At 65.7% G+C, this 54,809-nt stretch carries 62 protein-coding genes, 1 tRNA gene and 1 riboswitch (2 of these 64 cut by a window edge); of the genes, 44 read left to right on the top strand and 19 right to left on the bottom strand.

Annotation, left to right across the window (positions count from 1 at the left end; all coding sequences use genetic code 11):
* Window positions 1-539 carry the 5' portion of a superoxide dismutase gene (locus PJB24_RS05735; RefSeq protein ID WP_273843642.1) on the bottom strand. Its footprint begins 79 nt before the window's first position, so the window shows 539 of its 618 coding nt (coding positions 1-539); the start codon lies at window positions 537-539; the stop codon falls past the left edge of the window.
* Window positions 540-662: 123 nt separating this feature from the next.
* Between PJB24_RS05735 and PJB24_RS05730 the strand changes: the two genes are divergently transcribed.
* The 3 genes from PJB24_RS05730 (at window position 663) to PJB24_RS05720 (ending at window position 3,894) form a co-directional block, all read left to right on the top strand.
* On the top strand, window positions 663-2,381 hold the full coding sequence (locus tag PJB24_RS05730) for a PP2C family protein-serine/threonine phosphatase (RefSeq protein WP_273843641.1): 1,719 nt from the start codon (window positions 663-665) through the stop codon (window positions 2,379-2,381).
* 89 nt (window positions 2,382-2,470) lie between these two features.
* Entirely contained in the window at window positions 2,471-2,935 is a 465-nt protein-coding gene (locus tag PJB24_RS05725; protein ID WP_273843640.1) for an NfeD family protein, read from the top strand.
* Between the two features lie 2 nt (window positions 2,936-2,937).
* A complete protein-coding gene (locus PJB24_RS05720; RefSeq protein ID WP_273843638.1) occupies window positions 2,938-3,894 on the top strand; it encodes an SPFH domain-containing protein in 957 nt (318 codons plus the stop codon).
* 101 nt (window positions 3,895-3,995) lie between these two features.
* On the opposite strand, the gene PJB24_RS05715 is transcribed toward PJB24_RS05720, so the two are convergent.
* Window positions 3,996-5,636 carry an APC family permease gene (locus tag PJB24_RS05715; RefSeq protein WP_273843637.1) on the bottom strand — a complete coding sequence of 547 codons (1,641 nt, stop codon included), beginning with the start codon at window positions 5,634-5,636 and terminating at the stop codon, window positions 3,996-3,998.
* A 168-nt stretch (window positions 5,637-5,804) separates the two neighbouring features.
* Here PJB24_RS05715 and PJB24_RS05710 point away from each other — a divergent pair, with 168 nt between their 5' ends.
* On the top strand, window positions 5,805-6,707 hold the full coding sequence (locus tag PJB24_RS05710) for a TIGR01777 family oxidoreductase (RefSeq protein WP_273843634.1): 903 nt from the start codon (window positions 5,805-5,807) through the stop codon (window positions 6,705-6,707).
* 244 nt (window positions 6,708-6,951) lie between these two features.
* Here PJB24_RS05710 and PJB24_RS05705 read toward each other — a convergent pair whose 3' ends face one another.
* Window positions 6,952-8,001: a prephenate dehydrogenase/arogenate dehydrogenase family protein gene (locus PJB24_RS05705; protein WP_273843631.1), complete on the bottom strand. Its 1,050-nt coding sequence runs from the start codon at window positions 7,999-8,001 to the stop codon at window positions 6,952-6,954.
* 1 nt (window position 8,002) lies between these two features.
* Window positions 8,003-9,064 carry a histidinol-phosphate transaminase gene (gene hisC / locus PJB24_RS05700; RefSeq protein WP_273843628.1) on the bottom strand — a complete coding sequence of 354 codons (1,062 nt, stop codon included), beginning with the start codon at window positions 9,062-9,064 and terminating at the stop codon, window positions 8,003-8,005.
* Between the two features lie 140 nt (window positions 9,065-9,204).
* Here hisC and PJB24_RS05695 point away from each other — a divergent pair, with 140 nt between their 5' ends.
* The 5 genes from PJB24_RS05695 (at window position 9,205) to rpiA (ending at window position 12,597) form a co-directional block, all read left to right on the top strand.
* Complete coding sequence (locus PJB24_RS05695; protein ID WP_273843627.1) at window positions 9,205-9,486, top strand: chorismate mutase; 282 nt, start codon at window positions 9,205-9,207, stop codon at window positions 9,484-9,486.
* Window positions 9,487-9,489: 3 nt separating this feature from the next.
* Window positions 9,490-10,305, top strand: coding sequence for a 3-deoxy-7-phosphoheptulonate synthase (aroF, locus tag PJB24_RS05690; RefSeq protein WP_273843625.1), 816 nt, complete (start codon window positions 9,490-9,492; stop codon window positions 10,303-10,305).
* Between the two features lie 59 nt (window positions 10,306-10,364).
* Complete coding sequence (locus PJB24_RS05685; protein WP_273843623.1) at window positions 10,365-11,513, top strand: S1C family serine protease; 1,149 nt, start codon at window positions 10,365-10,367, stop codon at window positions 11,511-11,513.
* A 138-nt stretch (window positions 11,514-11,651) separates the two neighbouring features.
* Entirely contained in the window at window positions 11,652-11,861 is a 210-nt protein-coding gene (locus tag PJB24_RS05680) for a cold-shock protein (protein WP_273843620.1), read from the top strand.
* Window positions 11,862-11,880: 19 nt separating this feature from the next.
* Window positions 11,881-12,597, top strand: a complete 717-nt coding sequence (rpiA, locus tag PJB24_RS05675) for a ribose 5-phosphate isomerase A (RefSeq protein WP_273843618.1) — start codon at window positions 11,881-11,883, stop codon at window positions 12,595-12,597.
* Here rpiA and PJB24_RS05670 read toward each other — a convergent pair.
* Window positions 12,594-12,854 (bottom strand): hypothetical protein, encoded by a 261-nt coding sequence (locus PJB24_RS05670; RefSeq protein ID WP_273843616.1) that lies wholly within the window; start codon window positions 12,852-12,854, stop codon window positions 12,594-12,596. The genes rpiA and PJB24_RS05670 overlap by 4 nt on opposite strands.
* 122 nt (window positions 12,855-12,976) lie before the next feature.
* Between PJB24_RS05670 and PJB24_RS05665 the strand changes: the two genes are divergently transcribed.
* The 9 genes from PJB24_RS05665 to PJB24_RS05625 all read left to right on the top strand — a co-directional run bounded on the left by PJB24_RS05665 (window position 12,977) and on the right by PJB24_RS05625 (window position 19,555).
* Entirely contained in the window at window positions 12,977-13,486 is a 510-nt protein-coding gene (locus tag PJB24_RS05665; RefSeq protein ID WP_273843614.1) for a phosphatase PAP2 family protein, read from the top strand.
* Window positions 13,483-14,052: a hypothetical protein gene (locus tag PJB24_RS05660; protein ID WP_273843612.1), complete on the top strand. Its 570-nt coding sequence runs from the start codon at window positions 13,483-13,485 to the stop codon at window positions 14,050-14,052. The genes PJB24_RS05665 and PJB24_RS05660 overlap by 4 nt, the downstream gene beginning before the upstream one ends.
* A 14-nt stretch (window positions 14,053-14,066) precedes the next feature.
* Window positions 14,067-14,765, top strand: coding sequence for a DUF3891 family protein (locus PJB24_RS05655; protein WP_273843609.1), 699 nt, complete (start codon window positions 14,067-14,069; stop codon window positions 14,763-14,765).
* A gap of 51 nt (window positions 14,766-14,816) precedes the next feature.
* Window positions 14,817-15,875: a M42 family metallopeptidase gene (locus PJB24_RS05650; RefSeq protein ID WP_273843606.1), complete on the top strand. Its 1,059-nt coding sequence runs from the start codon at window positions 14,817-14,819 to the stop codon at window positions 15,873-15,875.
* Between the two features lie 47 nt (window positions 15,876-15,922).
* Entirely contained in the window at window positions 15,923-16,267 is a 345-nt protein-coding gene (locus PJB24_RS05645; RefSeq protein WP_273843604.1) for a histidine triad nucleotide-binding protein, read from the top strand.
* A gap of 100 nt (window positions 16,268-16,367) precedes the next feature.
* Window positions 16,368-16,934, top strand: a complete 567-nt coding sequence (locus tag PJB24_RS05640) for a CAP domain-containing protein (protein ID WP_273843603.1) — start codon at window positions 16,368-16,370, stop codon at window positions 16,932-16,934.
* A gap of 157 nt (window positions 16,935-17,091) precedes the next feature.
* Window positions 17,092-17,733, top strand: coding sequence for a hypothetical protein (locus PJB24_RS05635; RefSeq protein ID WP_273843601.1), 642 nt, complete (start codon window positions 17,092-17,094; stop codon window positions 17,731-17,733).
* Window positions 17,733-18,674, top strand: a complete 942-nt coding sequence (locus PJB24_RS05630; protein ID WP_273843599.1) for a golvesin C-terminal-like domain-containing protein — start codon at window positions 17,733-17,735, stop codon at window positions 18,672-18,674. Before PJB24_RS05635 ends, PJB24_RS05630 begins: the two co-directional genes overlap by 1 nt.
* A gap of 134 nt (window positions 18,675-18,808) precedes the next feature.
* Window positions 18,809-19,555, top strand: coding sequence for an SDR family NAD(P)-dependent oxidoreductase (locus PJB24_RS05625; protein ID WP_273843598.1), 747 nt, complete (start codon window positions 18,809-18,811; stop codon window positions 19,553-19,555).
* A 52-nt stretch (window positions 19,556-19,607) separates the two neighbouring features.
* Here PJB24_RS05625 and moeB read toward each other — a convergent pair whose 3' ends face one another.
* The 6 genes from moeB to PJB24_RS05595 all read right to left on the bottom strand — a co-directional run bounded on the left by moeB (window position 19,608) and on the right by PJB24_RS05595 (window position 24,402).
* Window positions 19,608-20,789: a molybdopterin-synthase adenylyltransferase MoeB gene (gene moeB / locus PJB24_RS05620; protein WP_273843597.1), complete on the bottom strand. Its 1,182-nt coding sequence runs from the start codon at window positions 20,787-20,789 to the stop codon at window positions 19,608-19,610.
* Window positions 20,790-20,856: 67 nt separating this feature from the next.
* The gene (locus tag PJB24_RS05615) at window positions 20,857-21,147 is read right to left on the bottom strand and encodes a ubiquitin-like small modifier protein 1 (RefSeq protein ID WP_273843596.1); all 291 of its coding nucleotides are present in this window, start codon (window positions 21,145-21,147) and stop codon (window positions 20,857-20,859) included.
* Between the two features lie 19 nt (window positions 21,148-21,166).
* Window positions 21,167-21,586 carry a M67 family metallopeptidase gene (locus PJB24_RS05610; RefSeq protein WP_273843595.1) on the bottom strand — a complete coding sequence of 140 codons (420 nt, stop codon included), beginning with the start codon at window positions 21,584-21,586 and terminating at the stop codon, window positions 21,167-21,169.
* Complete coding sequence (locus PJB24_RS05605; protein WP_273843593.1) at window positions 21,587-22,510, bottom strand: PLP-dependent cysteine synthase family protein; 924 nt, start codon at window positions 22,508-22,510, stop codon at window positions 21,587-21,589. It abuts the gene before it with no gap.
* Between the two features lie 167 nt (window positions 22,511-22,677).
* Window positions 22,678-23,403, bottom strand: coding sequence for a chlorite dismutase family protein (locus PJB24_RS05600; protein WP_273843590.1), 726 nt, complete (start codon window positions 23,401-23,403; stop codon window positions 22,678-22,680).
* A gap of 3 nt (window positions 23,404-23,406) precedes the next feature.
* Window positions 23,407-24,402, bottom strand: a complete 996-nt coding sequence (locus PJB24_RS05595) for an aldo/keto reductase (RefSeq protein WP_273843588.1) — start codon at window positions 24,400-24,402, stop codon at window positions 23,407-23,409.
* 297 nt (window positions 24,403-24,699) lie between these two features.
* Here PJB24_RS05595 and PJB24_RS05590 point away from each other — a divergent pair, with 297 nt between their 5' ends.
* From PJB24_RS05590 to PJB24_RS05580, 3 genes are all read left to right on the top strand, one after another.
* Window positions 24,700-25,785 (top strand): septal ring lytic transglycosylase RlpA family protein, encoded by a 1,086-nt coding sequence (locus PJB24_RS05590; RefSeq protein ID WP_273843586.1) that lies wholly within the window; start codon window positions 24,700-24,702, stop codon window positions 25,783-25,785.
* A gap of 49 nt (window positions 25,786-25,834) precedes the next feature.
* Entirely contained in the window at window positions 25,835-26,605 is a 771-nt protein-coding gene (locus PJB24_RS05585; protein ID WP_273843584.1) for a 2-phosphosulfolactate phosphatase, read from the top strand.
* A gap of 99 nt (window positions 26,606-26,704) precedes the next feature.
* Complete coding sequence (locus tag PJB24_RS05580) at window positions 26,705-26,902, top strand: hypothetical protein (protein WP_273843581.1); 198 nt, start codon at window positions 26,705-26,707, stop codon at window positions 26,900-26,902.
* A gap of 152 nt (window positions 26,903-27,054) precedes the next feature.
* Here PJB24_RS05580 and PJB24_RS05575 read toward each other — a convergent pair.
* Window positions 27,055-27,145 (bottom strand) — tRNA-Ser (locus PJB24_RS05575).
* Window positions 27,146-27,353: 208 nt separating this feature from the next.
* Here PJB24_RS05575 and PJB24_RS05570 point away from each other — a divergent pair.
* The 14 genes from PJB24_RS05570 to PJB24_RS05505 all read left to right on the top strand — a co-directional run bounded on the left by PJB24_RS05570 (window position 27,354) and on the right by PJB24_RS05505 (window position 42,560).
* Window positions 27,354-28,016, top strand: a complete 663-nt coding sequence (locus PJB24_RS05570) for a DsbA family protein (protein ID WP_273843579.1) — start codon at window positions 27,354-27,356, stop codon at window positions 28,014-28,016.
* Window positions 28,006-28,440 carry a vitamin K epoxide reductase family protein gene (locus PJB24_RS05565; RefSeq protein WP_273843577.1) on the top strand — a complete coding sequence of 145 codons (435 nt, stop codon included), beginning with the start codon at window positions 28,006-28,008 and terminating at the stop codon, window positions 28,438-28,440. The genes PJB24_RS05570 and PJB24_RS05565 overlap by 11 nt, the downstream gene beginning before the upstream one ends.
* A 49-nt stretch (window positions 28,441-28,489) precedes the next feature.
* The gene (locus PJB24_RS05560; protein ID WP_273843575.1) at window positions 28,490-30,610 is read left to right on the top strand and encodes a DNA topoisomerase III; all 2,121 of its coding nucleotides are present in this window, start codon (window positions 28,490-28,492) and stop codon (window positions 30,608-30,610) included.
* 25 nt (window positions 30,611-30,635) lie between these two features.
* Window positions 30,636-31,871 (top strand): NAD(P)/FAD-dependent oxidoreductase, encoded by a 1,236-nt coding sequence (locus PJB24_RS05555; protein WP_273843574.1) that lies wholly within the window; start codon window positions 30,636-30,638, stop codon window positions 31,869-31,871.
* The gene (locus PJB24_RS05550) at window positions 31,868-32,608 is read left to right on the top strand and encodes an ABC transporter ATP-binding protein (RefSeq protein WP_273843571.1); all 741 of its coding nucleotides are present in this window, start codon (window positions 31,868-31,870) and stop codon (window positions 32,606-32,608) included. The genes PJB24_RS05555 and PJB24_RS05550 overlap by 4 nt, the downstream gene beginning before the upstream one ends.
* Entirely contained in the window at window positions 32,595-33,362 is a 768-nt protein-coding gene (locus PJB24_RS05545) for an ABC transporter permease (RefSeq protein ID WP_273843569.1), read from the top strand. Before PJB24_RS05550 ends, PJB24_RS05545 begins: the two co-directional genes overlap by 14 nt.
* Complete coding sequence (locus PJB24_RS05540) at window positions 33,340-34,533, top strand: glycosyltransferase family 39 protein (RefSeq protein ID WP_273843566.1); 1,194 nt, start codon at window positions 33,340-33,342, stop codon at window positions 34,531-34,533. Before PJB24_RS05545 ends, PJB24_RS05540 begins: the two co-directional genes overlap by 23 nt.
* Before the next feature lie 64 nt (window positions 34,534-34,597).
* Window positions 34,598-34,753: riboswitch (cyclic di-AMP (ydaO/yuaA leader) on the top strand.
* Window positions 34,754-34,978: 225 nt separating this feature from the next.
* Window positions 34,979-35,335, top strand: a complete 357-nt coding sequence (locus PJB24_RS05535; protein WP_273843563.1) for a Na-translocating system protein MpsC family protein — start codon at window positions 34,979-34,981, stop codon at window positions 35,333-35,335.
* A gap of 316 nt (window positions 35,336-35,651) precedes the next feature.
* Complete coding sequence (locus PJB24_RS05530; protein ID WP_273843560.1) at window positions 35,652-35,744, top strand: potassium-transporting ATPase subunit F; 93 nt, start codon at window positions 35,652-35,654, stop codon at window positions 35,742-35,744.
* A 1-nt stretch (window position 35,745) separates the two neighbouring features.
* The gene (gene kdpB, locus PJB24_RS05525) at window positions 35,746-37,812 is read left to right on the top strand and encodes a potassium-transporting ATPase subunit KdpB (protein ID WP_273843557.1); all 2,067 of its coding nucleotides are present in this window, start codon (window positions 35,746-35,748) and stop codon (window positions 37,810-37,812) included.
* 200 nt (window positions 37,813-38,012) lie between these two features.
* Window positions 38,013-39,716: a potassium-transporting ATPase subunit KdpA gene (gene kdpA / locus PJB24_RS05520; protein WP_273843555.1), complete on the top strand. Its 1,704-nt coding sequence runs from the start codon at window positions 38,013-38,015 to the stop codon at window positions 39,714-39,716.
* Window positions 39,717-39,726: 10 nt separating this feature from the next.
* Window positions 39,727-40,350, top strand: coding sequence for a potassium-transporting ATPase subunit KdpC (kdpC, locus tag PJB24_RS05515; RefSeq protein ID WP_273843554.1), 624 nt, complete (start codon window positions 39,727-39,729; stop codon window positions 40,348-40,350).
* Window positions 40,347-41,465 (top strand): universal stress protein, encoded by a 1,119-nt coding sequence (locus PJB24_RS05510; protein WP_273843551.1) that lies wholly within the window; start codon window positions 40,347-40,349, stop codon window positions 41,463-41,465. The genes kdpC and PJB24_RS05510 overlap by 4 nt, the downstream gene beginning before the upstream one ends.
* Window positions 41,466-41,507: 42 nt before the next feature.
* Window positions 41,508-42,560 (top strand): zinc-dependent alcohol dehydrogenase family protein, encoded by a 1,053-nt coding sequence (locus PJB24_RS05505; RefSeq protein ID WP_273843548.1) that lies wholly within the window; start codon window positions 41,508-41,510, stop codon window positions 42,558-42,560.
* 2 nt (window positions 42,561-42,562) lie between these two features.
* Here the strand turns inward: PJB24_RS05505 and folB are convergent, their stop codons facing one another.
* Complete coding sequence (gene folB, locus PJB24_RS05500; RefSeq protein ID WP_273843546.1) at window positions 42,563-42,934, bottom strand: dihydroneopterin aldolase; 372 nt, start codon at window positions 42,932-42,934, stop codon at window positions 42,563-42,565.
* 128 nt (window positions 42,935-43,062) lie between these two features.
* Between folB and PJB24_RS05495 the strand changes: the two genes are divergently transcribed.
* The 4 genes from PJB24_RS05495 to PJB24_RS05480 are packed head-to-tail and all read left to right on the top strand — an operon-like array spanning window position 43,063 to window position 47,018.
* On the top strand, window positions 43,063-43,749 hold the full coding sequence (locus tag PJB24_RS05495; RefSeq protein ID WP_273843544.1) for a RibD family protein: 687 nt from the start codon (window positions 43,063-43,065) through the stop codon (window positions 43,747-43,749).
* Window positions 43,742-44,752: a zinc-dependent alcohol dehydrogenase gene (locus tag PJB24_RS05490; RefSeq protein ID WP_273843542.1), complete on the top strand. Its 1,011-nt coding sequence runs from the start codon at window positions 43,742-43,744 to the stop codon at window positions 44,750-44,752. The genes PJB24_RS05495 and PJB24_RS05490 overlap by 8 nt, the downstream gene beginning before the upstream one ends.
* Before the next feature lie 3 nt (window positions 44,753-44,755).
* The gene (locus tag PJB24_RS05485; protein WP_273843540.1) at window positions 44,756-45,130 is read left to right on the top strand and encodes a 6-pyruvoyl trahydropterin synthase family protein; all 375 of its coding nucleotides are present in this window, start codon (window positions 44,756-44,758) and stop codon (window positions 45,128-45,130) included.
* Between the two features lie 4 nt (window positions 45,131-45,134).
* The gene (locus PJB24_RS05480) at window positions 45,135-47,018 is read left to right on the top strand and encodes a glycosyltransferase (protein ID WP_273843537.1); all 1,884 of its coding nucleotides are present in this window, start codon (window positions 45,135-45,137) and stop codon (window positions 47,016-47,018) included.
* Here PJB24_RS05480 and PJB24_RS05475 read toward each other — a convergent pair.
* Window positions 47,015-47,809, bottom strand: a complete 795-nt coding sequence (locus PJB24_RS05475) for a sulfite exporter TauE/SafE family protein (RefSeq protein ID WP_273843536.1) — start codon at window positions 47,807-47,809, stop codon at window positions 47,015-47,017. The genes PJB24_RS05480 and PJB24_RS05475 overlap by 4 nt on opposite strands.
* Before the next feature lie 192 nt (window positions 47,810-48,001).
* Window positions 48,002-49,012, bottom strand: a complete 1,011-nt coding sequence (gene cax / locus PJB24_RS05470; RefSeq protein WP_420541895.1) for a calcium/proton exchanger — start codon at window positions 49,010-49,012, stop codon at window positions 48,002-48,004.
* A gap of 124 nt (window positions 49,013-49,136) precedes the next feature.
* Here cax and PJB24_RS05465 point away from each other — a divergent pair, with 124 nt between their 5' ends.
* From PJB24_RS05465 to PJB24_RS05455, 3 genes are read left to right on the top strand one after another with little or no spacing between them, the layout of a single operon-like run.
* Complete coding sequence (locus PJB24_RS05465) at window positions 49,137-49,898, top strand: histidinol-phosphatase HisJ family protein (RefSeq protein WP_273843534.1); 762 nt, start codon at window positions 49,137-49,139, stop codon at window positions 49,896-49,898.
* Complete coding sequence (locus PJB24_RS05460; RefSeq protein WP_273843533.1) at window positions 49,895-50,536, top strand: alanyl-tRNA editing protein; 642 nt, start codon at window positions 49,895-49,897, stop codon at window positions 50,534-50,536. The genes PJB24_RS05465 and PJB24_RS05460 overlap by 4 nt, the downstream gene beginning before the upstream one ends.
* Window positions 50,533-51,009, top strand: a complete 477-nt coding sequence (locus PJB24_RS05455) for a DUF192 domain-containing protein (RefSeq protein WP_273843530.1) — start codon at window positions 50,533-50,535, stop codon at window positions 51,007-51,009. Before PJB24_RS05460 ends, PJB24_RS05455 begins: the two co-directional genes overlap by 4 nt.
* A 181-nt stretch (window positions 51,010-51,190) precedes the next feature.
* Here the strand turns inward: PJB24_RS05455 and PJB24_RS05450 are convergent, their stop codons facing one another.
* Window positions 51,191-51,616 carry a VOC family protein gene (locus PJB24_RS05450; RefSeq protein WP_273843527.1) on the bottom strand — a complete coding sequence of 142 codons (426 nt, stop codon included), beginning with the start codon at window positions 51,614-51,616 and terminating at the stop codon, window positions 51,191-51,193.
* Window positions 51,613-52,086: a cupin domain-containing protein gene (locus PJB24_RS05445; protein ID WP_273843524.1), complete on the bottom strand. Its 474-nt coding sequence runs from the start codon at window positions 52,084-52,086 to the stop codon at window positions 51,613-51,615. Before PJB24_RS05445 ends, PJB24_RS05450 begins: the two co-directional genes overlap by 4 nt.
* 152 nt (window positions 52,087-52,238) lie before the next feature.
* On the opposite strand from PJB24_RS05445, the gene PJB24_RS05440 reads away from it, so the two are divergent.
* Complete coding sequence (locus tag PJB24_RS05440; RefSeq protein WP_273843521.1) at window positions 52,239-53,354, top strand: helix-turn-helix transcriptional regulator; 1,116 nt, start codon at window positions 52,239-52,241, stop codon at window positions 53,352-53,354.
* A 49-nt stretch (window positions 53,355-53,403) separates the two neighbouring features.
* Here PJB24_RS05440 and PJB24_RS05435 read toward each other — a convergent pair whose 3' ends face one another.
* Together PJB24_RS05435 and PJB24_RS05430 are read right to left on the bottom strand one after the other, a co-directional pair.
* Complete coding sequence (locus PJB24_RS05435; protein ID WP_273843519.1) at window positions 53,404-53,589, bottom strand: hypothetical protein; 186 nt, start codon at window positions 53,587-53,589, stop codon at window positions 53,404-53,406.
* Window positions 53,590-54,000: 411 nt separating this feature from the next.
* Window positions 54,001-54,453, bottom strand: coding sequence for a cupin domain-containing protein (locus tag PJB24_RS05430; RefSeq protein WP_273843517.1), 453 nt, complete (start codon window positions 54,451-54,453; stop codon window positions 54,001-54,003).
* Window positions 54,454-54,645: 192 nt separating this feature from the next.
* Here PJB24_RS05430 and PJB24_RS05425 point away from each other — a divergent pair, with 192 nt between their 5' ends.
* Window positions 54,646-54,809, top strand: partial view of a TetR/AcrR family transcriptional regulator gene (locus PJB24_RS05425; protein ID WP_273843515.1) — the start only. The gene runs 430 nt beyond the window's last position; the window shows 164 of its 594 coding nt (coding positions 1-164); its start codon is at window positions 54,646-54,648; its stop codon lies off the right edge, out of view.

Here is a 54,809-nt window from a genome sequence, read left to right as displayed (position 1 = left end):
CGGTACTGGTACTTCAGGTAGTAGGCGTGCTCCCAGCAGTCGAGCCCGATGATCGGGACCTTGCCCTGCATGTAAGGGGAGTCGCCGTTCGGGGTCGTCTCTATCGCGACCGACCCGTCCGGGTTCGCGACGAGCCAGCACCAGCCCGAGCCGAAGAGCGCGCCCGGTGCGGCCGCGGCGGCGAACTGCTGCTTGAACTCGTCGAAAGAGCCGAAGGCCGAGTCTATCGCCTGCCCCAGTTCACCGGCCGGGGCCCCGCCCCCGTTGGGGCTCATGATCTGCCAGAAGATCGAGTGGTTAGAGTGCTGGCCGCCGTTGTTGCGTACGGCTCGCCGGATGTCCTCCGGGACACTCTCGAGGTCCGCCAGAACCTCTTCGATGGAGCCCTTGTCGGCCTCGGGATGCTTCTCGAAGGCGCTGTTGAGGTTCTGGACGTAGGTGTTGTGGTGGTTGTCGTGGTGGAAGCGCATGGTCGCTTCGTCTATGTGCGGCTCCAGAGCGTCGTAGGGGTAAGGGAGATCAGGAAGTTCGTAAGCCATTCTCTCTCCTTTGATCCGGCTTCACCTGCACAACAAACACTTGATACCCACAAGCGAGATATTCTTAACGTCTCCGGGACCTCTTGTGGCCTCATTCACGGGCGAGACTGTAGAATGTCGCCGATGAGGCCCACCTTCTCAGAGGACAGACGCGGGGGAGGCAAGCCGTCCGGCGATGAGATGCGCCGATTGCTCGACCGTGCTGTCGCCGCGAGCTCCAACGGCATCGTCATAACCGATGCCCGACGGGAGGACAACCCGATAATCTACGTCAACCCGGCCTTCGAGCGGACGACCGGGTATTCCTTCGAGGAGGTCTGCGGGCGCAACTGCCGCTTCCTGCAGAACGGGGACCGGAACCAGCCCCAGCTCGAGGAGCTGAGGAAGGCCATCCGTGAGGGCGGAGAGTGCCGGGTGGTCCTCAGGAACTACCGCAAGGACGGCGAGCAGTTCTGGAACGAGCTCTACATCTCTCCGGTCTTCGACGAGGAGGGGCGCCTTACTAACTTCATCGGGGTCCAGAACGACATCACCGAGCGCAAGCGGGCCGAGGAGGAGCGCGACCTGCTGCTCGCGCGCGAGCAGCTCGCAAGGGCCGAGGCCGTCTCGGCGCGCAAGCGGCTCTCGCTGCTGGCTTCGGCGGGGGCGATGCTCTCCTCTTCACTCGAGTACGCCGAGACCCTGCACACGATAACGCGCATCCTGGTGCCTGAACTGGCGGACTGGTGCCTGGTGGACGTGGAAGAGAACGGCGTCGTGCGGCAGGCCGCCGAGGCGCACGCCGACCAGAGGCTGGAGGCCTTGCTGCACGCGCTGCGCAACGGGCGGGACCTCGAGGGAACCGCCCGGGAGGTGTGGGACGATCTGCCGCGCCTGTATTCAGGAGAGGAGCCGGGTGACGACCTGAAGGGGCTGCCGGACGAGCTCCGTCCCCGTTGTTGTATCCGTGTGCCGCTTCTCGCCCGGGGCAGGATGCTCGGGGCCATGACCCTTGCCGCCACCCGACAGGGGTTCAGCTACGACGAGGAGGATCTCGCGCTCGCCGAGGATCTCGCGTACCGCTGCGCGCTCGCGATGGACAACGCGAGGCTCTACGGGGAGCAGAACTACATCGCCCAGACCCTGCAGCAGAGCCTGCTGCCCCGCCTGCCCGAGCCGGGGGGAATCGATGTCGGAGCGGAGTACCTCCCGGCGGGGGAGGGTAACGAGGTCGGCGGGGACTTCTACGACCTGATCGAATGCGGAGGTAGGGATTGCTGGATCTCACTCATAGGTGACGTGTGCGGGCATGGGGCCGTTGCCGCGGCCACCAACGCGCTCGCCCGCTACACGGTGCGGGCCGTCGCCCTGCTCGAGGTCTCTCCGGCGAAGATACTCTCGGACCTCAACGAGGCGATGCTCCGCCAGCTCTCGGGCAGACAGTTCTGCACCGCCGCCTGCATCAGGGTAGCGCTCCCAGCCACCGGGGGCCTCGAACTCTCGGTTACCCGCGCGGGGCATCCCGCCCCTTTCGTCGTGCGCGGTGGTGGCGGGGTGGAGAGGGTGGGGGAACCCGGGCGGGCGCTCGGCGTCTTCGACGACCCCGAACTCGTTGAGGAGCCGGCCCGGCTCGAACCCGGCGATGCGATAGTGCTCTACACCGACGGGGTGACCGAGGCGCGCTCCCCGGATGGCGCCTTCTTCGGCGAAGAGAGGCTGTGTTCGCTGCTCGGCTCCTGCGCGGGCCTCGGTGCCGCCGAGGTTGCCCGGGTCGTGAAGGCGGCCGTGCTCGGGCACGCCGCCGGCAACCCGCACGACGACATCGCCGTGCTCGTGCTGCGGGCCCCGGAAAAGACTCGCTGAGCCGGTCCTCTCGCGCGTCTTCTCCCTGATGTGATCCCGGTGACCACCTGCTCGCTGGGGTGGTATAGAATCTTGTAAGAAAGGAGACGATGAGCGAGCTGGATACGATCATCTGGGCCTTGATCCTGGCCCTGGCCTTCATCGGAGAGATGATTACGGTCTCCTTTTTCCTGATCTTCTTCTCCCTCGGGGCGGCGGTCGCCCTCGTCGTCTCCCTCGCGGGGGTTGGATTGGTCTCCCAGCTCGCCGGGTTCGCTGCGGCTTCCCTCATTGGCATGGCCATCCTGCGTCCGGCGATCGTGAACCGGCTCTCGCTCCGGAGCGGGGAGCGGTACGAGAGGCACAAGGGGATAGTGGGCCGGGGAGCCGTGGTGACGGAGGAGATAGAGCCGGGAGGCAGCGGCATGGTCCGGGTCGGCAGAGGAGAGTTCTGGACGGCCCGCGCGCTCCATCCGGGGGTGAGGATAGAGAAGGGCACGCGGGTGCGGGTGCTCGACAGCGACGGGCTCACGGCCTTCGTAGAGCCCCTGGAAGAAGAGGAAGGAGAGGTTTGAACATGTCGGTTGGTCTCATAGTCATAATCGTCATCGCGGTCATCGTGCTCGCGTTCGTGGCGCGCAGCGTGCGGGTCATCCCGCAGAGCCGGGTCGGGATCGTACAGCGACTCGGGCGCTACCACCGGACTGCCGAGAGCGGTCTTACGTTCATCATTCCTCTGGTGGACAAGATGTTGCCGAAAACCGACCTGAGGGAGCAGGTCGTCTCGTTCCAGCCGCAGGCGGTAATCACCAACGATAACGTCGGTATCCAGATCTCTGCGGTGGTCTACTACCAGATCATCGACCCCCGCGCCGCCGAGTACGAGGTCGCGAACCTGACGGTGGCGATGGAGCAGATCACGCAGACGAATCTGCGCAACGTGATCGGCAACCTCACGCTGGACGAGACACTGGTCTCGCGTGACGAGATAAACGCCAAGCTGCGTGCCGTTCTCGACGAGGTGACCGAGAAGTGGGGCGTGAGGATAACGCGGGTGGAGATCAAGGAGATCATCCCGCCCCACGATATCCAGCAGGCGATGGAGAAGCAGATGCAGGCGGAGCGTAACCGCCGCGCCGCCATCCTCACCGCCGAGGGAGACAAGCGGGCCGCGATACTCAAGGCCGAGGGCGAGAAGGAGTCGGCGATCCTCAAGGCCCAGGGCGAGAGAGAGGCCGCGGTCCTGCGGGCTGAGGGTGAAGCGGAGGCATACCGCAAGCTTCAGCGGGCCCAGATAGAGATGGCCGGTGCGCTCTTCGAACGGCTGCACACCTCCGACCTCTCGAACGAAGCCCTGCGCTACCTCTACCTGGTGACCCTCCCGAAGATAGCCGAGGGCGAGGCCAACAAGCTCTTCGTCGTCCCCTCCGAGCTGCAGGATCTCGCGGGGACGGTGAGCTCGCTCGCGACGGGCGCGAAGATGGCCTCCGGCGGCAGGGACGGCTTCTCGGGATCCTCGCGCGAGGATGATTGAACGGCCCGTCCCACAGATTGGATAGACACAGATTGGATAGAGAATAGATGGAGGAGCCCCGGATGGGGCTCCCCCTCTGGAGAGATTCTCTCTGGCTACCCCTATACGGCCAGTTCCCGCTCCTCTTCCTGGAGTTCCTCCCTGGCGACGTCTATGTGGTGACGGATCTCCTCAGGCGTGAGGCACACCCTCATCGCCAGGGTGTAGATGGCGAGGCTGAAGAGGGCGACCACCAGGATGTCCCAGCCGAACGGCAGGATGCCCGAGCCTCCTCCGAAGGTCCCCAGGTAGGAGATCACCGCCATACCCGCGAGGTAGGGCCACAGCCACAGCGAGCCCCTCCAGTCGAGCGGAGCCCGCTCCTGGTTCGTGATACGCGCCACGCCCAGCAGGGCGAAGCCAAAGAGGATGGCGACGAACAGCTTCCAGTCGACCTCCCAGCCGGTCCAGTAGATGACCAGGTTGGCGATGATGAACGCTACCGGCGCGAGCACGCCCCCGGCCGGCAACCGGAACGGACGGGGGTGCTCCGGCTGGCGCCTCCTGAGCGCCCCGAACGCCAGCGGCGCCGTGGCGTAACCCATCACCGTCGCCGAGGTGATGAATCCGACCAGCTCCTGCCAGCCGGGGAACGGCAGGAACATGAACATCCCGATGATGAAGCTGAAGATTATGCTCACCACCGGGACGCCCCTCGTGCTGAGCAGGCCGAAGATTTCGGGGATGTAGCCGTTGCGGGCCAGAGAAAAGGAGAGCCGGGAGCTGGAGCCGGTGTAGATGAGCCCGGTCCCGCCCGGAGAGATCACGGCGTCTATGTAGAGCAGGACGGCGAGCCATCCTGCGCCCACGGCGGTGGCTATACCGGCGAAGGGACCGGCGAGTCCCTCGAAGGAGAGCTTGGCCCACCCGTGGGAGAGCTCGTGCGGTGTGAGGGCACCGATGAAGGCTACCTGCAGCAGGATGTAGAGTATCACCCCGATTATCATCGAGCCGATTATGGCTATCGGGATGTTGCGCTGCGGGTTGCTCCCCTCACCGCCGAGCTGGATGGCCTGTTCGAAGCCCTGGTAGGCGAAGATGATGCCCCCGGTCGAAACCGCGGAGAGCACGCTCTGGAACCCGAAGGGCATGAACCCTCCCGAGGCGGTGAAGTTTGAGGCGTTGAACGAGAGCACGATGAGCACGATCACCGCGAGGAAGGGAACGGCCACCTTCCACGCCATGATCGCGTTGTTGGACTTCGCGAGCCAGCTGACACCCATGATGTTGAGGATGGTGAAGACTAGCATCAAAACACCCGCCACCACGATGCCCGTGCCGGTGAGCACCGTTACCCCGGAAGCCGTGCTCGTCAGCCCGGGCAGGTAGTTGGAGGCGTACTGTATTGCGGCCTCGACCTCTATCGGGGCCACGGTAACCGCTCCGACCCAGGTGATCCAGCCGGAGGCGAAGCCGACCATGCTCCCGAAGGTGAAGTGTGGATAGCGCGCCGACCCCCCGGCGACCGGGTACATGCTGCCGATCTCGGCGTGGATGAACGCCAGGATGAGCATTACCACGGCTCCTATGATCCAGGCGATCAGGGCCGCGGGTCCGGCGATCTGCGAGGCCGTCAGCGCTCCGAATAGCCATCCCGAACCTATAATGGATCCCAAGGAGAAGAAAACCAAACCTATAAGGCTTACGTCACGTCTGAGGCGACGTGCCCCCGCCGCTTCTCTCTCGTGTGCCCTGGCGGCCATTGCTTCCTCCTCTTTTCAGATACGTCTCTCCTGTTGTCTGCCACCGCACCATCCGCGGATGCCGCATGCTAGCATTTCTTTAAGCTTTTAGCTACTCCTGCAGCTCTCTGTCCCGGTCGGTGGGGTACCATTTGGCAGCACCGCGCAGTGCGAGTCGGGGAGGTTTTGGTGAAGGTTTTAATCAGTGGTTCGACGGGGCTCGTGGGTTCTTCTCTGGTCTCTGAGCTTGAGGCGAGTGGGCACGAGGTGGTGCGCCTGAGCCGATCGCGGCCTTCTTCGGAGGACACGATCCGCTGGGACCCCGATGCGGGCAGGATCGACGTCTCGCGGCTCGAGGGGGTGGAGGTGGTCGTGCACCTCGCCGGTGAGAGCATCATGGGCTACTGGACGCAGGCCAAGAAGCGCCGCATCCGGGAGAGCCGGGTGCGCGGGACGCGCCTGCTGGCCGAGAGCGTCGCCGGGTTGCGTCAGAGGCCTCGGGTGATGGTCTCGATCTCGGCGAGCGGCTACTACGGGGATCGGGGGAACGAGCTTCTCACCGAAGAGAGCGGGCCCGGCGAGGGTTTCCTCGCCGGGGTCTGCCGGGAATGGGAGGCCGCCGCCGACCCGGCGCGGGAGGCCGGGATCCGGGTCGTACACCCCCGGCTCGGGATCGTGCTCTCCGCGAAGGGCGGGGCACTCGGGACCACCCTGCCCATCTTCAGGCTCGGGCTGGGCGGCAGGATAGGCTCGGGCAGGCAGTACTGGAGCTGGGTGGCCGTCGAGGACGTGGTGGGGGCGATCATCCACTGTCTGAAGACCGACTCAATCGAGGGGCCGGTCAACGTCGCCGCCCCCGAAGCTGTGACCAACGCCGAGTACACGCGGGTTCTGTCGCGGGTGCTGGGGCGTCCGGCGCTCTTCCCGCTTCCGGCGTTCGCGGCCCGCGCCGTGCTCGGGGAGATGGCCGACGAACTTTTGCTCGCGAGTGCCCGCATGGAGCCCGCGAAGCTGAAGGAGAGCGGCTATCGCTTCCGTTACCCGGAGCTCGAGGGGGCGCTGAGGCACCTGCTCGGGGATCGGGCCCGTTAGTTAGTTCGTCGTGCGCAGACGGATAGCAATATCCGTTCGTGGAGCCCGGGAGAGCTATCTGATGAGGGCTCTCTGGCGCCACCCTGGAGCAGGGATGCGCGATTCCCGGGATGAGCTTCCCCGGCAGCGGCGGGTACGGCATGCCTCGGGTGCTGCGGCCCGTTGCCGTGGATCCCGAGGAGGACATCGGGATCTACGTGGAGCCTCGTCTGGATACGCCACGGTGACCCGGGTGGGCGGCTCTCTAGTCCAGGATCTCGACGCGGAAGCCTGCCTCCTGCAAAAGACGCCGCGCCGGAGGAGCGGATTTCGAGTCCACGGTGAGGACGAGGGCGGCTCGCGAGGTATTCGAGTGGCGGACGTAGAGATCCAGGATGTTTATGTTGTTCCTGCCGAGCAGCGTCGTGACCTCGGCGAAGACCCCGGGGCGGTTCTCCACCGGCACGGATATCTCGACGTTCTTGCCGCTCCTCTCGATCAGGATACCGCCGAGCGCTTCGTAGGCTTCCCGCGCCTCGCGGAAGCGGCGTTCGATCACCTCGCGGTTCGAGATCTCGCTGCCTATCTGAGCCATCGCCCCGGCGAAGCGGCCCAGTACCTCCCCCAGGGCCGGGGCGTTCTCGGCCAGGATGTCGGCCCATAGAGAGGGGTTCGAAGACCCCACGCGGGTGAGATCCCGGAAGGAGGGCCCGGCGAACGAGAGCGCCTCCGGGGAGATGTCCGAGGCCACCCTGAGCAGCGCGACCGCCATCAGGTGCGGCAGGTGCGAGAGCGCCGCCATCAGCAGGTCGTGCTTGTCTGCCTCCACCGCGGTGGGCGTCGCGCCGAGGCTCCTGACGAAACCCGAGACCTCCCGGTAGTCGTCCGGGTCGGTCCGTTCGGTCGGCGTGAGAAAGTAACGGGCGCCCTCGAAGAGGTCGGCCCGGGCGTTGTCGACGCCGGCGAGCTGGCTGCCGTTCATCGGGTGTCCGCCGACGAAACGCAGCCCCAGCCTCTCCGCCTCCCGCACTATGCTGGCCTTGGTGCTCGCCACGTCGGTCATGAGTGCCCTGGTGGGCGAGAGATCTTTCAGGAGGGTGACTATCTGAGAGATGGGGGCGGCGAGGACGATGAGGTCTGCCTCGCGTGCCTCCTTGAGCGTCGAGGGGCGGTCTATCGCACCGAGGGCGGCGGCCCTCTCCAGCACGCCGGGCCGGTCCACCCCGATCACCTCCCAGTCCCTCCTGCTGCGGGCGGCGAGACCGATGGAGCCTCCGATCAGACCGACCCCGACCACGGCGAGCGTGCGGCGCACCCTACCTCCCCGAGAACGCGGAGATCACGCGGTCGTTCTCCGCCGAGTTTCCTATGGTAATGCGGCTCCAGCCCGGATACCCGAGCGCATCGCCCTCCCGCACCAGGACCCCGGCCCTGCGGAAGACCGCCGGCTCTATCTTCGCCAGCACGAAGTTGGCCTGCGAGGGGACGTACTCCACGCCGGCCTCGTCGAGCGCCCGCTGCAGCCGTGTACGCTCCTCGATCACGAACGAGGCCCGTTTGGCGATGCGTTCGGGGGCGCCCATCGAGGCCGCCGCGGCGACCTGAGCGGCCAGGTTCACGCTGAAGGGGAAACGAACCCGCTCGGCGTAGTCTGCGATCTCCCGGGGGGCCAGGCCGTAACCCACCCTGAGGGCCGCCAGGCCGTGCACCTTCGAGAAGGTGCGCACGCAGACCACGCTCTGCGTGGAGAGCGCCAGCTCGTGCGAACCCGGGTACGACGGGTCGTCGACGAACTCGTAGTAGGCCTCGTCCAGGATCAGCAGGACGTCTTCCGGCAGCCTGTCCGCGATGGCCCGCACCTCTTCCAGCTTCAGGTGTGTACCGGTCGGGTTGTTCGGGTTGCAGAGGATGACGGCCCGGGTCTTCGGGGTCAGCGCGGCGAGCAGGGCGTCGGGGTCCACGGCGTGGTCCGGGCGCAGCGGCACCCTGCGCGCCTCGAGCCCGACGATGCGGGCTATCGTCGCGTAGAGGCTGAAAGAGGGCCACGGGAAGACCACCTCCCCCGGCCGCTCGACGAGCTGCAGCAGGTTCAGGAGCACCTCGCTCGAGCCGTTGCCCACCACCACGTTCTCCGGGCGTATGCCGGCGTTGGCCCCGGAGATCGCCGCGCGCAGGGCGGCGGCGTGGCGGTCCGGGTAGCGGTTGAGGCGGGGCAGGGCCTCGCTGATGGCGGCCTCCGCCTCCGGGAGCGGTCCGAAAGAGAGCTCGTTGGCGGTGAGCTTGACATAGTCGCCCTCGCCGCGTTCGGCTTTTGCCTCGTGCGAGATCCACGGCGGGTTGTAGGGCTTGAGGGGGTCGAGCTCTCTTCTGAACTTCAACTTGCGGGGCTCCTTGTTCTCGAGGTGTTGCTTGACGTATCCAGGTATAACAGACTAGTCTCTCGGGTGAAGGCTTGCAACGGCCTCTCCTTGTCCGGAGGGTCGCAGGCGGATACAATCGCAGACTCATGGAGAGAATCTTGGATGCGAACGAGAGAATAAGCTCTCTCCGGGAGAGGGTCGACGAGGTGGACGAGGAGCTCGTCCATCTTCTCAACGAGAGGGCCCGGCTCGTACAGGAGCTGGCCGAATACAAGCTGGAGGCGGGGATACCACTCTTCGATCCCAGGCGCGAGGAGGAGATCCTGCGGAGGGTCGTCGAGATAAACGAGGGGCCCATCTACGACTCCTCCATGCGCGACATCTTCGAGCTGATCATGCACAGGATCAGGGACATCGAGCTTCAGAGGCGCGGGGAGTAGCGGATGGAGGTAAGAGAGAGCACCGGGGTGCAGGCCCGGACGAACAACGGGATGATAAGACCGCAGAGTTTCAGGGTGGTCGCGGGCCCCTGCACCGTGGAGAGCTACGAGCAGTTCGAGGCTTCGGCGAGGGCCGTCAAGGAGGCAGGTTTCTCCTACGTGAGGGGTGGGGCCTTCAAGCCCCGCACGTCCCCCTACTCCTTCCAGGGCCTCGGCGTGGAGGGGCTGAGGATAATGTCCGGGGTGGCGGGGGATCTCGGGCTCAAGGTGGTGACCGAGATCATGGACCCCGCCGACATAGATGTGGTGATGGAGCACGCCCAGATCCTGCAGATAGGCACCCGCAACATGCACAACTTCTCGCTTTTGAAGCGGGTCGGCTCTGCGATAAAGGGCTCGAAAGAGCACGGGGTGATCCTGAAGAGGGGGTTTGCCGCGACCGTCGAGGAGTGGATCCTTGCGGCCGAGTACATAACCTCCTCCGGCGGGGACAACGTAGTCCTCTGCGAGAGGGGGATAAGGACGTTCGAACCCTCGACCCGCTTCACGCTCGATCTGTCCGCCGTGATAGTGGCCAAGCGGCTCTCCGAGCTCCCGGTCATCGTGGACCCCTCGCACGCGGCCGGGAGGAGGGATCTGGTCGTGCCCCTGAGCAAGGCGGCCGTGGCCGCGGAGGCCGATGGTCTTCTGGTCGAGTCGCACCACGAGCCCAGGGAGGCGCTGTGCGACGGGGAGCAGGCCCTTCCCGTCGAGGATCTTATGACGCTCAGGGAGACGCTCTCCCCCTTCGCCTCGGCGATGGGCCGGCGGGTCATCTGAGATTGTCTGGGGGCGGCCGCCTCCGGACGCGGGGGAGGTGAGCTATCCTGAGGACCGCTTTGATCGCTCTCGTCTCCGCCTTCTTAGGCGGGGCTGTCGCCGCGCTCGTCGTTCTGCAGGTCGGACCGGGGGATCAGACCGGTAACGTGACCATAAACCAGGCCCCTTCCTCGAATGTCAGCGTTCCACGATCGGGAGGTGGATCGTCTTCCATCGCCGCGATGGTCTACCACCGCGACGGGCCGGGGGTCGTGAGCATAGACGTGGCTTCCAGTTCCGGGCCCGCGGGAGGGTCCGGCTTCGTGCTGGACAAAAACGGCCACATAATCACCAACCAGCACGTCGTCGAAGGGGCGAAGGACATCTCGGTCAAGTTCGCGAGCGGGCTGCGGTGCAGCGCGAGAGTGGTGGGCTCGGACCCTTCCACGGACGTGGCGCTCCTCAAGGTGGACGCCCCGAAGGGCGCGCTCAAGCCGCTCACGCTCGGGGATTCCGACGCGGTGAAGGTCGGCGACCCGGTTGTCGCCATCGGCAACCCGCTGAACGTAGGTATCAGCGTGACCAGCGGGATAATAAGCGGTCTGGATCGTTCGATCCGGGCTCCCAACAACTACACCATAAGCGGCGCCCTGCAGACCGATGCCCCGATAAACCCCGGTAACTCCGGCGGGCCACTCATCGACGCGAGTGGTAACGTGATCGGGGTGAACGCCCAGATAGCGACCGAGACCGGCAGCTACGAAGGTATAGGGTTCGCCATCCCGATCAACACCGTGAAGGGTGTGGTCAAGCAGCTCGTGACGCAGGGTCAGGTCCGGCACGGCTACCTGGGCGTGCGGATGTACGGGCTCGGGATCAGCGATATCTCGGCCTATACCGGCGTGTCCGCCGGTAAGCTCTCGGAACGGTACGGCCTGCCAGACCACGGGGCAATAGTTGCGGGCGTGACGAACGGTGGACCGGCGCAGAGGGCCGGGATAAGGGGAGCCGGGAAGAAGAGGGTGAACGTGGGCGGGCTCCCGGTGCCGCTCGGCGACGTCATAACCAGTGTCAACGGACGGCGCGTCTCGGGCCCCGACGGCGTGATCTCGGCGGTGAACGCCGGCAGGCCGGGCGACCGGCTGAGGCTCGAGGTGGTGAGGCCGGGCGGGGTGCCGAGGGAGGTCACCGTAAGGCTCGGGGTGCAGCCCGGGAAAGGATCACACTAGAAATTTTGCCTGGGGGGCGGCTTGGTGGTAGAGTCTTGCCCTGCCGCCGATGATGGCGGCGTGTCGTGAGGTTGCTCCGGGCACGGCCGTTCTCCCTGCGGCCCGATCCGGAGCTGGAGTAGGGCTGGTGGAGGTATCGTGGCGCGCGGCAGAGTGAAGTGGTTCTCGGACGAGAAGGGATACGGTTTCATCGAGAACGAGGATGGCGGGGAGGATCTCTTCGTCCACTACTCCGAGATAGTGGGCGAAGGCTTCAAGACGCTCGAAGAGGGCGCCATCGTCGAGTTCGAGGTGGTCGAAGGCCGCAGGGGCAAGATGCAGGCCTCGAAGGTCGAGGTGGTAGGCTAGCGCCGCGGCTGGGAACGGAGTGGACGGTCCCCGCTCGCCCACCCCGGAGGACGACCTCAAGCGGCGCGCCGGCTACCGGGCGGTCGAGGAGTTCGTCCGGAGCGGGATGGCCATCGGACTCGGCACCGGGACCACCGCCTCCTGGGCCATAAGGAGGGTGGGGGAGCTGCTGTGCGAGGGGACGCTTGAGGATGTCGTCTGCGTCCCGACCTCCGAGCGCACGGCAGAAGCCGCCAGGGCGCTTGGTATACCGCTGGCCACGCTCGCCGAGGTCCGTCCCCGGGTCACAATAGACGGGGCGGACGAGATCTCGCCCGACCTCTCCGCGATAAAGGGGCGCGGCGGGGCGCTCCTGCGGGAGAAGATAGTCGCCTTCGCGAGCGAGAGCTTCGTCCTGGTTGCCGACGAGACCAAGCCGGTGGAGAGGCTGGGGGAGGGGGTGGTGCCGGTGGAGGTCGAACCCTTCGGGTGGCAGGCCACCCTGCGGGCGCTCTCCTCGCTCGGGTGTGAGGCCACCCTGCGGAAGGCTGAGGGGGCGGATGACCCCTTCGTCACCGACGGCGGTCACTACACCGTCGACTGCCTCTTCCCCCCGATAGAAGACCCGGCTGCGCTGGAAGTCGAGATAAAGAGCGTGCCGGGGGCTCTGGAATGCGGGTTGTTCGTCGGGATGGCCGAGGCGGCGGTGGTGGCCCGCTCCTCCGGGGGGGTGGAGATATTGAGGCGGGGGGACTAACCCGCCCCAAACCCCGCGCGCAGACCCGCGCGGTGGGGTCGCTCCTTCTCCACGACGAGCTTGTATATGGAGTCGAGCTCGACGTAGACCACCGCCTTCTCCCTGCCGACCAGTGCCCGCAGGTAGCCGTCCTCCAGGGAGAGATCGTCGAGCTTGTCGTTCTCGATGGTGAAGGTGTCCCTGCGGTCCCAGACGACCAGGTCGTGGCCCGCCTCTCTGGCTTCCTTCAAGGCTCTCTCTATCAGGCTTCTGTCCATGGTAACCTTTGAACTCCCGTTTTGTGAGGACGCATTTTCAGCAGGGCATATTCTACCCGGGATGGCGTTCGGCGGACGGCTGCGAACCGGGTAGACTTTACCGGCCGGAGTTGAAGACCATCTTGAAGGACATAGAAGAGTTCGACCGGGCGCTCTTCGGGGCTGTCTTCCGCCTCAAGTGGGCGCCGCTGACCCGTCTGCTGCGTCTGTTCACCCTGCTCGGCACCGCGGGGTTCCTGTGGGGGATGCTGGCCGCCGTGGCGTTCGTCTTCGGCGGGTTCAGGCTCTCGCACCTGCTCGTCCCCTGGGGAGCGGTGGCGATCTCCTGGACGTGCGCCGAGGGCTCCAAGTACCTCTTCAACCGCACCCGGCCCTACATCAGCGATACCGGGATCGCCCCCCTGATAAAGACCCCGAGCTCGAGCTCCTTCCCCTCCGGGCACTCGGCGACGGCGGCCGCAGGGGCGATAACCCTCTCGTTTGCCTACCCGGCTTTCGCTCCGGCCTTCATCGCGGCCGGGTTTCTGGTCGCGCTCTCCCGGGTCTACCTGGGTGTGCACTACCCCTTCGACGTCGCCGCCGGGCTTTTCATAGGCTCGGTGGTGGCGGCCGCCCTGCTGATGCTCGCGTGAGATCCGGTGGGATCTGGTACAAAAGAGACGTGGAGGTGCGGCGCTACCATACGCTGGGGGCGGTGGTCCCCGATCTTCAGACGCTGACCTCTCTGGTGCGCGAACTGCGGAACACCAGCGCCGCGGAGCCAGTGGTGCTGGCGCGCAGGCGAGACCTCGAAGTGGTGAGGCTCACCCTGCCCGGCTGCCGGGTTCTTTCAATCGAGGCCGGTATCTCACGCAGGCAGTGGGTAGAGCTCGGCAGCGTGTACTTCACTTGCACGACGGTCGACGCGGCCGTGGCGCCGGTCAACCTGCTGGTCGGGGTGGGCCTGCAGATTCTGGTCACGCTGGGGTTCGCGGCGGGCGTCATCCTCTACCGCCGCCGATCCCATCTGCGCGAGAGGGTGCTCGGGATGGGGCTCCCGGAGGAGTTCGCCCTCCGGTGGACGGGGGAGATGAAGGATGGGGGCTTCGCCCTGATCCTGGTGACGGTCCTGCAGGAGAAGCTCGAGGTGGCCGAGGAGGCCTTCCTCGCACGGCCTGTGCGCTCCCCGCTCGCCGTGGATCGCAGGCTCGTTCTCTGAGGAGGAATGGATCCGTGATAGTGAGAGAGAAGGATGGCGGGTATCTCCTCATCGGCCAGCACGAGCACGCGCTGGCCTCGGGACGGTTCGCCCGGCACTGGAGCTGGGAACCGAGGCCCTCGTCCTCGACGGTCTACGCCATAGCCAACCACGACGTGGGATGGCGCGAGCTCGACCGCCGGGTGCTCTGGAACGAGGAGGAGGGCCGGCCGTACTCCTTCGTCGACTACCCGATAGAGCCCAAGCTGGAGGGTTACCGGCGGGGCATAGGGACAGTCGAGAAACAGGACCCCTACGCCGGGCTGCTGTGCAGCATGCACTACGCTTCCTTCTTCCGGCATCCGAAGACCGAGCCGGAGGCACGTTTCCTTGAGGAGGAGATGTCCCGGCAGGAGCGTCTGCGCCGGGTCTTGCCAGAGGAAGCGCTCGAGACCGTCGAGCACGACTTCCGCCTCTTGCAGCTCTGCGACGACCTCTCGCTCTTCATCTGCCTCAACGACGCTGGTCGCAACGACCATCCCTGGTACCGGGGCGGGTTTTCGTTCATGGGCCGGAGGCTCGAGCCGATCTGGGAGGGGGAGGGGATCCGGATCTCCCCCAACCCCTTCACGGAGGACTTCGAGATCTCCATCCCCTGGCGGATGGTGGGCGAGGGAGGGGACCCCGAGGAGGAGGGAGAGATCCGCGTCGAGATAAAAGGCGGTGGAGAATAATATACTCTCGTCGTTCGGGTTTCGAGAAGAGAGCGATCTAGAAAGAGCACGATGAGAGAAACGTCCTACGATTTCTTCAAGAGGCTGCTCGCCGCGCCGGGGCCCAGCGGGGCCGAGGGGGCCGCGGCTGGCATCTGGCGCGAGGAGGCCTCCGGCTTCGCCGAGGTGCGCGGCGACAGGATGGGCAACTCCTTCGCCACGCTGAACCCGGGTGGTTCGCCGCGGGTGATGCTGAGCGGACACATCGACGAGATCGGGCTCATGGTCACCCACATCGACGAGAAGGGCCTCATCCGCTTCATCGGCGTCGGTGGGTGGGACCCGCAGGTCCTCGTCGGGCAGCGGGTGCGCCTCATGGGGCGTGGCGGCGAGGTCCTCGGCGTCATCGGCAAGAAGGCCATCCACCTCATGGACGCCGAGGAGCGCAAGAAGGTCTCCGAGATAAAGAGCCTCTGGATAGACATCGGGGCCAGAGACAGAGAGGAGGCGGAGAAGCGGGTCCGCGTCGGCGACGTGGGGGTCCTCGACCAGGAGCTCGTCGAGCTCGCGAACGGCAGGATAGCCGCCCGCTCGGTCGACAACCGGGTGGGGGCCTTCGTGGTTCTCGAGGCGCTCCGGCTCCTCTCCGAGGCGGATGGCCTCGCAGCCGAGGTCGTGGCCGTGGCGAGCGTGCAGGAGGAGATCGGGCTCAACGGCGCCCGGGCCGCGGCCTTCGGGCTCGACCCGGACGCGGCGATAGCCGTGGACGTCGCGCACGCGACCGACATCCCCGGCGTCTCGGAGAACGAGGAGGGCGAGCACGCTCTGGGTAGCGGCCCGGTGATCTCCCGCGCCTCCGCGCTGAGCCCGTTCGTCACCGAGGGGCTCATCTCCGCCGCCGAGAGGGAGGGCATCCCGTACACCCTCGCCGGGGACTCCCGGCGCACCGGCACCGACGCCGACGCGATCCACTTCTCGCGGGCGGGGATCGCGACCGGGCTCGTCTCCTGTCCCAACCGCTACATGCACTCCCCGAACGAGATCGTCGACCTGGAGGACGTCGAGCGCTGCGCGCGCGTGATCGCGGCGTACATCAGGGACCTGGAGAAGGGGACGGACTTCACGCGCTAGAAGGGTTCGCTTGAAGCGACGGGCCGCGGCGGCTAAGCTACCCGGATATGGCAGAGAAGACGCTCTTCCAGAAGATAATGGACCGGGAGATACCGGGCGACATCCTCTACGAGGACGATCGCTGCATCGCCCTGCGCGACATCAACCCGCAGGCCCCGACGCACGTGCTCGTCGTCCCCCGCAAGGTCATCCCCTCCCTGGACGACCTGACGGAGGAGGATGAACCCATAGTCGGGCATCTGTTCACGGTGGCGAAGGAGGTCGCGGCCCGGGAGGGGCTCGAGAACGGCTGGCGCGCGGTGATCAACTGCGGTCCCGACGCGAACCAGACCATAGACCACCTTCACCTGCACGTGATCGGGGGGCGCAGGATGGGATGGCCGCCGGGGTGAGGGACGCCCCCTTCTCTGACCCCGCTTAAAGTTTTGCGGGTCTCCTGCCGACTACCGGGATGTATCCCGGTGGTCGGTTTTCGAAAGGAGATCCAAACCCTTGGTACGGACCCCTCGTCTCTTCGCAGCCATCCCTCTCGTCATCGCCTTTCTCGTAGTCCTGGCGCTCTGCCCCCGGACCGTTGCTGCCCAGAGCGGCGGGATCGGGGTAAGGAAATGTTCCGGCGGCAAGATCACGCTCAGCCGCTACGAGGCGGGGGTGTTCTGGCGTCAGAACCGCATCCGGGTCGACAACGGATTGAAACCGCTCTGCGTGAACCCGATCCTGGAGCGCGCAGCCCGGGCGCACTCGCGCGAGATGCTGCAGAAGCAGTACTTCTCGCACGACTCCTACGACGGACAGAGCTTTTATGAGCGTCTGATCTCCTTTGGATACACCCCCGACGGGTACCGTTACTGGACCGTGGGGGAGAACATCGCCTGGGGTAGCGGTCCCTACGGCCGGCCCGCGAGCGTGATGGACTCCTGGATGCAAAGCTCCGGGCATCGGGCGAACATCCTGAACGGCGAATATCGCGAGGTGGGTGTCGGTGTGGCCCAGGGGGTCTTCGAGCAGAACGGGGGTGCCTCTCTCTACACTGTAGACTTCGGGGTTCGCCTCCGCTGACAGGAGGATGTGAAAACTCTAACCGCCGGACCGCTCGAAGTGATAAAGCCCATCCTTCTCCCAGCCGATAACAGCTTGTGTCGAGGCGAGATGACCACGCGATGAGGAGGACGGATCGTTGCGCGGATCTCATCTCCCGGAGAAGGAGGGGACGAGCATGAGATCTTCCAGAAGGATGGAGGGCGCCTTGTCCCGGACCATGGACCGCGGGGAGTTCTTGAAGGTCGGCGGCGGTCTGGCCGGGGGCGCGGCGTTGCTCGGCGTCGCTCCCGTGGCTTATGCCCGGGTCGAGGTGTCGTCGTCGGTGGAGAATGAGTTCAACCGGGCGGCGAAGAGATACAGGGTCCCGGTCGAGTTGCTTTTGGCCATGGGCTACGTCAACACCCACTGGGAGATGCCTCCGGCCAGCCTCTGCTCCTACCGCAGGGGGGACCCGGAGAGACGGGGCGCTTTCGGCATCATGGCGCTCGTGCAGAACCCCTCGGCCGACACACTAGGCGCGGCCTCTAGGCTCACCGGCATCCCGGAGCGCCGGCTCAAGACTGATCGCTTCTCCAACATCCTCGGCGGGGCGGCGCTGCTCGCCTCCTCCCAGGGCAGCGCGAGGCCCGCAACCCTCGCCGGCTGGTACGGAGCCGTCTCCGGAAGGGGAGGGCACGGCCCGAGGTACGAAGCCGTCTCGGGTGTGGGGGGTGGGGACCTTTACGCGGCCCAGGTCCTCCAGACCCTGAGAAAAGGGGCCTCCAGACGTACCAGCGGCGGGGAACGGATCGTCCTGCAGGCGCGGGAGATCTCGTAATGGGTGCGGACTACCCCTACGCAGGCTACTACCCCGCGAGCACGGCGAACTACACCCCCGCAAACCGCCCCACCGACTACTCAATAGACATGGTCATAATCCACGTCACCCAGGGCTCCTGGTCGGCCACGATAAACTGGTTCGAAAACCCCGCAGCCCAGTCCTCGGCCCACTACGTGGTGCGCTCCTCCGACGGCTACATAGGACAGTCGGTTCTCGAGAAGGACATCGCCTGGCACGCGGGCAACTGGTACTACAACGAGCACTCGGTAGGGATAGAGCACGAGGGCTACATAGACGACCCTTCGTGGTTCACGGATGCGATGTACCGCTCTTCGGCGAGGCTGACGGCGTATCTGTGCGAGAAGTACAGGATAGCGATAGACCGCGAGCACATAATCGGGCATGATGAGGTACCGGACCCGAACAACCCTGGTGAGTATGGAGGGGTTGACCATCACAAGGACCCTGGTCCCTACTGGAACTGGGACCTCTACATGAGCTACGTCGCCCAGTACGCCGGCGCAGCCCAGGTCTACAGGCAGGTGGTGGACAACGCCAGCGCCCGGTTTTCGGCCTCCAGCAACTGGAAGACGAGCTCCTGGAACGGACAGAAACACGGCCGGAACTACCGTTACACCACCCCGAAGGCCGTCTCGGACGACGCGCTCTACAGGTTCAAGATCCCGACTACCGGGAGTTACAAGGTGTACGCTTGGTGGCCGAGCTCCCCGGGGTACAACCCTTCGGTCCCGGTCGGGATCCAGACGACCTCGGGGCTCGAGTGGGTGCGGGTGGACCAGACCAAAAACGGCGGCCGCTGGAACAACCTCGGCACGTTCACGCTCGCAGCCGGAGACTCTGCCTGCGTGAGAATCTCCCGCTGGACCTCGGCCGGAGGTTACATCATCGCCGATGCCGTGAAGATCGTGAGCACCTGAAGGAGCAGGAGGCGGACCTGCGCGGGTCCGCCTCTCGCCGTCGCGCCGGTATACGGATCCCCGCCCTGCCACAGGAGACGACTTCTGCCAGAATGTCGCTTGCTGGAGGCAAACGCTGCGGAGGGGCTTTCTGGATGGATTTTCTGCGGGACAGGGTGGCGCTCGTTACCGGCGGGTCGCGTGGCATCGGCGAGGCCATCGTGAGGACGCTGTGCGGGGCCGGGGCCGGGGTGGTGCTCCACTACAACAGGGGCGAGAGGGAGGCGCGAAAGATAGCCTCCGAGACCGGGCACTGTCTCTGCGTGGGGGCCGACCTGGAGGACGCATCCTCCGTGGAGGGGCTCTGGTCCGAGGCGGTCGGGTGGCGGGGACGGGTAGACGTGCTGGTGAACAACGCAGGCATCTACGAGCCGGTCTCCGTGGAAGACGGTGGTCGCTGGAAGGAGGTCTGGCAGAGGACGCTCGGGATCAACCTGATCTCCGCCGCGGATCTCTGCCGGAAGGCCATCCTCCACTTCAGGGAGCGCGGGGGCGGCACGATCATCAACGTCGCGAGCCGGGCGGCCTTCCGCGGGGACGACCCCGAGTACATGCCCTACGCTGCCTCCAAGGGAGGCATGGTCTCGCTCACCCGCACCATCGCCCGGGGATTCGCCCGGGAGGGAATCCTCGCCTACACCGTGGCCCCCGGCTTCGTCGAGACGGAGATGGCCCGCGAGTTCGTCCGGCGCGGCGGCGAGGATCCCGCACGCGAGATACCCCTCGGCTCGCTGGCACCACCGCAGGAGGTCGCGAACGTCGTCGCCTTCCTGGCCTCCGGGGCCGTCCGCCACGCGACCGGGGCCACGATAGATATAAACGGCGCCTCCTACGTGCACTGAAAAGCGGGGGCCGTGAACCGCACGACCCCCGCCCGCCGGAGTTGTGATCTCCCTAGTACTTCGGGACGCTCGGGTCTATCTCCTCGCTCCAGGCGTTGATCCCGCCCTTGACGTTGTAGACGTTCTCGAAGCCGGCGTCCCGCAGAAGCTTCACGGCCCTGGCGCTGCGCGCACCGCTCTTGCAGTGGACGGCGAGCGGCCTGTCGCGGTCGAGCTCGGCCAGGCGCTCCGGCAACTCACCGAGCGGGATGAGCGGAGCCCCGATGTTCGCGACCGCATACTCGTGCGGCTCGCGTACGTCGAGCACCGAGATCTCGCCGCGGTCGAGCTTCTCCTTGAGCTCCTGCACGGTGATCTCCGGCACCTCGTTCTCCTCCTCGGCCGCCCGGGCCTGCGGGATGCCGCAGAACTCCTCGTAGTCTATGAGCTCGTGGATCGTACGGTTCTCACCGCAGATCGGGCACTGGGGGTTCTTGCGCAGCTTCATCTCCCGGAAGCGCATGCCAAGGGCGTCGTAGAGCAGGAGCCGCCCGATCAGGGGCTCCCCGATCCCGAGGATGAGCTTCACCGTCTCGGTGGCCTGGATGACCCCGATCGCGCCGGGAAGGATCCCCAGCACCCCACCCTCGGCGCAGCTCGGGACGAGCCCCGGAGGCGGCGGCTCGGGGTAGAGGCAGCGGTAGCACGGCCCTTCCTCCGCGTAGAACACGCTCGCCTGCCCCTCGAAGCGGAAGATGGAGCCGTAGACGTTCGGCTTGCCCAGAAGGACGCATGCGTCGTTGACGAGATAGCGGGTCGGGAAGTTGTCCGTGCCGTCGACGATGATGTCGAAGTCGCGGAAGATGTCGAGGGCATTCTCGCTCGTCAGCTGCTCCTCGAAGGCCTCGACCCTGACGTTGGGGTTTATGTCCTCGATGGTCTCGCGGGCGCTCTCGAGCTTGGGCCGGCCCACATCGGAGGTCCCGTGGATGATCTGCCGGTGCAGGTTCGACTCGTCGACGACGTCGAAGTCGACGATCCCGATGGTGCCGACCCCCGCCGCCGCGAGGTACATCGCGAGCGGCGCGCCGAGCCCGCCGGCTCCGATCGTCAGCACCCGGGCCTGCTTGAGCTTCTTCTGCCCCTCCAGCGCCACTTCGGGCATGATCAGGTGGCGGCTGTAGCGGGCGATCTCCTCGTTGGTAAGCTCGACCTGCCCGTTCGTCTCGTGTATCAGAGGTTTGCGCGTCTGCATGTCTTCCTGAAACTCCTGACTTTGCTCTCCTGAGCCGGGGCGAACCGCGGCCCGCCGTAATGGGATCTCAGCGGGTCTCCCCGCGACAACCCCCCGCGATGGACGGGATGATCGAGAGCTCGTCGTCATCCGAGACGGCGGTCTCCGGCCCGTCGAGGTAGCGGATGTCCTCGTCACCCTTGTAGACGTTCACGAACGAGCGAAGCTTGCCGTCCCCGGTGTAGAGGTGCTGCCTGAGCTCCGGGTACTCCTCGGCGAGTTTGCCGAGAGCCTCCCCGGCGGTCTTGCCGGTGATGGTGACCTCGGCGTTGCCCCCCGCATACTGTCTCAAGGGCGTTGGAATCTTGACCTTGGGCATCTTACGTGACTCCTTCTCTCTACTCCACCAGCGTCTCTTCGTCGTAACCCGAGCGGTCGGCCTTGAGCACCCAGGAACGTATGTCCTTGATGCCGTCGGCCCCGACAGAGGCTATGACGTAGGACCACCCGGGCCAGGCATGCTCCCGGTCGTACTCCGAGGGTTCCGCCGGATGATCCGGGTGGGTGTGGTAGAAGCCGAGGACTTCCATCTCCCGCTCCTCGGCCCTCTCCTCGAACTCCCTTATCTTCAAAGGTTCGATGAGGAAGCGGCGCTCGCGCTCACCCTCGTGGGTGTTCTCCGCCCGCCACACGTCCACCACGATCTTCGTCTCCCCGGCGTTCATCCCGACGAGCACGCCGGCGCATTCCTCCGGGTACGCCTCCCTCGCATGTTCCTCGATGTTGCGGATGTCTCCCCGTCCGATCTTTAGCGGCAACTAGTCCTCCCAGAAGCTCTCGGAGAGGTACTTGTCCGCCCCGTCGGGCAGTATCGTCACGACGACCCCCTCCCCGATCTCCTTTGCAACTTCGAGCGAGGTGGCCACCGCGGCCCCGGCGGAGATGCCGATGAGCAGCCCCTCCTCGCGCGCCACCCGCTTCACCATCGCGTAGGCCGCCTCGGTCGAGGCGGCGCGGTTCTCGTCGGCGACGAGCGGGTCGTAGATCTCGGGTACGATCGCACTCTCCATGTGTTTCATGCCCTCGAGGCCGTGGAACGGAGAGTCCGGCTCGAAGGAGATCACCTTTATCTCCGGGTTGTACTCCTTGAGTCTTCGCGCGGTCCCGACGAAGGTGCCGCTGGTGCCGAGCCCGGCGACGAAGTGCGTAACCTCCCCGGCCGTCTGCTCCCAGATCTCGGGCGCCGTGGTCTCGTAGTGCGCCCTCGGATTGGCCGGGTTGGAGTACTGGTCCGGATAGAAATACCGCTCCGGATCCTCGGCGTAAAGCCTCCTCGCCTCCCGGATCGCCCCGTCCGAACCCTCTCCCGGGTCCGTGAGCACGATCTCTACCCCGTACGCCCTCAGGATCTTCTTGCGCTCCTCGCTCGCGTTGGCCGGCATGCACAGCTTCACCCGGTAGCCAAGCGTCGCCCCGATCCAGGCGTACGCTATGCCCGTGTTGCCGCTGGTCGCGTCGAGGATCGTCTTGCCTTTCCTGAGGGCCCCCCTCCTCTCGCCGGCGCGGATCATCCACAGCGCCGGACGGTCCTTGACCGAGCCTCCCGGGTTGTACCACTCCGCTTTGCCAAGAATCCTTACCCCGGGTACCTCACGCCCGATGCCAGATAGCTCCACCAGAGGGGTGTTGCCGACCAGCTCCGTAGGGCGTGCGCCTATCCTGTCTCTAATCCGAGTAATCATGTCGGGATTATTATACAGACGGGATGCCCGCTGTCCAGCCGGGGTGGTGGGGATGCTCTCAGAGTTTTTTCAGCCGGAGGGCCATAAACAGGCCCTCCGGCCAAGGTTGGTGCGTACCTGAAATTATACAGCAGGTTAAACCTGCATCTCTACGGCTGCATTGTTAACTATCCTAAAAAATCTAGGATATCCGGTAAAGATCTACGTCGGCAGGTGAAGATGGGGGTGTCGAGTTCGGTATAGCTGCTGGCCTCGGTCTCGCGCAGATCCATCATGAGGTCCTGAAACTTCTTCGGGGACTCGGCCTCGAAGGAGAGGATGAACTCGTAGTCGTCGATGCCGAAGCAGTAGGCGGTGTTGTTTTTTATCGGGTAGTGGGCGCGGCCGACCTTCATGTGCTCGTTCATCATCCGCTGGCGCTCTTCGAGCGGGAGCCGGTACCACTCGCGACGCTTCACGAACGGATAGACGAAGAGATACTCTCCCTCTCCGGGTACGATGTAACGTTTGTTCTCGAAGCCGGGTGTGTGTTCCCCGACGTAGATGGAGCGGCGGCTGATGGCGAAGTAGGAGTAGGCGACCGAGAGGTACCGGCCGAGCCCGGTGTTGAGCAGCGCGCCGGTCATCCTCTCGAAGGCGTCCAGGTCGTATGCGATGCGCCAGAGCATAAAGTCTGCGTCAGAGCGGAGCCCGAGCAGGGAGTAGGAGCGCAGGATCATCTGCTCCGCGCCGCTCTCCACCGCGTCCAGGAACTCCTGCTTGCCGCGCTCACGCTCCTCGGACGGGAGCCTCCTCCAGAGCGGGTCGAGCTTGAAGAAGGTGTAGTTTATGTACTGGACCGGGAGGTTCTCCTCCTCTTGTTCGTGGTGCTGGCGGATCTTCGTTTCGGCCATGACTCACCTCCTGCTCGCGGGCGCGAGGCCGAAGTTGTTCTCGTAGAGCTCCGCTATGCGGTCGAGCTCTTCGTCGGTGAGGTCGGGGGTGTCGGGGGCGGCGGCGAACTCTTCGAGCTGTTCCCTGCCGTAGATGTTGGGCAGGGTGGAGACCACCTCCGGTTCGGCCAGGCAGAACTTGAGCGCCGCCTGGCCCAGGGTGCGCCCGCTCTCTTCGAGGAAGCGCAGCTGCTCGACCTTCCTGACGCCCTCGACGAGCCACTCTTTCGGGCGGTGACGCCGGTGGTCGTTTTCCGGGAAGGTGGTGTTCTCGTCGTAGTGACCCTCGAGCATACCGCTCGAGTGTGGGACGCGGACGACGAGGCTCGAGCCGGCCTCCCGCGCGGCGGCGATGAAGTCCCGGCCGGGATCCTGCTCGAGGATGTTGTAGATCATCTGCACCACCTGCACGCGGCGCTCGTGGATCGCGCGCAGGCCTTCCTGCCGCCAGCCGATGGCCGGGCCGAGGGCGACGCCGTAGGCGCGGACCTTGCCCTCCCGTTTGAATTCCTCAAGCAGCTCGAAGAGCGCGTCATTGTCTATGGCGTCGGACTTGGGATTGTGCAGCTGAATGAAGTCTATGTAATCGGTGCCGAGTCGCCTCAGACTCTGCTCCAGCGCGAAGCGCAGGAACTCCTCCGACCAGTTCTGCGGACGCTCGTGCTGACCTTCGCGTTCGGCGTGGTTGTAGAAGTCGTAGCCGAACTTCGTCGAGATCACCACCTTGTCGCGCATGCCCGCGGAGGTGAGCCCGGCATCAGCCAGAACCTCCTCGCCGAACCCCCTGCCGTAGGTGTCCGCGGTGTCGAAGTAGTTGATGCCGAACTCGAAGGCTTCCCTGAGCAGGTTGACCGAACGCTGCCTGTCTACATCACCCCACCAGCCGGTGGTTATCGTCCATACCCCGAAACCTACCTCGGATACGCTAATGTCCGTGCCGTGGATGGTGCGGTACCTCATCGGCAGCCTCCGTGTATCATTGCTCTCCCTCTCGTTTGCAGCTTTCCTTGCAGAGAATCCTCAAAACCCTTTTCTACACCATTCTAACGCCACCATCTGTGGCCTTTCTCTCTAGGTGCCGGCTCGGAACAACACAACATGTCGTGCTTTTGTCCTTGTTGATACCATATGTCAAGCCTGGCGTAGATTGGTGCGGTAAGACCACCTTGTCCTGTTGACCTGCTCGTATCAGTGTTGCTAATCTGAAAAAGCCTGGGATAAGTACCGGGGACGAGAAAAATCTGGAGGGGGGATCGATTGGCGACTCTCGTCTTGCCGCTTCGGCGCAGGGTCAGGGTTTTCTGTTTGCTTCTCTGTTCTTCTGTGGTCTTCTCGCTGGTGGCCCCCGGGGTGGCCCGGGCGCAGCAAATGGTGGCCAGCTGGTACGGCCCTGGCTTCCAGGGCGCGCTCACGGCGAGCGGTCAGCCGTTCAACATGTACGACTACACCGCCGCCTCCCCGTACCTGCCGTTCGGCACCAAGCTCAGGGTCTGCTACGATGGGTGCGTGGTGGTCACGGTCAACGACCGGGGGCCGTACGTGGCGGGCAGGCAGCTCGACCTCTCCTACGCCGCCGCCCAGGCCATCGGGCTCACCTCCGTTGGTGTCGGCACGGTCGACGTACAGGAGGTGCCGGTCTCTACCCCGACCGGTCCTTCGACTTCTGAGGGCAAGGCATCGACGCAGCCCAGCGCTCCGGCCAGCTCCGCGTCTTCGGGTGCGTCCGCTGCAGGGCCTGCGGGCGAGGCATCGTCCGGCGCTAGCGGGCCGACCGCTTCCAGCCCGGCATCCTCCCAGTACTCCAGCGCTGGGCAGGACCGGTACGCGAACCCCGCCCGGGATCAGTACGCGAACGCGGCGCGAGATCAGTATGGCGGGGAGCAGGAACCTGGGGGAGGCGCCCCTCGGCCGCCGGCATCGCCGCAGGCTGCGGTTCCGCCGCCGGCTCCTGTACCCTCCCAGCTTGAGGTTCCGCCGCCCCAGCTCGTGAAGCCCGACTCCACCGCCCAGAGGGCCATAGAGATGGGCCTCGCCAAGGCCCCGGAGGGGTATAAGGGGCCCGTGGCCGGGGCTGAGCAGGCCGGCTTGACGGCCTCTTCCTCTGCCACGTCCCGGCCGTCTGCTCCAGCGTCTTCCCCCGCTCCCCAGAGCTCCAGAGGTTCTTCCTCTCAGAGCTCCTGGAGCTCCGATGCTGCTTCTCCAGTCGGCGGGAGCGAGCAGGAGGGGGCGGGAGGGATGACCGTACTTCCTGACACCGGAGGGGCGCCGCCCGTGGCGTTCGTCTCCGGGACGGCACTGCTCGCTCTCGGGATGCTCGGCGCCATCCGGATATTTCGCCGCTAGAAGTGCGGAGGCGGACTGCCCGCCCCCGCCGGGCGTATAATCCGCTGCCATGTGTGGCGAGCGGATCCTGAAGGTTAGCTACTCGGGTGGAGAGCGTGGCGCCCGGGAGGCGGCCCGCCGGGGGGCCACGGTCGTGGTGGTGGACACCTTCAGGGCCTCGGCGACGATAGCGGTGCTCGTGTCCCTGGGGGCGCGGGTGAGGCCGGTGGGATCCGTCGCCGAGGCCCTGGCCGCGGAGGGTGACTACAAGGTGGGGGAGCGCGGCGGGGCCAAGGTGAGGGGTTTCGATTTCGGGAACTCTCCGACCGAGATTCTCGGGGCCGGGATAGTGCCAGGCTCGACGGTAGTCCTCACCACTACCAACGGGACGCGCATCATTCGAGCCGCGACGGGATCTCCCCGTATCCTGGCCGGATCCTTCGTAAACGCCAGCGCGGTGGCCGGGGCTCTCCACCCGGGGGACGGGGAGGTTGCGGTGATCGGTTGCGGATGGAGGGGCCACCGGGCCGCGGAGGACGAGCGGGCCGCCGGGGCAATCATAGCCCGTCTGGTGGGAAAGGGAGCCGAGCCGGACCAGCGGGCCCGGAGGGTGATGCGCGATTACCAGGAGCGTCCCATACGGGCCCTCCGCCGCGTGAGTGCGGCCCGCAGGCTCCTCCGTCTTGGCTACGAGAAGGACCTTGATCTCTGCCTCTCCGAGGACACCTTCCCGGTGGTCCCGATGCTGCTGGACGGGGCCTTCGCGGATCCAGGAGGATATCGGACGATTCCTGGTGCGCTATCGCACAATCCGGGCTACTGCGGGCAAATTTCTTCTTGACAAGTCTCCGGGACGGACCTATGCTGAAGGCAGGCTGGGAGGCCCGAAACGTTACAAGAGAGGAGTCTCCCAATCAGCCGAGGAGAGGAGGTGAAGTAGATGCCGACCATCACCCACGAGAAGGTTCGGGAGTACACCCGCGAGGAGGTCGACCGGGCCATCGACGTCATTGAGCGTCACCTGGAGAAGGAGGCCAGAACCCGCAACCTGCTCGACGAGCAGGCGATCATGCGGCCGAAGGACCTCTGCAAGCAGCAGGGGCTGGACATGGTTGCTGAGCTGCGGAGCATGGTATGACGAGCAAGCCTATGAAAGGGGATGCACAGAGCGTGAGGAATCTCCGACCGCCACTCTGAGGCGGCTGTCCATCCCCCTTCATATAGGCTGGGAAAAGGGCCGGGATCATCCCGGCCCTTTTTCTGTGCTTCCGGTATGACTGGGAAGAGAAGCGGAGGAGGAGGGATTCGAACCCTCGATACCCCTGTTGAGAGGTATAACACCTTAGCAGGGTGCCGCCTTCAACCACTCGGCCACTCCTCCGAGCATGCAGAGCCAGAGTATATCAGAGATGTTGCGGGGTGCCAGAATGCCCCGTCCCAGGCCAGAGATTCCCGGGGGCGGGGTGTGAAGTCCGGTAGCAGGTTTGGGACGGCTTTTCAGCGAGGCGCCCGCTGGCATATAATCCAGAGTTGCGTTCCGCTGGTGGAAGGAGTCTGACCTGAAAAGCACCTCGATAAGATCTCCCCGGATGATACTCGCCCTGATCGTGGCGGCTGCGATCGTCGTTGCTGCGATCCTGGTCGCGATCAGCCAGCTCGGCGGAGGCGGTGCCTCAAGTGGGGAGGTGAGCAAGCTCTACGCCGGGGTGCCGCAGAACGGCACGACCCTCGGGAAGGGGAGCGCTCCGGTCACCATCTACCTCTACGAGGATTTCCAGTGCCCCTACTGCGGGGAGTTCAGCCGCAACGTCTTCCCCAGGCTGGTGAAGGACTACGTCAAGCCTGGCAGGGTGAAGCTGGTCTCCGAGCCCATGGCGTTCATCGGGCCTGATTCGGTAAAGGCCGCCGAGGCCGCGCTCGCTGCGGCGAAACAGAACCGCTACTGGGGATACTATTATCTGCTCTTCGCCAACCAGAAGACCGAGAACAGCGGCTACGTGACCGACGATTTTCTGAACAACCTGGCCCAAAAGACCCCGGGGCTCGACATGAACCGCTGGAAGGGCGCTCTCTCCGACCCTTCACTCGCGAAGGGGCTCGAGAAGGTACAGAAGAAGGCGAGTGCCGAGGGGGTCAACTCTACCCCGACCCTGATCGTCGAGGGGCCCGGCGGGAAGAAGAAGCTCACCGGCGATCAGGCGCAGAGCTACGGCAAGATCTCCTCGACCATAAAGCAGGTCGGTGGCTCCTAGCGTCAAGAGAGGGAGGAATCGCGGTCTGCGGGCTGCTCTGGTCGCGCTCGCCGTGATCGGGCTCGGGATAAGCGCCTACCTGACGTGGGTGCACTTCGAAGGAATAGCACCGGTCTGCGCCGGAGGGAGTCACGGCTGCGAGACGGTCCAGTCGAGTCGCTACGCCAGCCTCGCGGGGGTGCCCGTCCCGGTCCTCGGGCTCGTCGGGTACGCGCTGCTTTTCGTCTCAGCCCTGGTGCGGGAGGAGATCGGAGCCTACCTCGGCCTCCTCGTCGCGCTTGTAGGTACGCTCTTCAGTGCTTATCTCACCTACCTGGAGCTCTTCGTCATACACGCCATCTGCCAGTGGTGCGTGGCGAGCGCACTGGTCATGCTCCTCTCGCTCGTTGCGGCCTTCGCCCGCCTCTGGCGGCTCTCCTCCTAGCCGTAAAGCGGGTGGTGCCGGGTGGCCTTCGCTTACGTATACTCGGCGCATGAGGCTCATCGTCGCCGAGAAGCCTTCGGTGGCGCGGGACATCGCGAACGCCCTGGGACGTCATCGCCGGGGCGAGGGGTGTCTCGCGGGGAGCGGCTGGATCGCGACCTGGGCGCTCGGACACCTCGCAGAGCTCGCCCCGCCGGAGGCCTACGGTGATCGCTACAAGAGCTGGCGGCTCGAAGATCTGCCGATCCTGCCCGATAGGTTCAGGGTCGTCGTCTCCCCGAAGACCCGAGAGCAATTTCGGATCGTAAAGCGGCTGCTGTGCAGCCCCGAGGTCGAGGAGGTCGTGAACGCCTGCGACGCGGGGAGGGAGGGAGAGCTCATCTTCTCCCGCCTCTACCGGCTCTCGGGGTGCGACAAGCCGGTGAAGCGGCTCTGGGTCTCCGCGCTCACCCCCGAGGCGATCCGGGAGGGATTCGCTTCCCTGAGGGAGGCGCGCGAGATGCGCCCGCTCGAGGACGCCGCGCACAGCCGCAGCGAGGCCGACTGGATCGTGGGGATGAACGCCACCCGCGCCTTCTCGGTTCGCTTCTCCCGCCCCGGCGACGTCCTCTCCGTCGGGCGCGTCCAGACCCCGACGCTGAGGCTCCTCGTAGACCGCGAGCGTGAGATAGAGGGCTTCACCCCCGAGACGTTCTGGACCGTGCGCGCCCGCTTCTCCCGCGGCGACGACTCCTACGAGGGCGTGTGGTTCAAAGGCAAGGAGAGCCGCCTTGGGGAGAAGGAGGCGGCGGAGCGAATAGCGGAGAGGGTGCGCGGTGGTACGGGGCTGGTGCGCCGGGTACGGAAAAAGGTGGTTTCCGAGCGGTCCCCGCTCCTCTACGACCTCACCGCGCTGCAGCGCGACGCCAACACCCGCTTCGGGTTCACCGCCGAGCGCACCCTGAAGGCTGCCCAGAGCCTCTACGAGCGGCGCAAGCTCATCACCTATCCCCGCACCTCGAGCCGTTACCTCTCGAAAGATCTCGTCCCCACGCTGAAGAAGCGCATCGGTGCGGCGGAGGCGCTGCCAGCGCTCGAACCGTTCGCCTCGAGACTTCTCTCGCTCCCGGAGCTCCCGCATGGGAGGCGTATCGTGGACGACGCGAAGGTGACCGACCACCACGCGATCGTCCCGACCGGGAGACGCCCTCCGGGCGAGCTCCCGCAGGACGAGGCGAGGGTGCTCGACCTCGTCTTCCGGCGCTTTCTCGCGGTTTTCTTCCCCGAGGCCCGCTTCGAGCACACCACGGTCGTCACCGCCGTCGGGGAGGATACTTTCCTCTCCCGCGGGAGGGTGGTGCTGGAGGCAGGATGGAGGGCGCTCTACCCCGACGGCGTCGGCGGGAGCAGGGAGAAGGAGCCTCCACTACTACTGCCGCCCGTCGAGGAGGGGCATGAATGGGCGGTGGCCGATGTGGCGGTGAAGGAGGGGAAGACCAAGCCCCCGCCGCGCTACTCGGAGGCGACGCTCCTCGGGGCGATGGAGACCGCCGGGAAGCTCGTCGAGGACGAGGAACTGCGGCAGCGGATGAAGGACTCCGGCCTCGGTACGCCGGCGACCCGCGCGGCGATCGTAGAGCGTCTGATCCAGGTCGGCTACGTCGAGCGGGAGAAGAAGGTGCTCGTGCCCACCGGGAAGGGCCGCCGGCTCGTCGCGCTCGTCGGGGATAGCCCCCTCGCCTCCCCTGAGATGACCGCCCGCTGGGAGGAGCGCCTGGCGAAGATGGAGCGCGGCGAGGAAGACCGGGGGCGCTTCATGTCTGAGATAGAAGCCTTCACGAAGGAGCTCGTCGAGGAGGTGCACCGTAAGGAGGGAGAGAAGGTGCCGGAGCCTGCCGGCGGCTCCATCGGCGCCTGTCCGAAGTGCGGCTCCCCGGTCGTCGAGACGAAGAAGGCGTACTCCTGCTCCGCGTGGAGGAGGACCGGATGTGATTTTTCCATCTGGAAAACGATCGCCGGCAAGCGGGTGAGCGAGGCGCAGGCCAGGCGACTGCTCGAGCGGGGTCGGACCGGGATGCTCAAGGGGTTCAGGAGCAAGGCTGGCAAGAGATACTCCGCGGCGCTCATGCTGGACCGGGAGGGGCGAGTGCGCCTCGTCTTCGAGGGAAACGATCCGTCCGGTTCGCGTTAAACTCTCCTGCGGCATGAAGATCATCGTGGCAGGCGCAGGGCTCGCGGGGCTCACCTGCGCGGGTTTGCTCGCGCGCGGGGGGGCCGAGGTCGAGGTCTTCGAGGCCTCCGACGGCGTCGGAGGCCGGGTACGCACCGACGAGCGCGACGGATTTCTGCTCGACAGGGGATTCCAGGTCCTGTTCACGGCCTATCCCGCGGTGAGGAGACACCTGGACCTCGAGGCGCTCGATCTCAAGCCCTTCGACCCCGGCGCCATAATCCGGCACGGTCTGAGCCGGACCATCCTCTCCGATCCCCGGAGAGACCCGGCCTCCCTCTTGCCCTCGCTCAGATCGGATGCGGCGACCCTCGCGGACAAGCTGCGCGTGCTCCGGCTCGCGGCGACCTCCGGACACGGTGGGGCCGAGTCTGCCGCCGGGGAGGAAGGGCCCGATTCGACCACGCTGGAATGTCTGCGGGGTCTGGGGTTCTCGCAGAGGATCATCGAGACCTTCTTCCGGCCGTTCTATGGCGGCATCCTGCTCGACCGCTCGCTCTCGACCTCGTGCCGCGTCTTCCGGTTCACCTTCCGGATGCTCGCCTCGGGGGAGGTCGCCGTGCCGGCCCGTGGGATGGGGGAGATCTCGAAGCAGCTCGCCTCCCGGCTGCCGGAGGGGGCCGTACACCTCGGGTGCCCGGTCGAGAGGATCCTCCGGGAGGACGGCCGGGCCGTGGGGGTGAGGGCCGCCGGGGAGGAGCACGAGGCCGACGCCGTCGTGCTCGCCACGGAGGCTCCGGTGGCACGGAGGCTCGCAGGGATCCAGGTGCCGGACGGGGGTCTCGGGCAGGTGTGTGCCTGCTACGCGACGGGCCTTCCCAACGCCCTGGGCTCGGGCAGGAAGATCGTGCTCGACGCGTCGGAGGGTCCTGTAGATAGCGTGGTCGCGATGGATGCTATCTCCCCGTTCTACGCCCCGCCGGGGATGGGGCTTTTGAGCGTGGTCCTCTCGGGGGTGGACGACGCCTCCGACGCGGAGATCTTCCGGCTCGGGGTCGAGGGGATCTCCGGCTGGGACGGATCACTCTCTCCCGAGCCGCTCGCCGTCTACCGCATCCCCTACGCTCAGTTCCCCCAGCCTCCCGGGTTCCACCGTACGCTGCCTTCCAACCGGACCCCCACGCCGGGACTCTTCCTCGCCGGCGAGTACACGGTGGACTCCTCCATAAACGGGGCGATACTCTCCGGCGAGAGGGCCGCGCGGGAGGTGCTCGCGGGTTGAAGACGGTCCCGGCGCTCAAGGTCGAAAAGCTCAGGAAGACCTACCCCGGGGGGCTCGTCGCGCTGAATGACGTCTCGCTCGAGATAGAGCCGGGGACCTTCTTCGGGCTCCTCGGGCCCAACGGTGCGGGCAAGACGACCTTCATAAGCAGCATCGTCAACCTGGCCCGGCCCGACCGTGGGCGCATCGAGATCTTCGGCTACGATGCCATCCGCGACTTCCGGCGGGCGCGACGCATGGTCGGGGTCTCGCCCCAGGAGGTGAACCTCGACAAGTTCCTCACGGTCGAGGAGACGCTTTTGTACCACGCGGGTTACTACGGCGTCCCGAAACGCAAGGCGCGCGAGCGGGCGGCGGAGCTGCTGGAGCGCTTCGGGCTCTCCGACAAGCGGGATGCCCGCACCAATACCCTCTCCGGCGGGATGAAGCGGCGGGTGATGTTCGCCCGGGCGCTGATGCACGACCCCGGGATACTCTTCCTCGACGAGCCGACGGCCGGGGTCGACGTCGAGCTGCGCTACAGCCTCTGGAGCTACATCCGCGAGCTCAACCGCGGGGGGCTCACGATCGTGCTCACCACCCACTACATGGAGGAGGCGGAGGAGCTCTGCGAGGAGGTCGCCCTGATCTCGGGCGGGAGGATCGCCGACAGGGGTACCGTCGGGGAGCTCGAGGAGAGGCATGGTGCATCGAGCATCGAAGAGGTCTACATGAAGGTGATCCATGCTGATAGTTGACAGAGGGTTCCTGACGCTGCTCAAGCGCGAGGTGCTGCGCTTTCTGCGGGTGTGGTCCCAGACGATCGTGCCCCCCCTTCTGACCTCGCTTCTTTACGTCGTCGTCTTCGGGTTCGCGCTCGGCGGGAGGATAAAGGAGATAGAAGGCATCCCGTATCTGCAGTACATCCTCCCCGGGATCGCGACGATGAGCCTGGTGACCGGGGCGTACTCGAACACCTCGAGCTCGGTCTTCGACGCCAAACGCGAGCGCTACATAGACGACGTCCTCGCGAGCCCGATGAGCGACCTGCAGGTCGCGCTGGCTTACTCTCTGGGCGGGACGCTGCGCGGTGTGATCGTGGGCTGCGGGGTCTTCCTGGTCGGGATGCCCTTCGCCAGGACCGGGGCCGAGAACCCGCTGCTTCTGCTCGCGGTCTGGGTCCTCGCAGCGTTCGCGTTCTCCTCGCTCGGCGTGATTGTGGGGGTCGTCTCGACCCGGATAGACCACATCTCCTTCATGGGCAACGTCATAATCCAGCCGCTCGCTTTTCTCGGCGGGGTCTTCTACTCGGTCAGGATGCTGCCGCACCCGCTGAAGGTGGCGACGCTCTTCGACCCGATCTTCCACACCGTGGATGCCGCCCGCTACGCGGCCCTCGGCGTCTCCGACCTGGAAACCTACCTTTCGTTCGCCGTGATGATCTTTCTGTCCGGCGCCTGCTTCGCCGGGGCCTGCTGGGCTATAAGCCGTGGCCCGAACCTCCGCTACTAGGAGGGAGCGGAGGGAGGGAAGCCCCCTCCGCTTCGTCCTCTGGACGTTCGTGCTCTCGCGGGCCTTCTTTCTCGGGGTGGGGGCGCTCGCCCATCTTCTCCTGCCGCGGGCCCGTCCCGGCGGCATCCCCGGGCCCTGGGGAACGCTGGGCTACTGGGCGAACTGGGACGGGGCGTGGTACTCCGGGATCGCCACCTCCGGCTACGGCCTGCACGCCCCCCAGAGCACGGCTTTCTTCCCGCTCTACCCGCTCCTCGTGCACCTCGGAAGCAGCCTCGGCGGAGGGGCGGCGTTGTGGGGGGTGGCGATCTCGCTTGCCGCATGCTTCCTTGCCCTGTACTTCGTGTATGGGATGGCTGAGAAGCTGTATGGCGGGCGGGTTGCCCGCGCCTCGGTACTCACGCTCGCCTTCTTCCCTACGGCGTTCTTCCTGAACGCGGTCTATACCGAGAGCTTCTTCCTCGCGCTCTCGGCCGGGTGCCTCTGGGCCGCCTTGGTGCGGCGCGACCTGCTCCTCGCCGGCTTCCTCGGGGCGCTCGCCGCGGCGACCCGCAACCTCGGGGTGTTGCTCCTCCTGCCACTCTTTCTCGAGTGGGTGCGCGATCGCAGGGGGTTCGGGAGCCGGGGGCTCGCGGAGATGGCGCTGGTCCCCGCCGGGCTCTGCGCCTACGCGCTCTACCTCACCGGGCGCTTCGGGGACCCGCTCGTCTTCGCCCGCCAGCAGCGGGCCTACTGGGGACGCGCGCTGACCGATCCACTCGCGACCGCCCGGATGGCGTGGAGGAGCGCGAGGGAGGGTGCCCGCTACCTCGCCGAGCCGCACGCTCTCTTCGTGAGCACGCTTCCGGAACCTTCGCTCGCCGCCTCGAACACCCTCAACCTCGCGTTCTTCACCCTCTTCCTCGCCGTGATGGTTTTCGGGGTCTTCGTGCTCCCGCCGGGGTTGAGCCTCTACGCGCTGGCCCTCGTGCTCGTGCCCCTGCTCACACCTTCACCCCTGTTCCCGCTCATGAGCCTGCCCCGATTCCTTCTCGATGCGTTCCCGTTCTTCATCGCGCTCGGGGTAACCCTCTCCCGCAGCAGGAAGGCCCTCTTCCTGTGGCTCATCCTGAGCTCATTCGTAGGTGCAACGCTCACGGCGCTGTTCGTCACCTGGAGGTGGGTTGCTTGAACCGGCTTGCAAAAGATTGCTCCTGAGGCTGAACAGCGTGATATAATGAAATTACAACTGAATACATGCTGAGAAGCCGAATCTCCTCGAAATTGAGGAGAGCGGGGGACCCGAGTGGGGCCTTGCCCCTGGGGTGAATCGCCGGTGCGGTCCGGTGTAGGGCTTAGCTCTTTCGGCCCGAACCCGTCAGCTAACCTCGTAGGCTGTAAGGAAAGAGGGCGTCCCGCTGCATTCGGGATGGTTTTGGTGGTTGCGGGCGGAACCACCTGGATGCTGCGGGATGGTCAGAATCTACTCGGACCAGTCTCTGCGGTCCTTTCCCTTGCGGGGGAGGGCCAGCGGACATGGGGCCGGTAGCTGCGACCCCTCTACTGAGGTGGAGGTGCGATGCGGCACCGGCCCTTTGCCGTTGCCGCATCCGGGAAGCAGGAGGTGCGGCGTATCTGTGGCGCACAGGCAGAGCAGGACCGAGGCTGTCATCAGCGACGAGGTCATGGCCTTTCTGCGGAAGATCATCGGCCGTGGCCCGGACCGTATCCACACCTACATGATCGATGCCCTGGCGGTGGTGCGCTGTTGTGGCGTGTTGACCGTCTTCGAGCGGCGCCTCGTCGACACCGTCCAGGGGAGGAACACGGTGAAAGACCTGCGGGAGCAGGTCTTCCGTTCAGGGGCGGAGGAACTCTCCGGGAGGCTCGAAGGTTGTACGGGCAGGCGGGTTCTATACGTCCACTCTTCGATTTCTCCCGAGAGGGACGAGTGGGTCTACGTCATCGAATTCGAGGATGGGTTGGCCGAATGAGGAATCCGGGTGCGGAGACGGTGAAGCGAGAAGAAGGAAGCCCGGCGGGTGGGTCCGATGTCGGTGGTTCCCTGGAGGGTGTGCGGGGGGTGGTCCGGACAGAATGGAATCTCCTGCTGGTCCGTTGTGGAGTTGCCTATGGGCTGATGGATCCGGAGTGCGCTCTCTACCTTTATGGCTTACGCAGCGAAGTCTACCGTCTCAGCGACTACATAGGAGAGTACGTCGAGGTCTTTGGCCCGGTCGTACGGGAAGATTGCGAGCCGCCGGTCGTGCAGGTCATGAGGTTGCAGGTTCTTCGACAGAGGTGGATGGGATGAGCGTGGCCGGATACCTGGTGCTCGGGCTCCTCTCGCTAGCCTTGATCATCTATCTGCTTTACGTGATCGTGCGTCCGGGGAGGTTTTAGGATGGCTTCCCCCCAGAGGATTCCGAAAGAGCAGCGCCCGCGCAACCTGGCACGTTCCAGAGGGATCTTCGACCCCGAGCTTTCCAGGCAGGCGGCGGCGGAGTCGTTCAAGAAGCTCGACCCGCGGGAAATGGTGAGAAACCCCGTCATGTTCGTGGTCGAGGTGGGGACGTTGGTCGTGGGCTTTCTGAGCGGGTACGGCCTTTTCACCGGCTCGTCCCTGACCGGTTACAACCTGGCGATCTTCTTTCTGCTCCTGATCACCCTGCTGTTCGCCAACTTCGCGGAGGGCCTCGCCGAGGCCCGGGGAAGAGCGCAGGCCGAGTCGCTCAGGAAGACCCGCTCGGAGACCCCGGCGAGGAGGCTCGTGGACGGTCGGGAGGAGAGGGTGAGCAGCACCGAGCTGAAGAAAGGGGACCTCTTCGTCGTTGAGGAGGGGGAGATCATCCCGGCCGACGGCACGATCGTGGAGGGGATAGCCTCGGTGGACGAGTCGGCGATAACCGGGGAATCGGCCCCGGTGATAAGAGAGGCCGGCGGGGACCGATCCAGCGTGACCGGGGGCACCAGGGTGCTCTCGGACAGGATAGTCGTCGAGGTCACCTCCGAGCCGGGACAGAGTTTTCTGGATACCATGATCTCGCTCGTCGAGGGGGCGAGCCGCCAGAAGACGCCGAACGAGGTGGCCCTGACGATCCTGCTCGCCGCACTCACCGCGATCTTCCTGATCGTCACCGTGACGCTACTGCCCTTCTCGATCTACACCGGGAAACCGGTCGGTGTGACAACCCTCGTCGCCCTGCTGGTTTGTCTGATACCCACGACCATCGGGGCGCTGCTCTCGGCGATAGGCATCGCCGGGATGGACCGGGCCGTCAGGGCGAACGTGTTGGCCAAGAGCGGCCGGGCCGTCGAGGTTGCAGGGGACGTGGACACGCTGCTTCTGGACAAGACCGGGACCATCACGCTAGGCAACCGGAGGGCGACGCGCTTCGTGCCGCTCGGTGGGAACACCGAGGAGAACCTTAGGCGGTTCGCCTACCTCTCCTCGCTCGCCGACGAGACCCCCGAGGGGCGCTCCATAGTCGAACTGGCAGAAGAGCAGGGTGTAGAGCGGGAGAACCCTGGTGGAGCGCGGTTCGTTCCGTTCACCGCCCAGACCAGGATGAGCGGGGTGGACCTTCCGGACGGGACCGGGATACGCAAAGGGGCCGTCGACGCCGTGAAGAAGTGGGCCGAGAGAGACGGCGGAATCCCGGAGGATCTGGAGCAGGTGGCCGATGAGATCTCGGAGAAGGGTGGTACGCCGCTCGCCGTGGGCGTCGATCATAAGATCATCGGGATAATCCAGCTGGAAGACATCATAAAACCGGGGATGCGCGAACGCTTCGACCGTCTCAGGGCCGCCGGGATCCGCACGGTCATGATCACCGGGGACAACCCGAAGACGGCGGCTTTTATCGCGAGGGAGGCCGGGGTGGACGACTTCATAGCCGAGGCCACGCCGGAGGGCAAGCTGGATTTCGTCCGCGCCGAGCAGAAGAAAGGGCACCTCATCGCCATGTCGGGAGACGGTACCAACGATGCCCCGGCGCTCGCCCAGGCGGATGTCGGGCTCGCGATGAACTCCGGTACCCAGGCGGCCAAAGAGGCGGGGAACATGGTCGACCTCGACTCCGACCCGACCAAGCTCATCGAGGTCGTCGAGATCGGCAAGCAATTGCTCATAACGCGTGGGGCTCTCACCACGTTCTCGGTGGCGAACGACGTGGCGAAGTTCTTCGCGATAATCCCGGCGATCTTCGTGGTCGCCTACCCGCAGCTCTCCGCCCTCAACATCATGCGTCTGGCCACGCCGCAGGGCGCGATCCTCTCGGCGGTAATCTTCAACGCGCTAATCATCCCGCTCCTCATCCCGCTGGCGCTGCGGGGGGTGCGCTACCGCCCGCTGGGCGCAAACGCTCTGCTGCGGCGCAACCTGCTCATCTACGGTGTAGGAGGGGTGGTGGCACCTTTCGTGGGGATAAAGATCATCGATCTCGTGCTCAGCGCGCTGAGCCTCGGTTAGGAGGATGCCTTGGGAGATGTACTCTACGTTCTCATCACGCTGGTGTGCTTCGGGATCATGGGCTTCTTCACCCTGGCTCTAGAGAAGATCTGACCGGAGGGGGCGATGGTGAAAGAGGTGTGGGGGCCGTTGTTTCTGGTCTTCTTCGTAACCTTCGTACTTTCGCTGATGTACCTCTATCAAGGATGAAGGGAAGCCTGATGCTGTACGGGATTTTGCAGATCATAGTCATACTCGTCGTTTTGAGCCTGTTGGCTGTGCCGCTCGGACGATATCTGGTCTGGATCTTCGAGGGAGAGAGACACCTGCTGCCAGAGAGGATGATTTACAGGCTGCTCGGCATAAGGCCGGACGATGAGATGGGCTGGAAAAGATATTCTCTCTCCCTGCTATCCGTCTGTGCGGCGTCCATGCTCCTTGGATACCTGGTGCTGAGGTTGCAGGCTCTCCTACCACTGGATACCGGGCATCTGCCACCGCAAGATCCGGATCAGGCCTTCAATACATCCTCTTCTTTTGTCACCACCACCAACTGGCAAAGCTACGCGGGTGAGGTTAGCCTGTCCTATCTTGAACAGATGCTCTTCGTGACTTTCATGCAGGTCTTCGCCCCCGCTACCGGGCTGGCTGCTGCGGCCGCCGTGATACGGGGGCTATCTCGCAGCGGGTTGGCAGAGCTTGGCAACTTCTGGGTGGATCTCACGCGTATCATCCTGCGCCTGCAGCTCCCTCTATCTTTCCTGCTCGCGCTGGTACTGGTATGGCAGGGAGTGCCTCAGACGCTCTCGCCCTCGGTGGTTGCGCACACTCTGCAGGGGGGGATCCAGGAGATAGCCCGTGGTCCGGTGGCCAGCCTGGACGCTATAAAACATCTCGGCAACAATGGTGGGGGTTATTTCAACGCAAACTCAGCTCACCCCTATGAGGATCCCACGCCGCTGACCGGTGCGCTGCAGATACTGGCGATGCTGCTGATTACGGCCTCGGTCATCCATGCTTTCGGGAGGATGCTCTCCCGCGAGAGACAGGGGGTGGTGTTCTTCGCGGTCTTCCTGGTTTTGCTTGTGGGATCCGTTGCCCTGATCTACTCCTCCGAGCAGGCGGGAAATCCGCTTCTGAGCAAGGTCGGTGCGGACCAGACCCCCACCTCGACGCAGAGCGGGGGTAACATGGAGGGTAAGGAGGTGCGCTTTGGCATCTCCCAGAGCAGTCTGTTTACTGCGGTGACGACCGGGACCCAGACCGGCTCAGTCGACAACATGCACGACTCCCTGACCCCTCTCGGGGGACTAGGAGCGTTGATCAACATGCAGCTCAATGCCGTCTTCGGCGGAGAGGGGGTAGGGTTTGTCAGCCTGCTGACGTACGCCATCCTCGCCGTATTCATCGTCGGTCTGATGGTTGGCCGCAGCCCGGAGTTTCTGGGCAAGAAGATCGATGCCCGGGAGATTACCCTCGTTGTTGTGTCACTCTTGATCTACCCGGCGAGCATCCTGGGTTTCACCGCGCTGGCGATGGTATGGCCGGGGTCTCTGAACGGCCTGGGCAACCCCGGCGCCCACGGCTTCAGCGAGGTGCTCTACGCTTTCACCTCGGGTACGGAGAACAACGGCTCAGCCTTTGCGGGGCTCTCCGCCGACACACCTTTCTACAACACGACGATAGGGCTCGCGATGCTTGCTGGTCGCTACCTGCCTCTGGTGCCACTTCTGGCCGTGGCGGGATCTCTGGCGGGGAAGGGCACGCTGCCTGAAACCAAGGGAACCTTCTCAACCGCGACACCACTTTTCGGTGCCACTCTGATCGGGGTGATACTGATCATCGGTGGCCTGACGTTCTTCCCTTCCTGGGCCCTGGGCCCGCTGGCGGAGGAGTTCCAGATGCTCGCCGGCAAAACCTTCTAGGAGGAGAGGTATGGAACCGCGCACACGTACATCGATGACCTCGCTCTTGCGGCCGGCAATCGTCTCGGCGGTCCTCTTCATGCTGGTTTGCGGACTGGTGTATCCGCTCGTTACCACCGGTGTTGCGCAGGTGCTCTTCCCGGATCAGGCCAACGGCAGCCTTCTGGAGAAGGACGGCGAGGTCGTTGGCTCGAAGCTCATCGGCCAGCAGTTTACTTCGCCGCGCTACTTCCATCCCCGTCCGAGCGCCACCCAGTCCCGCCCGTACAACGCCTCCTACAGCGGAGGCAGCAACCTCGGCCCCACGAACAAGAAGCTCATCTCCCGGGTGAGGGAGCGGGTCGAGGCCTACAGGAAGGAGAACGGGCTCTCACCCGGTGCCCCGGTGCCGGTGGACGCGGTGACCGCCTCGGGCTCCGGGCTCGACCCGGATATCTCGGTGGCCAACGCCGAGCTGCAGGCCGCACGCGTTGCGAAGGCCCGCGGGCTTCCGCTGCAGCGGGTCAGGGAGCTTATAAAGCGGTACACGACCGGGCGCCAGTTCGGCTTCCTGGGAGAGCCGCGGGTTAACGTGCTGAAGCTCAACCTGGCGCTCGACAGGCTCTCAGGGCAGGGGGGACGGACGGGAAGTTGAGCTTGAGACGCTCACCGGAGGAGTACCTCGCCCGGCTCGAGAAGGAGGATGAGGCGAGGCTGACGATCTACGTTGGCTTCGCCGCCGGGGTAGGAAAGACTTACAAGATGCTCGCCGACGCCCACGACCTGAAGCGTGCCGGGGTGGATGTGGTGTGCGGTTACATAGAGACCCACGGCAGGAGAGAGACCGAGGAGATGATCGGCGATCTCGAGGTTATCCCGAGGAAGAAGATCGAATACAGGGGTATCCTGCTCGAGGAGATGGATACAGAGGCCGTAATGTTCCGCCACCCTCAGGTGGCGCTCGTGGACGAGCTGGCGCACACCAACGTCCCCGGTTCCAAGAACGCCAAGCGCTACCAGGATGTGGAGGAGATCCTCGCCGCCGGGATAGACGTCTTCTCTACCATGAACATCCAGCACCTCGAGAGCGTAAACGAGTTCGTCGAGCGGGCCACCGGCGTAAAGGTGCGCGAGACCGTCCCCGACCGCATAGTGCGGCGTGCAGAGCTCATAAACGTCGATGTGACCGTGGATACCCTCCGGGAGAGGCTGCTGGAGGGCAGGGTGTACCCGCCGGAGCGGGTCCGGCAGGCGCTGGAGAACTTCTTCACCGAGGAGAACCTCTCCCTCCTGCGGGAGCTCTCGCTGCACGAGACCGCCCGGGACCTCGAGGCCCGCTACACCGCCCGCCGGGAGAACGGCCCCCGCTCGGGAGAGCCAGAGCGGGTGATGGTCGCGCTGAGCTCCAAGCCTGACGCCAGAAGCCTGCTGCGGCGAGGCAGCCGGGTGGCGGGGAGGATGAACACCGACTGGTACGCTGTTTACGTCGAGACCCCGCGTACGGCGCCGGAGAGGCTCTCCGCGACCGCCCAGCGTCAGATCTCGGAGAACCTGCAGTTCGCCCGCGAGCTCGGCGCAGAAGTCGTGGTCCTCAAGGGGAAGGACGTGGTGGCCGAGCTGGTCCGCTTCGCCCGCGAGCACAACGTCACCTACGTCATCATGGGGCATCCGCGTCGTAGCAGGTGGGAGAAATTCTGGCGCGGGGATGTCATAGATCGCTTCATCTACGAGATCGGAGAAGGGGTGGACGTGCAGATCGTCTCCTCCTGAGCTTAAAATGGTCCTGCAGGGTCAAGGGAAAGGAGACGCGACATGAAGGCCGCCGTGATGGAGAAGCAGCGGGAGCCGCTCGTCGTCCGGGAGGTCGAGGAGCCTTCCTGCGCCCCGGACGGTGCGATAGTCCGGGTGGAGGCGAACGGGGTCTGCCGCAGCGACTGGCACGCCTGGCAGGGGGACTGGGACTGGTTCGGGGTGAATCCGCCGCTGCCGCACGTGCTGGGTCACGAGTTCGCCGGGGTCGTGGAAGAGGTCGGGCCGGAGGTGCGCCACCACTCGGCGGGTGAGCGGGTCGTGGTCCCGTTCAACGTCGCGGACGGCACCTGCCCGGAGTGCGTCGCCGGCCACCACAACGTCTGCGACAACATCGGTCTGATCGGCTTCACCCAGTGGGGCTCCTTCGGCCGCTACGTGCACGTGCCCCACGCCGACGTGAACCTGGTCAACCTCCCGGAGTCGGTCGGATTCGTCGAGGCGGCTTCGATCGGCTGCCGCTTCATGACCGCCTTCCACGGGCTCGCGGATCAGGCGCAGGTGCGCCCCGGCGAGTGGGTCGCGGTGCACGGCTGCGGCGGGGTGGGGCTCTCGGCGACGATGATCGCGACCGCCCTCGGCGCCGGGGTGATAGCCGTGGACATAGACGACCGCAAGCTGGAGTTCGCGTGTGAGATCGGGGCGGTGGAGACCGTCAACGCGAGGGAGACCGACGCGACCCGGGCGGTGCAGGAGATCACCGGCGGCGGCGCCCACGTCTCGGTCGACGCCCTCGGTATAGCCCAGACCTGCCAGGCCTCGGTTGGGAGCGTGCGCAAGCGGGGCAGGCACCTTCAGATAGGGCTCACCACCAGCGCCGAACGCGGCGTCATCGGGCTACCGGTCGACCTGATCGTGCAGAAGGAGATCCGGCTCATCGGCTCGCTCGGGATGGGGCCGGTGAGCTATCCGTACATGCTCTCGATGATAGAGCAGGGCAAACTCTCCCCGAAGAAGCTCGTCTCGCGCACCATCCCGATAGAGGAGGCCGGAGACGTGCTCGCCTCGATGGGGGACTTCGGCACCTTAGGGGTCGTGGTCGTGGACCGCTGGTAGCTTCAGGCCCGCTCCCTCACGACCTCGACGGCCGAGCCCCCAAGAACGGTGTTCTCGAGCCGGACGTGGGGCTTTGCGACCTTCACCCGCACCTCTTCGACCCTCGGGTGATGTTCCAGGATCGCAGCGGCGATCCTCTCGGCCACCGTCTCGGTGAGGTTCACCGGCTCTCCCTCGACGATCTCACGCGAGAGCCGGTGGACCTCGCCGTAATCCACGGTTTTATTCAGGTCGTCGGTGAGGCCTGCCTCCCTGAGGTCGCATCTCATCTCGACGTCGACGACGAAGGGCTGGCCCAGCTCGCGCTCTGCGGAGAGCGTGCCGTGGTAGCCGTGAAAGACCATGCCTTCGAGCAGTATCCTGTCCTCTCCCAAGTCCTTCTCCCTCTCTTTGTGATCTTCTCCGGGGCAGTATAACGGAGTGTGATCCCGGACCCTTCCGCGCCGTGGGGCCGTGTTAACCTTCTCCTGGATTGCGGAGAGACGAGGCTGGAGGAGTGGAGATGTCCCCCGCAGGGAACGCAGCGAGACCTTCCGTCACCGTGAGCTACGCCCAGACGCTCGACGGCCGGCTTGCGACCTCGGGCGGCTCCTCGCAGTGGATCAGCTGCCCTGAGTCGCTCCGCCACGCGCACGCGCTGCGCGCCGGCCACGACGCGGTGATGGTCGGGGTGGGTACGGCCCGCGCGGACGACCCGCGCCTCACCGTCCGACACGCGCCGGGCAGAGACCCGCTCAGGGTGGTCGTGGACAGCACCCTGCGCACTCCTCCTGAGGCGGCGGTCCTCGCCGGCGGTGCGGCGAGGGGTACCGTGCTCGCCACAACCGCTCGGGCCCCGGAGGAGCGGCGCGAGAGGCTCGAGAAGCTAGGAGCGCGTATCCTGATCCTGCCAGAGGACGGCGAGGGGCGGGTTGATCTTGCGGTGATGTTCGAGAACCTCGGCGAGATGGGCGTGAAATCCGTGATGGTCGAGGGTGGAGCGAGGCTCATCACCTCCCTGTTGCGCGAGCGGCTGGTGGACAGGGTCTGCGTCTGCATCGCGCCGAAGATACTCGGGTGCGGGATAGAGGCCGTTGGCGACCTCGGAATCTCCAGCCTCGACGCCTCGCTCGTGCTCCCGGAGATCTCGGTGGAGCGCTGCGGGGCGGATATCCTGCTGGAGAGCCCGATAGAGTACCCGAATGCCTGAGGCACTTCCCGCCCGGGCCGTCTGGTTCGAGGGGCCGCGCCGGGCCGCGCTGCGCGAGCACGAGGTCCTGCCCCCCGGCCCGGGAGAGGTGCGTGTGGAGTCCCTCTATTCCGGGATAAGCTCAGGGACCGAGATGCTCGTCTACCGGGGAGAGGTCTCCCCCAGGCTCGACCTCGACCTCCCCACGCTGGAGGGGAGCTTCGCCCTGCCGGTCAAATACGGGTACGCCGTCGTGGGGCGCGTCCTCGACGTCGGCGAGGGGACCGGAGGGCTGCGGCGGGACGACATCGTCTTCGTCCACCACCCGCACCAGAGCGTTTTCTGCGTCCCGGTCGGGCTGCCCGTGCGGTTGCCGGAGGGCCTCGATCCGCTGCTCGGGATCTTTGCGGCGAACCTCGAGACTGCGCTCAACGTCATCCACGACACCCCGTTGCTCCTCGGGGAGACCGCGGTGGTCTTCGGGCAGGGGGTGGTGGGGATGATGATCGCGCAGCTGCTCCGCCTCGCCGGGGCCGGTCGCGTCGTCACGGTCGAGCCGCGTGAAAAACGACGAGCTCTCTCGCTCTCCATCGGGGCCGACGCCGCGCTCGCGCCGGGGGAGGACATCCTGAAATCCTGCGGGCGGCGCCCGGATGTGGCGGTGGAGGTGAGCGGTGTGGGCGAGGCGCTGCAGCAGGCTATAGATTCGGTGGCCGACGAGGGGACGGTCGTCGCCGTATCCTGGTATGGAACGAAGCCCGTGATCCTGCAGCTCGGCGGCCGCTTCCACCGGGGGCGGGTGCGTATCCGCTCCTCTCAGGTGGGCAGGATCGGGCCGGAGGCGTCCCCGCGCTGGGACCGCCGCCGCAGGATGGAGGTTGTCCTGGATCTGCTCGGCCGTCTGCATCTACAGGAGTTCGTCACCCACCGCTTCCACCTCGAGGATGCACCGGCGGCCTACCGCCTGCTCGACGGCGGGGCGGAGGACGTCGTGCAGGCGGTCTTCGTCTACGAGGGAGGGTGAGAGATGTACGAGATCTTTGTCGCAGCAGGCTTCGAGGCCGCGCACAGCCTCCCGGAGGGCTTCGGGCCCGCCTCGCGTACCCACGGTCACACCTACCGGCTCGAGGTCATCCTCCGCGGAGAAAGCCTCCGGGAGGATGGCACCCTCTACGACCTGGGGGAGCTCAAACCCGCGGTCGAGGAACTCGCCGCCTCGTTGCACTACCGCAACCTGAACGAGGTCGAGGGCCTCTCGGCCGGTCCCACGACCGCCGAGGCCATCGCCGACTACTGCTGGGAACGTCTGGCATCTTCGCTGCGCGACCGGGGGCTCGATTCCCTCACCGTGAGGGTCTGGGAGAACCCCTCGGCCTACGCCGCCCGCGAGGACGCCCTGTAGGCCGGTGCGGGTCGCCTTCGTCACCGTCGGGGATACCTCGCGCAGGACCGGGGGGTACCTGTATGACGCGCGCGTCGTGGCCGGGCTGCGGGGGGCGGGGTTGGAGGTCGAGGAGGTTATCGCCTGCGGGGCTGCCCCCGGGGAGCAGGAGGCGTCGTCGCAGCGCTTCGGGCTCACCTTCGACCCGCGTCCCTTCGACGTCGTGGTGGTCGACGCGCTCGCCAGGGTCGTCTGCGCCCCGCACCTCGACCGCTGGCGCAGAGAACGTCCCCTCGTCGCGATGGTGCACGAGTTGCCCGCGGTCGCGGACCCCGGGAGGGCGCTCTACGAGCGCCGCTTCGAAGGCCCGCTTCTCCGCGCCAACCTTTTGGTGTGCGTCAGCCGGCACGGAAAGGCGATCCTCGAGAAACGAGGGGTCGAACCGGGGCGCATCCGCGTGGTCCCGCCGGGTTTCGACAGGCTCTCCGCCCGGCGGGGGGGTGCGGGCCGGACCGGGCCCCTGCGTGTTTTGTGCGTGGCCCAGTGGATAGAGCGCAAGGGAATCCTCGACCTCGTGGAGGCCTGGTCGGGGCTCGAGACAGAAGAAGCGTCCCTCATCCTCGCCGGAGAACAGGACGCCGACCCGTCCTACGCCTCGGTCGTGCGGGATGCGCTGCGTGAAACCCCCAGTGTAGAGGCGGTCGGCGCGGTCGCGGACGGGGAGCTCGCCCGGCTCTACGCGGCATCGGACATCTTCGTCCTGCCCTCGCGCTACGAGGGTTACGGGCTGGTCTACGCGGAGGCGCTGTCTTTCGGGCTGCCGGTCGTCGCCTGCGACACCGGCCCGGTTCCCGAGCTCGTCGGGGAGGCCGGGATCCTCGTCCCGCCGGGAGACCGGAGAGGGCTGCGCGGCGCGCTCGGGCGTCTCCTCTCGGACGCCGGGCTCAGGGAGGCGCTGTCGAGGGCCGCGCTGCAGCGGGCCCGGGAACTTCCGCGCTGGGAGGAGACGGTGGAAGGGTTCTTAGAGGTGCTTCAGGAGGCCGTGGGGATGCGTCTCGGAGAGGACTTCCTGGAGGAGAACCGCCGTTCGTGGAATGCCGCCGCCGAGGCGCACGAGAGCCACCGCGGGGCCCTGGCAGGCTTCCTGCGGGAGGGCGGGAGCGCGCTCTTCCCGGAGGAACGTTCGCTCCTCGGGGACGTCGCGGGGAAGAGGGTTTTGCACCTGCAGTCGGGAGCCGGACCGGACTCCGTGAGCCTGGCACTCCTCGGGGCCGAGGTTACCGGGGTGGACATGAGCGACGAGGCCGTGGCCGCTGCCCGCAGCCTCGCCGAGAGGGTCGGGGTGGAGGTCCACTTCGAGCGGGCCGAGATCTGCGGTTGGATGGAGCGGGCCGCGGAAGGCGGCAGGAGATTCGATGCAGCATTCGCCTCCTACGGGGTGGTCTGCTGGATCCCGGACCTCGGTCGCTGGGCGCGCGCCATCTCGGGCATCCTCGCCCCCAGCGGGTGCTTCGTGCTCGTCGAGTTCCACCCGGCGGCGGACATGTTCGCCGCCGACTGGTCGCACTCCCGGTCTTATCCCGCGGGCGGGGTGCCCGAGGAGCTCGAGGAAGGGGTCGGAGACTACGTGGGCCAGTCGGGAGGGGGACTCACCCCGGCGGGATTCGAGCCCGGGATGGAGGGCTTCTCGAACCCGCACCGGGCGGTGCTGTTCCGCTGGGGGCTCGGGGAGGTGATCACGGCCCTGGCCGGGGCCGGTTTGTTCGTCCGGGAGCTCAGGGAATACCCCTACTCGAACGGAGAGCGACACTTCGAGAGGATGCGCGAGCTTCCGGGACGGCGCATGATCCCCCCGGATGACGTACCGGAGGTGCCGCTCATGTACGGGCTCCGGGCGGAGAAGGCCTAGCCCGAGAGGATCATCCTGACGCCGACGAAGATGAGCATCGCCGCGAGCAGGAGCCGCAGTGGACGGCCCGGGATCACCTTGGCCAGGCGGCTGCCGACGAGGACGCCCGGGATGCCACCGAGCAGCAGTATGCCGGTGATCTCGAAGCTGACGTTGCCGCTTATCGCATGCGCGAGCCCGACGGTGAACGACAGTATCGTCGCGTGCGCCACGTCGGTGCCGACGACCTCGACCGAGCTGAGGGGGTAGACGAGCAGCAGGATTATCGCGATCATGGTCCCCGACCCGATCGAGGTCAGGCCGACGAGATACCCGCCGAGCGCACCCAGCGCCGTGGTGAGAGCCTTCCTGCGCAGGCTCATCGGGCTCTGCCCGTCCCATCCGCCGACCCTGCCCTTCCTGCCGGGCTTCTCCGGGATGAAGTGCCGGGCGATGAGCGAGAGGCCGGCCAGGATCACTACCGCCGCGATCGCAGTGCCGAGTATGCTGTCCACGCTCCGGGCGCTGTAGATCTTCTCCAGCCGGTCCACCGTGTACACCCCGAGCAGCCCCGCCGGGACGCTCCCGAGCGCGAGGTACGCCACCACCTGCAGGTTTACCGAACGCTGCCTGCGGTGCTGCGCCGAGCCGAAGAGCTTCGTGATCGTCGCGTACGCCAGGTCCGTGCCGACCGCCGTCGGCGCCGGTATGCCCACCGAAAGCAGAAACGGGCTCATCAGAGAACCGCCGCCCACCCCCGTGAGCCCGACCAGAAACCCTACCAGAAGACCGAAGAGCGCCAGCTCAACCAAATCAACAACCCCGCTTTTCTCCGGCCCCCCGATCCCGGCTCCGGAAGGCTGATTTGTCTATTGCTTTGGTAAACATATCGCAGAACGATACCGCCTGCTCGGGCACCTGTCAAGTGGGGCATCCGGCGGATTCCGGCGTTGTTTCTTGGGTTGTGCAGGTATTTTGTGGGTGATGGGCCGGGTGGCCGGTTTTCAGCCGGAGAAGAAGAAAGCGAGGGCGACCACGGCGTAGACGCCGCAGAGCATGGCGCCTTCGAGCCAGTTGGAGCGACCGTCGAGGGAGATGATGGCGGCGACTATCGCGGCTGCGGCGAGGGACCCTAGTTCGAGGGCGCTGAAGGTCAGGTGCAGTGGGTGGCCGAGCAGGGGCCCCAGGAAGACCAGCACGGGGGTGACGAGCAGCGCCACCTGCAGGGAGGAGCCGACCGAGGTGAACATCGAGAACTCTATCTTGTTCTCGTAGGCCAGCTTCACGCCGACGACGTGTTCGGCCACGTTGCCGATGATCGGGACCAGGATCACGCCGATGAAGAGCTCTGAGATGCCGATCTCCTTGACCAGGGGTTCTATTGCGCCGACGAAGATCTCCGAGATCCAGGAGACCGCCCCCGTTGAGAGAGCGAGGAGCCCGGCGGAGGCTCTGGGGCCGAAGGCCGGGGGTTCTTCGGTTCCGGAGGGGGCCTCCGGTTCTGTGAAGTAGAAGACGAGGCTCAGGATGTAGAGGACGACGAGCACCACCGCGACGCCGATGCTCAGGTATTCGGTCGCCAGGTTACCCTCCCGGGGTCCGGTGTTCGCGAAGATGGTGGGGATGGAGAGACCTATGGCGACGATGACGAGCATCGCGCTGTTCGCCCCGGCCACGGTCTGGGAGAACTTCTGGGGGCCGTTCTTGAGTCCTCCGAAGAGCACGCTCATGCCCAGGACGAGTAGCACGTTCCCTATGACCGAGCCGATGATCGAGGCCTTCACCACGGTGGTGAGCCCGGCCGAGAGGGCGAAGATCGTGATGATCAGCTCCGCTGCGTTGCCGAAGGTGGCGTTCAGGATGCCGCCGATGCGCGGGCCGGCGTGCGCGCCCAGGCTGTCGGTCGCCTGTCCCAGCACCCAGGCGAGCCCGATGAGCGCGAGCGCGCTCAGGATGAAGACGAGGATGGTCGGGGCATCTGTGAACTCTGTCGCGACCGCTGCGGCGGAGAGCAGGCCGGTAGCGATGTAGGCCAGGGTGCGCAGGGCGGGCGCTCCTTTCTTTCGGGTGATCCTCGCCCCAGCATCTTATAAGATATGGGCCGCTGTCGTCTGTAAACGAGAGGAGAAAAGCCCCGCGGTGATCGACTACCATCTGCACGTCGTTGCCCACGGAGACCGCCCGATGACCACCGAAAACATCCTCCGCTACTGCGAGGTCGCAAGGGAGCGGGGGCTCGTCCAGATGGGCATAACCGAGCACGACCGGTATCTGGATGACGTAGACCTCGCGGCCTTCCAGAGGGCGCGCGAGGAGGTGGACGGGCTCGAGCTGAGGCTCGGCATAGAGGTAGATTTCGTGCCCGGGACGGAGGAGGAGATGGACCGGGTCGCGCGCGCCCTCCCCTACGACTACGTCATCGGCAGCGTACACAAGGTCGACGGCAAGGACGTGGACCACCCCGACCACCGCGAGGTCTACGACGAGTACGAGCCATACGAGCTCTACGAGCGCTACTTCGAGAACGTCCGCAAGGCCGCCCTCTCCGGACGCTTCGACGTCATAGGCCACCCGGACCTGGTGAAGATCTTCGGGTGCCGCCCGGAGCGCGACATCACGCCGATGCTCGAGGAGACCGCCGACGCGATAGCCGAAGCCGGGGTCGCGGTCGACGTGAACGCTGCGGGGCTGCGCAAGCCGATCGGCGAGATATACCCCTCGAGGCGTTTTCTGGAGATGTTCTTCCGGCGGGGCGTCCCGATAGTCCTCTCTTCCGACGCGCATTCTCCGGAGGAGGTCGCCGCGGGATACGACAGGAGCCTCGCGCTCGTGCGCGAGGTCGGATACAGGGAGGTGATCACGTTCAAGGATCGCGAACGGGGTTCGCTCGCCCTTCCGTGACCGGGGAGCTCTTCCTGCGGGATGCTTACCTGAAGGAGTTCGAGGCCCGGGTGGTGGCCCTGCGGGGCAGGGAGGTCGTGCTGGACCGCACCGCATTCTACCCCGGTGGTGAGGGGCAGCCCCCGGACAGAGGCATGCTCGGTATCGGGCCCGTGCGGGCCTCCGTGGTCGACGTGCGGCGCGAGGGCAATGAGATCGTGCACGTCCTCGATATGGCCATCCCCCGGACCGTCCGCGAGTTGCGCGGCGAGCTCGACTGGGAGCGCCGTTACTCGCACATGCGCTACCGGACCGCGCTGTACGTTCTCTCGGCCGTGCTCTCGCGGGAATTCGAAGCCCGGATCGAGGGCGGGAGGATACGCGCGGGATGGGCCCGCCTCGATTTCTCGCCTCGCGGTCGGTGGACGGTGGAGATGGTGGAGGAGAGGGCCAACGAGGTGCTCGCTGAGGACCGCCCGGTCAGGGTTCGCTGGCTCCGGCGGGGTGGCGTGACACGCATGGTCGAGGTAGAGGGGTTCGGCGCGCGGGCCGATGGTGGGACCCACGTCGCGAGCACCCGCGAGGTCGGGAGGGTTGAGATCACGTCGTGCAGGAACAGGGGAGCCCGACGCGGGCGGCTGGAGTTCGTCCTGCGATGAGAGCGCCCGCGGCCGCTCTGCTCGCCTTATTCATCCTCGTCACGGGATGTACGGGTGGTGTCTCCGGATCATCCTCGACCTCCCATGCCCGGGCGCAGCACCTCGCGACCAAAACGCTCACCATATACGCCTCCGACGGCAGGAAGGTCAGAGTAAAGGCCGAGATCGCCGACACCGGGCCGGAGCGGGAGAAGGGGCTGATGTATCGCACCTCCATGCCCGAGAACCACGGGATGCTCTTCGTCTTCGACCATCCGGCCGTGCTCCGCTTCTGGATGAAGAACACCCTGATCCCGCTCTCGGTGGCCTTCATCGACTCGAAGGGCAGGATCGTGGACATCCAGAGCATGGAGCCCCGGACGGAGACGGTCCACTCCTCCAAGAAACCGGCCCGGTACGCGCTGGAGATGAACCAGGGCTTCTTCCGAAAGCACCACATCGAGGTGGGCGACAGGGTCGAGCTGCCTGAATAGCTCGACCCTGCCTCGTTCTCACCGGTCTGATCCCTCGGCCTTGATGACCCGGAGGCGGTCCGAGTATCGCGACCCCCTACCTCTTCTTTCGGGACTTTACGAAGCGAAGCCTGGACCCACCCATCGGCGGTGCATACCCGAGAAAACCAGGGTTTTGGGGGTTCCGTACACTACAGGGTTGTCAGGCTTCGGTCCTTCTCGTATCCGGCCCGCCTTCCGAGCGCGCCGCGAAAGGAGATCCGCCGGCGAACTCCGTGATGCTGAGCAGGTTGCCTTCGCTGTCCTTGAACCAGGCGGCCTTGACGCCTCCGAGGTCTACGATCTCGCCGGTCACGGTCGCGCCCGGCGGCTCGTACTCCTCGAAGACCACACCGTTCGAGCGCAGCCTCGCGACCGTCGCCTCGATGTTCTCGACCACGAAGCCGAGCTGGTCATGAGTGCCGGACGCGGCCCCGCTGCTCGGGTTGACGATGAAGTATGATCCTCCGACTTCGTAGTGAAGGTGGTTGTTGTGCTCGCCGGACGGCGTCAGGCCCAGCCTGTCCGCGTAGAAGGCGCGCGCTCGCTCGACGTCGCGCGCCGGGAGCTTTGCGTAGATCTGCCTCATGGCCGCACGAACTCCATCCCGCACTCGCGGGCGACCGCGGCCAGCTCCTCGAAGTCGGGCGGCCCGCTCGGCTGCGGCGGGTTGAGCGGGTCGTCGATCGGCTCGCCGAGGGTTGTGAAGAAGCGGACATGCTGGCTTCCGGGCGAGGTCAGCATCAGCGCCCGCAGCCAGCCGGGTCCCGGATTGTGCAGGGCATGCAGGACGCCGGGGCGGATGCTGAGGAAGTCGCCGGGGCCGAGCCGGTAGCGCTCGCCGTCGGCCTCGATCTCGAGCGTCCCCTCCAGTACGTAGAAGGCTTCGTTGTTGCGCTCGGTATGCGGGGGCACGCCGTTTGTCGCCGGCATCCGGCACTCGAACAAAAGCAACGCGTCGCCGTTTTCCTCCGGCTCGTCCTTGAAGACGAGCGAGGTGCCGAGGTGGGCGAAGGCACGACCACCGTTGGCGGGCAGGTACTTGACGTTCGCGGACAACTCGATCTCCTCTCTGCGGATCCGTCTGCCTCCTGCAGGGAAGCATAGCCCCGCTTTTGGTAGAGGCATATCCCATAAATCTGCTATTCCCCGTAGCGGGCAGGGAGGTGATAATGCTGCTGTGGAGCGAGCGACCAGGAGAACCGGGCCTCATGAGTACCAGGGCAACCCTCGAAGAGCAGGTCTTCACCGAGGTAAAGCGTCTCTGCTGCGCCGGGCTGGATGGGATGACGTTGCTGCGCACGACGGCCGAGGCTTTGCGGCGGGCCATCCCGATCGATGCCTACTGCATGTACAAAATCGATCCTCCGAGCAGGCTGATCACGCAGGGTGCACAGAAGGGGATAGGGGGTAAAAAGGAGGCGCGGCTCTTCTTCGAGAACATCTACTTCGAAGATTACGCAAGCGGGTACAACCGGCTGGCGAGGAGCAGAGACCCGGTGTCTCTGCTCTCTGAGGTCACCGGGGGCAGACTCGAACGCTCTATACGATACCAGGAGGTGACTGGTCCACTGGGACTGGGCTACCAGGTTAGCCTTGACAGCACCGTGGGCCGCGAGATTTGGGGCGGTATGGACCTTTTTCGGGAACGTGACCGCCCGGACTTCGACCCTCGCGAGGTCGTACTCCTCCGCCGGATCTCTCCACACCTGGGGGCCGGTCTGAAAGCCGCGATGCTCCGGTTGCGTGCCGCCGCCGAACCAGACGGAGACGGTGTGCCGGGCGTCCTGACCCTCAACCGCGAGGGGCAGGTAGTGCAGCATACCCCGGCGGCGGAGCGCTGGCTGCGGGAAGTCGAGGATCTCGGCCCCGACTGGCGAGAAGGCGATGGGCTTCCAGCGGCGGTCTGGATGATTGTGGGCGCGCTGAAGCGCTCGCTAGGACCCGAAAACGCTCGGGAGAAGGCTGGTGTTCCGCGCCTCCGCATCCGGGCGCGCTCGGGACACTGGCTGACGCTCTACGGTTCCCTCTCCGAACCGGTCCCCGGCCAGCCCGCGCAGACGGTGATCGTCATCGCACCGTCCAGACCCGAAGAGGTGGCCTGGATCGACGCAGCCGCCTACGGCCTCAGCCCCCGCGAAGAGGAGGTGGCCAAGCTCGTCGTGCGCGGCCTCTCCACCCGCCAGATATCCCGGATGCTTTTCATCTCCGAGTACACCGTGCAGAACCACGTCTCCAACGCCTGCGAGAAGGTGGGGGTACGGAGCCGCGGAGAGCTCGTCAGGCGCCTCTTCCTGGACAACCTCTGCCCGTCGCTGTCTGGATAGTAGAACAGGTTCGGCTCTTTCCTTCCCCATCACTCACCGGCGGCAATTCTCAGTGCTTCTCAGGGATGGCTTCGGGCATACGGACGCCTTCCGGGATCTCATCAGGTAGCAGGCCCGAAGCCGCCTCCATCCACCCGCTGAAGTTGAACAGCGAGATCAGGGCCGTCGCTTCGTAGATGCCGTCCTCGTCCCCTCCTGCTCCCCGCAGGGCTTCGATGTCGGCGTCTTCTACCATGTCCGGCTTCTGGGTGAGCTTCTTAGCGTGGCCCAGCAGAGCCCGGGTTTCTCATCCAGGTCGTAGGTGGGCCAGGTGGTAGCGAATTCCATGCCCAGGTGTTCGTCTTTCGTCAGACGGCGCACGGCCGCCGTGTGCAGGCCCAGTCAGGGAGCGCCGCCGACGAGGCCGTTGACCACCGTGGCGAGAGTATCTCGCGCTGCAGGCGGGTCATGGGCGAGGATTTGCGCATGTGGAGGTGGTTGTAGAGCCAGCCGGCGGGAAGGAGCAACCGGAGGTCCGGCATCAAGACCTCAAAGCCCCCAGGATCACCCCGCCGTACTGGCGCTTGACCATCCATGCGATGAGCCCGCGCAGCCCCCAGGCCTCTTCGGCGGGAACGATCATTATGCGGGCCATGTTCGCTTCCTTCTAGGCTCCGGTGTTCCCAGAGGCGACCTGGTCCTCTTCGAGGACGGGCGGCGTCCCGACGACCCGTTGGCCGAAGGGCATCATCGGCCTGTCGAACGTGCTCACCACCACGTTGCTGGAGAAGAACCCGACGACCCGGACCGTCTCGTCTCCCGCATTACCCAAGCCGTGCGGCACCATGGCCGGCACGAGCGCCATCTCGCCCGCAGAGAGCCGACCCCGCTCATCTCCTAAAGAGACCTCTGCCGTTCCCTCCAGAACCAGGATTATCTCCTCCGCGCTGTCGGTGTGGGTCCCGAGCCTGCATCCGGGCTTGATCTCGAAGTAGACGACCGCTGTGCTCTTGGTCCCATTCCCCAGGAAGAAGGGGAAGGTGACCTTGATCCGCATCGTCGGATCGTCCTCGTACCAGACCTCCATCAACTCCAACTCGCTAATCTTTTCGGCGATCATCCGCCACTCCTTTCCCTCTGGCCCACCAATATGGATCTCTAGCTCCGCAAGCTCCGCTTCGTTTTTTCTCTACCCAAACAGCTCCAATTCATTAAACGATACTGTTTACTTATTTTGATAGTACAATAACCTGACTGGAAGCGTCTGTCAAGGCAAAATACGAGCCTGTTTACTGAATCGTTGGACTCGGAGATGACGCGTAAATACGAGCTAAAGCGGCGGGCGGAGAAGCAGGAGGAGACTCGGCGGCGGATCACCAAGGCGACCGTCGAGTTACACGAGACGCTCGGACCGGCTCAGACGACCATCAGCGCGATCGCGGAGAAGGCGGGGGTGGAGCGGCTCACGGTCTACCG

Origin of the sequence: Rubrobacter calidifluminis (assembly GCF_028617075.1) — a bacterium.
Taxonomy (GTDB): domain Bacteria; phylum Actinomycetota; class Rubrobacteria; order Rubrobacterales; family Rubrobacteraceae; genus Rubrobacter_E; species Rubrobacter_E calidifluminis.
This window is presented reverse-complemented; position numbering and strand designations above follow the sequence as displayed.

What these genes read in the sequence shown, in the direction of transcription:
- PJB24_RS05615 (WP_273843596.1), bottom strand. Translation starts at nt 21,147, where the DNA reads ATGCCCAAGGTCAAGATTCCAACGCCCTTGAGACAGTATGCGGGGGGC.
- PJB24_RS05635 (WP_273843601.1), top strand. Translation starts at nt 17,092, where the DNA reads ATGAGATCTTCCAGAAGGATGGAGGGCGCCTTGTCCCGGACCATGGAC.
- PJB24_RS05440 (WP_273843521.1), top strand. Translation starts at nt 52,239, where the DNA reads ATGAGTACCAGGGCAACCCTCGAAGAGCAGGTCTTCACCGAGGTAAAG.
- PJB24_RS05715 (WP_273843637.1), bottom strand. Translation starts at nt 5,636, where the DNA reads ATGGCCGCCAGGGCACACGAGAGAGAAGCGGCGGGGGCACGTCGCCTC.
- PJB24_RS05580 (WP_273843581.1), top strand. Translation starts at nt 26,705, where the DNA reads ATGCCGACCATCACCCACGAGAAGGTTCGGGAGTACACCCGCGAGGAG.
- PJB24_RS05630 (WP_273843599.1), top strand. Translation starts at nt 17,733, where the DNA reads ATGGGTGCGGACTACCCCTACGCAGGCTACTACCCCGCGAGCACGGCG.
- PJB24_RS05490 (WP_273843542.1), top strand. Translation starts at nt 43,742, where the DNA reads ATGCCTGAGGCACTTCCCGCCCGGGCCGTCTGGTTCGAGGGGCCGCGC.
- PJB24_RS05455 (WP_273843530.1), top strand. Translation starts at nt 50,533, where the DNA reads ATGAGAGCGCCCGCGGCCGCTCTGCTCGCCTTATTCATCCTCGTCACG.
- PJB24_RS05595 (WP_273843588.1), bottom strand. Translation starts at nt 24,402, where the DNA reads ATGAGGTACCGCACCATCCACGGCACGGACATTAGCGTATCCGAGGTA.
- PJB24_RS05585 (WP_273843584.1), top strand. Translation starts at nt 25,835, where the DNA reads ATGTGTGGCGAGCGGATCCTGAAGGTTAGCTACTCGGGTGGAGAGCGT.
- aroF (WP_273843625.1), top strand. Translation starts at nt 9,490, where the DNA reads ATGGAGGTAAGAGAGAGCACCGGGGTGCAGGCCCGGACGAACAACGGG.
- moeB (WP_273843597.1), bottom strand. Translation starts at nt 20,789, where the DNA reads ATGCAGACGCGCAAACCTCTGATACACGAGACGAACGGGCAGGTCGAG.
- PJB24_RS05505 (WP_273843548.1), top strand. Translation starts at nt 41,508, where the DNA reads ATGAAGGCCGCCGTGATGGAGAAGCAGCGGGAGCCGCTCGTCGTCCGG.
- PJB24_RS05625 (WP_273843598.1), top strand. Translation starts at nt 18,809, where the DNA reads ATGGATTTTCTGCGGGACAGGGTGGCGCTCGTTACCGGCGGGTCGCGT.
- PJB24_RS05650 (WP_273843606.1), top strand. Translation starts at nt 14,817, where the DNA reads ATGAGAGAAACGTCCTACGATTTCTTCAAGAGGCTGCTCGCCGCGCCG.
- PJB24_RS05435 (WP_273843519.1), bottom strand. Translation starts at nt 53,589, where the DNA reads ATGGTAGAAGACGCCGACATCGAAGCCCTGCGGGGAGCAGGAGGGGAC.
- PJB24_RS05530 (WP_273843560.1), top strand. Translation starts at nt 35,652, where the DNA reads ATGAGCGTGGCCGGATACCTGGTGCTCGGGCTCCTCTCGCTAGCCTTG.
- PJB24_RS05645 (WP_273843604.1), top strand. Translation starts at nt 15,923, where the DNA reads ATGGCAGAGAAGACGCTCTTCCAGAAGATAATGGACCGGGAGATACCG.
- PJB24_RS05600 (WP_273843590.1), bottom strand. Translation starts at nt 23,403, where the DNA reads ATGGCCGAAACGAAGATCCGCCAGCACCACGAACAAGAGGAGGAGAAC.
- kdpA (WP_273843555.1), top strand. Translation starts at nt 38,013, where the DNA reads ATGCTGTACGGGATTTTGCAGATCATAGTCATACTCGTCGTTTTGAGC.
- kdpB (WP_273843557.1), top strand. Translation starts at nt 35,746, where the DNA reads ATGGCTTCCCCCCAGAGGATTCCGAAAGAGCAGCGCCCGCGCAACCTG.
- PJB24_RS05495 (WP_273843544.1), top strand. Translation starts at nt 43,063, where the DNA reads ATGTCCCCCGCAGGGAACGCAGCGAGACCTTCCGTCACCGTGAGCTAC.
- PJB24_RS05730 (WP_273843641.1), top strand. Translation starts at nt 663, where the DNA reads ATGAGGCCCACCTTCTCAGAGGACAGACGCGGGGGAGGCAAGCCGTCC.
- PJB24_RS05720 (WP_273843638.1), top strand. Translation starts at nt 2,938, where the DNA reads ATGTCGGTTGGTCTCATAGTCATAATCGTCATCGCGGTCATCGTGCTC.
- PJB24_RS05670 (WP_273843616.1), bottom strand. Translation starts at nt 12,854, where the DNA reads ATGGACAGAAGCCTGATAGAGAGAGCCTTGAAGGAAGCCAGAGAGGCG.
- PJB24_RS05560 (WP_273843575.1), top strand. Translation starts at nt 28,490, where the DNA reads ATGAGGCTCATCGTCGCCGAGAAGCCTTCGGTGGCGCGGGACATCGCG.
- PJB24_RS05725 (WP_273843640.1), top strand. Translation starts at nt 2,471, where the DNA reads ATGAGCGAGCTGGATACGATCATCTGGGCCTTGATCCTGGCCCTGGCC.
- PJB24_RS05485 (WP_273843540.1), top strand. Translation starts at nt 44,756, where the DNA reads ATGTACGAGATCTTTGTCGCAGCAGGCTTCGAGGCCGCGCACAGCCTC.
- PJB24_RS05605 (WP_273843593.1), bottom strand. Translation starts at nt 22,510, where the DNA reads ATGATTACTCGGATTAGAGACAGGATAGGCGCACGCCCTACGGAGCTG.
- PJB24_RS05430 (WP_273843517.1), bottom strand. Translation starts at nt 54,453, where the DNA reads ATGATCGCCGAAAAGATTAGCGAGTTGGAGTTGATGGAGGTCTGGTAC.
- PJB24_RS05570 (WP_273843579.1), top strand. Translation starts at nt 27,354, where the DNA reads ATGATACTCGCCCTGATCGTGGCGGCTGCGATCGTCGTTGCTGCGATC.
- PJB24_RS05450 (WP_273843527.1), bottom strand. Translation starts at nt 51,616, where the DNA reads ATGAGGCAGATCTACGCAAAGCTCCCGGCGCGCGACGTCGAGCGAGCG.
- kdpC (WP_273843554.1), top strand. Translation starts at nt 39,727, where the DNA reads ATGGAACCGCGCACACGTACATCGATGACCTCGCTCTTGCGGCCGGCA.
- PJB24_RS05545 (WP_273843569.1), top strand. Translation starts at nt 32,595, where the DNA reads ATGCTGATAGTTGACAGAGGGTTCCTGACGCTGCTCAAGCGCGAGGTG.